35 protein-coding genes and 1 tRNA gene (1 of these 36 cut by a window edge) are annotated in these 41,736 nt (G+C 62.2%); 16 read left to right on the top strand and 20 right to left on the bottom strand.

Going from position 1 to position 41,736, the window contains the following annotated elements; all coding sequences use genetic code 11:
* Positions 1 to 169 precede the first annotated feature (169 nt).
* From NLI84_RS13515 to NLI84_RS13485, 7 genes are all read right to left on the bottom strand, one after another.
* Entirely contained in the window at positions 170 to 538 is a 369-nt protein-coding gene (locus NLI84_RS13515) for a hypothetical protein (protein ID WP_255991007.1), read from the bottom strand.
* Positions 539 to 1,015: 477 nt separating this feature from the next.
* Positions 1,016 to 1,381 carry a cupin domain-containing protein gene (locus tag NLI84_RS13510; protein ID WP_255991006.1) on the bottom strand — a complete coding sequence of 122 codons (366 nt, stop codon included), beginning with the start codon at positions 1,379 to 1,381 and terminating at the stop codon, positions 1,016 to 1,018.
* A gap of 94 nt (positions 1,382 to 1,475) precedes the next feature.
* Complete coding sequence (locus NLI84_RS13505) at positions 1,476 to 2,018, bottom strand: DUF6817 domain-containing protein (protein ID WP_255991005.1); 543 nt, start codon at positions 2,016 to 2,018, stop codon at positions 1,476 to 1,478.
* A gap of 18 nt (positions 2,019 to 2,036) precedes the next feature.
* Positions 2,037 to 2,528, bottom strand: coding sequence for a hypothetical protein (locus NLI84_RS13500; protein ID WP_255991004.1), 492 nt, complete (start codon positions 2,526 to 2,528; stop codon positions 2,037 to 2,039).
* Between the two features lie 514 nt (positions 2,529 to 3,042).
* The gene (locus tag NLI84_RS13495; protein ID WP_255991003.1) at positions 3,043 to 3,657 is read right to left on the bottom strand and encodes a hypothetical protein; all 615 of its coding nucleotides are present in this window, start codon (positions 3,655 to 3,657) and stop codon (positions 3,043 to 3,045) included.
* Between the two features lie 822 nt (positions 3,658 to 4,479).
* Complete coding sequence (locus NLI84_RS13490) at positions 4,480 to 4,704, bottom strand: hypothetical protein (protein ID WP_255991002.1); 225 nt, start codon at positions 4,702 to 4,704, stop codon at positions 4,480 to 4,482.
* A gap of 290 nt (positions 4,705 to 4,994) precedes the next feature.
* Positions 4,995 to 5,084, bottom strand: a tRNA-Ser gene (locus tag NLI84_RS13485).
* A 151-nt stretch (positions 5,085 to 5,235) separates the two neighbouring features.
* On the opposite strand from NLI84_RS13485, the gene mltF reads away from it, so the two are divergent.
* The 5 genes from mltF to NLI84_RS13460 all read left to right on the top strand — a co-directional run bounded on the left by mltF (position 5,236) and on the right by NLI84_RS13460 (position 12,754).
* Complete coding sequence (mltF, locus tag NLI84_RS13480; protein ID WP_255991001.1) at positions 5,236 to 6,696, top strand: membrane-bound lytic murein transglycosylase MltF; 1,461 nt, start codon at positions 5,236 to 5,238, stop codon at positions 6,694 to 6,696.
* A gap of 92 nt (positions 6,697 to 6,788) precedes the next feature.
* Positions 6,789 to 8,186, top strand: a complete 1,398-nt coding sequence (gene gltX / locus NLI84_RS13475) for a glutamate--tRNA ligase (protein ID WP_255991000.1) — start codon at positions 6,789 to 6,791, stop codon at positions 8,184 to 8,186.
* Positions 8,187 to 8,448: 262 nt separating this feature from the next.
* Positions 8,449 to 9,999, top strand: a complete 1,551-nt coding sequence (nagZ, locus tag NLI84_RS13470; protein ID WP_255990999.1) for a beta-N-acetylhexosaminidase — start codon at positions 8,449 to 8,451, stop codon at positions 9,997 to 9,999.
* A gap of 139 nt (positions 10,000 to 10,138) precedes the next feature.
* Positions 10,139 to 10,438 carry a hypothetical protein gene (locus tag NLI84_RS13465; protein ID WP_255990998.1) on the top strand — a complete coding sequence of 100 codons (300 nt, stop codon included), beginning with the start codon at positions 10,139 to 10,141 and terminating at the stop codon, positions 10,436 to 10,438.
* Between the two features lie 105 nt (positions 10,439 to 10,543).
* Entirely contained in the window at positions 10,544 to 12,754 is a 2,211-nt protein-coding gene (locus NLI84_RS13460; protein WP_255990997.1) for an IgaA/UmoB family intracellular growth attenuator, read from the top strand.
* A gap of 124 nt (positions 12,755 to 12,878) precedes the next feature.
* Here NLI84_RS13460 and NLI84_RS13455 read toward each other — a convergent pair whose 3' ends face one another.
* The 3 genes from NLI84_RS13455 to NLI84_RS13445 form a co-directional block, all read right to left on the bottom strand.
* Entirely contained in the window at positions 12,879 to 13,007 is a 129-nt protein-coding gene (locus tag NLI84_RS13455; protein WP_255990996.1) for a hypothetical protein, read from the bottom strand.
* Positions 13,008 to 13,334: 327 nt separating this feature from the next.
* Positions 13,335 to 13,736, bottom strand: a complete 402-nt coding sequence (locus NLI84_RS13450) for a SirB2 family protein (protein ID WP_255990995.1) — start codon at positions 13,734 to 13,736, stop codon at positions 13,335 to 13,337.
* A 4-nt stretch (positions 13,737 to 13,740) separates the two neighbouring features.
* A complete protein-coding gene (locus tag NLI84_RS13445; RefSeq protein WP_255990994.1) occupies positions 13,741 to 16,302 on the bottom strand; it encodes a nitric-oxide reductase large subunit in 2,562 nt (853 codons plus the stop codon).
* A gap of 295 nt (positions 16,303 to 16,597) precedes the next feature.
* On the opposite strand from NLI84_RS13445, the gene NLI84_RS13440 reads away from it, so the two are divergent.
* The gene (locus NLI84_RS13440; RefSeq protein WP_255990993.1) at positions 16,598 to 17,107 is read left to right on the top strand and encodes a hypothetical protein; all 510 of its coding nucleotides are present in this window, start codon (positions 16,598 to 16,600) and stop codon (positions 17,105 to 17,107) included.
* A gap of 324 nt (positions 17,108 to 17,431) precedes the next feature.
* Here NLI84_RS13440 and NLI84_RS13435 read toward each other — a convergent pair whose 3' ends face one another.
* The 10 genes from NLI84_RS13435 to NLI84_RS13390 all read right to left on the bottom strand — a co-directional run bounded on the left by NLI84_RS13435 (position 17,432) and on the right by NLI84_RS13390 (position 28,932).
* Positions 17,432 to 18,781 (bottom strand): CoA-disulfide reductase, encoded by a 1,350-nt coding sequence (locus NLI84_RS13435; protein ID WP_255990992.1) that lies wholly within the window; start codon positions 18,779 to 18,781, stop codon positions 17,432 to 17,434.
* Between the two features lie 57 nt (positions 18,782 to 18,838).
* Complete coding sequence (locus NLI84_RS13430; protein WP_255990991.1) at positions 18,839 to 20,239, bottom strand: L-cystine transporter; 1,401 nt, start codon at positions 20,237 to 20,239, stop codon at positions 18,839 to 18,841.
* Between the two features lie 100 nt (positions 20,240 to 20,339).
* Positions 20,340 to 21,614 (bottom strand): L-cysteine desulfidase family protein, encoded by a 1,275-nt coding sequence (locus NLI84_RS13425; RefSeq protein ID WP_255990990.1) that lies wholly within the window; start codon positions 21,612 to 21,614, stop codon positions 20,340 to 20,342.
* Positions 21,611 to 22,249 (bottom strand): helix-turn-helix transcriptional regulator, encoded by a 639-nt coding sequence (locus NLI84_RS13420; protein ID WP_255990989.1) that lies wholly within the window; start codon positions 22,247 to 22,249, stop codon positions 21,611 to 21,613. The genes NLI84_RS13425 and NLI84_RS13420 overlap by 4 nt, the downstream gene beginning before the upstream one ends.
* 501 nt (positions 22,250 to 22,750) lie before the next feature.
* Positions 22,751 to 24,496, bottom strand: coding sequence for a glycoside hydrolase family 19 protein (locus tag NLI84_RS13415; RefSeq protein WP_255990988.1), 1,746 nt, complete (start codon positions 24,494 to 24,496; stop codon positions 22,751 to 22,753).
* 319 nt (positions 24,497 to 24,815) lie between these two features.
* Positions 24,816 to 26,126: a 3-phosphoshikimate 1-carboxyvinyltransferase gene (gene aroA, locus NLI84_RS13410; protein WP_255990987.1), complete on the bottom strand. Its 1,311-nt coding sequence runs from the start codon at positions 26,124 to 26,126 to the stop codon at positions 24,816 to 24,818.
* 161 nt (positions 26,127 to 26,287) lie between these two features.
* On the bottom strand, positions 26,288 to 27,304 hold the full coding sequence (waaF, locus tag NLI84_RS13405; protein WP_255990986.1) for a lipopolysaccharide heptosyltransferase II: 1,017 nt from the start codon (positions 27,302 to 27,304) through the stop codon (positions 26,288 to 26,290).
* Positions 27,301 to 27,663, bottom strand: coding sequence for a cupin domain-containing protein (locus NLI84_RS13400; RefSeq protein WP_255990985.1), 363 nt, complete (start codon positions 27,661 to 27,663; stop codon positions 27,301 to 27,303). Before NLI84_RS13400 ends, waaF begins: the two co-directional genes overlap by 4 nt.
* 64 nt (positions 27,664 to 27,727) lie before the next feature.
* A complete protein-coding gene (locus NLI84_RS13395; RefSeq protein ID WP_255990984.1) occupies positions 27,728 to 27,928 on the bottom strand; it encodes a zinc-finger domain-containing protein in 201 nt (66 codons plus the stop codon).
* A gap of 83 nt (positions 27,929 to 28,011) precedes the next feature.
* Positions 28,012 to 28,932: a branched-chain amino acid transaminase gene (locus NLI84_RS13390; RefSeq protein ID WP_255990983.1), complete on the bottom strand. Its 921-nt coding sequence runs from the start codon at positions 28,930 to 28,932 to the stop codon at positions 28,012 to 28,014.
* A 251-nt stretch (positions 28,933 to 29,183) separates the two neighbouring features.
* Between NLI84_RS13390 and NLI84_RS13385 the strand changes: the two genes are divergently transcribed.
* The 10 genes from NLI84_RS13385 to NLI84_RS13340 form a co-directional block, all read left to right on the top strand.
* On the top strand, positions 29,184 to 30,458 hold the full coding sequence (locus tag NLI84_RS13385; RefSeq protein ID WP_255990982.1) for a sigma-54 interaction domain-containing protein: 1,275 nt from the start codon (positions 29,184 to 29,186) through the stop codon (positions 30,456 to 30,458).
* Positions 30,459 to 30,701: 243 nt separating this feature from the next.
* Positions 30,702 to 31,679, top strand: coding sequence for a sigma-54 interaction domain-containing protein (locus NLI84_RS13380; RefSeq protein ID WP_255990981.1), 978 nt, complete (start codon positions 30,702 to 30,704; stop codon positions 31,677 to 31,679).
* Between the two features lie 230 nt (positions 31,680 to 31,909).
* Complete coding sequence (locus NLI84_RS13375; RefSeq protein ID WP_255990980.1) at positions 31,910 to 32,146, top strand: hypothetical protein; 237 nt, start codon at positions 31,910 to 31,912, stop codon at positions 32,144 to 32,146.
* Positions 32,147 to 32,537: 391 nt separating this feature from the next.
* Positions 32,538 to 34,556: a type VI secretion system contractile sheath large subunit gene (gene tssC / locus NLI84_RS13370; protein ID WP_255990979.1), complete on the top strand. Its 2,019-nt coding sequence runs from the start codon at positions 32,538 to 32,540 to the stop codon at positions 34,554 to 34,556.
* Between the two features lie 9 nt (positions 34,557 to 34,565).
* Complete coding sequence (locus NLI84_RS13365; protein WP_255990977.1) at positions 34,566 to 35,150, top strand: Hcp family type VI secretion system effector; 585 nt, start codon at positions 34,566 to 34,568, stop codon at positions 35,148 to 35,150.
* Between the two features lie 50 nt (positions 35,151 to 35,200).
* A complete protein-coding gene (gene tssE, locus NLI84_RS13360; RefSeq protein WP_255990976.1) occupies positions 35,201 to 35,584 on the top strand; it encodes a type VI secretion system baseplate subunit TssE in 384 nt (127 codons plus the stop codon).
* Between the two features lie 13 nt (positions 35,585 to 35,597).
* Positions 35,598 to 37,427, top strand: a complete 1,830-nt coding sequence (tssF, locus tag NLI84_RS13355; protein ID WP_255990975.1) for a type VI secretion system baseplate subunit TssF — start codon at positions 35,598 to 35,600, stop codon at positions 37,425 to 37,427.
* Positions 37,391 to 38,497 carry a type VI secretion system baseplate subunit TssG gene (gene tssG, locus NLI84_RS13350; RefSeq protein ID WP_255990974.1) on the top strand — a complete coding sequence of 369 codons (1,107 nt, stop codon included), beginning with the start codon at positions 37,391 to 37,393 and terminating at the stop codon, positions 38,495 to 38,497. The genes tssF and tssG overlap by 37 nt, the downstream gene beginning before the upstream one ends.
* Positions 38,494 to 41,214, top strand: coding sequence for a contractile injection system protein, VgrG/Pvc8 family (locus NLI84_RS13345; protein ID WP_255990973.1), 2,721 nt, complete (start codon positions 38,494 to 38,496; stop codon positions 41,212 to 41,214). The genes tssG and NLI84_RS13345 overlap by 4 nt, the downstream gene beginning before the upstream one ends.
* A gap of 7 nt (positions 41,215 to 41,221) precedes the next feature.
* Positions 41,222 to 41,736 carry the beginning of a DUF2169 family type VI secretion system accessory protein gene (locus tag NLI84_RS13340; RefSeq protein ID WP_255990972.1) on the top strand. 2,146 nt of this gene lie beyond the right edge of the window, so the window shows 515 of its 2,661 coding nt (coding positions 1-515); it begins with the start codon at positions 41,222 to 41,224; its stop codon lies beyond the right edge, outside the window.

Raw genomic sequence — 41,736 nt, 5'->3', positions numbered from 1 at the left:
AGTCGCCAACTACGAGGGCTAAGATTATCGTCCGGGATGCAACACATAGATGGCTTGCTCTCTCTGCACTGCATTTGCTGCAATGAAGCTGCCAATTGCAGCGACGATTGCATAAATTATCAGCAAACATTGCCATCCGCCCAAGCGTGCAAGATATTTCACAGTTTTCCTAACTGATGATGTACGAGGACAATTGAAGTTTGAATGGCAAAGTCGCCATGGCAAACCCGACGGCTAACTGAAGAAAAAAAGCAATGATGAAATATCCAGGGATTTTGAATCCCGGTATTTTCAGAGTCGTTGCCTGAACAACATTCATAACTACAAAGGCGACAAGAACCCCCAAAACCCCACCATCAAATAGTTTATATACAATTACTGCAGCAATAGCGCTAAGTACCACAGCAACAAAACTAGAGACGAAATCTGTACGTCCTGCATCAACATAAGCCGCCGCCCATTTTACGGGCATAACCATGATAATAGAAAAAATGGATAAAACTGGAATTAAGCCATGTGCTTCAATACCAATGCTCATTTTTATCGCCTGAAGTTGGAAATAACCGACCGACTTTAGTTGGTCCGGGTTGATTGAAGTGTTAGGAACGACTGTTTATTTGTGAGAGGCATATGTTGTTCGCGGAGTTCAAATTATCTTTGAATGCTCGGTCGGCGCTGCCATCCATGTGAGAATCAAGCTCAATAGGGCTGTACTTTTTACTCGCCTCTTTGAAAAAGCACGAACAAAATTCTTGCGCGATTTCGGATGGCATGTTTTTTTTGTTTTCCAGACGCCTTGTGCATTGTTCTTTAAACGAAATCGCTGCTTCCTCTTGAGATTTTTCTGTAGACGGCCCGCAAGCAGCAAGTAATAGTGCAGTAGAAATGAAAAGCGCATGAACTGCAAAGTGCATATTTTTCCCTGCGAAAAATGGGAGTAGATAGACCCTAACGTTTAAACTAAGCCGCGCCGCAAAGCGGTGTCGGCTTGAATGAATTGTTAGGTGCGCTTGCGCTACAGCCACACATCATTTTGGGCGGTATAGGAACCACCTGTGTTACCAGTGTTAACCACTCCACGGGGCTCTACAAGCATGATGCAGCATTCTCGGGGTGCCACTGGCCGATGTTCCACGCCCTTGGGTACAACGTACATTTCCCCGGCAGCAAGTGGTACGGACTTGTCTCTAAATTCAAGCGTCATTTCACCGTCCAGGATGATAAAGACCTCGTCTGTGTCCGCGTGGGAGTGCCAAACGAACTCGCCTTGAATTTTGGCGAGTTTGAACTGGTAGTCGTTCATTTCTGCAATAACGCGAGGTGACCAATGTTCTGAGAACTTGGCCAGCTTTTCTTGCAAGTTGATCGTGTTGTCTGACATGTGCACCTAACATTGGAAGTAACCTGCTGCCGGAGGTGCGCAGCAACGGAGGGAGCCCAAAGCGCAGCTTTTGGCAGTCAGGTTGACTGAAAGGTTAGGCAGCACAGAGCACTTCTTTATATTTTTTAAATGCACCTGTGCTAACTAAGCCATGCATTCTTTCAAATAATGAACGCAATTCCTCTCCATATTGATTTATGAACGCTGGATTTCCATCGGCGATTTGTAGTTCGTTTGCAAACGTAATTTCGCAGAGTGCACATAGTTGGTGATTTTTAATTAATACTTTTTCTTGAGTAAATCTGTTTGGCAAGAGGTTTTGCTTGTCGTAACCAATTTGTGAATAGAACACATCTCGGTCGCATGCGCAGTAGAGATACACCAGTTCTTCGGATTCGGCCCCGATTAAATCAGAAATTTTATCTCTGAGATCAAGTGATATAAGTTCTAGAGGAAATCCATCTGTGCTATAAACGGCATGGAAAAGACCTGCTATACAAATCGCATCTGAAGCGCCCCAGCTACGTAGCAGTTCGGCTGTGCCTTCCAAGTGATATTCTAGGCTCCCATTTAAATGGGATACACCGTCAGCACCAAGTTTTTTTAGTAATTCGTTGAAATTACGATGCGAGTTCATTGTTGCTTAACGTTTGAGTTAAGGGGCGCCGTTAGGCGTCCCCTTGAACGAATTGTTAGGTGCGATAACGCTGGCTAAATAGCCTTTTTCAAAGCATTGAACTTGGGATGTTTCTACTGCATGGGGCAACTCAATGCGAAGGAAGGCGCCATTGCTACGAAGTATTTTCACCAGCTTATCTTCCGGGAGGCGAGCAATATCAAGTGCATTGGCCATGCGCTTGTTGCTCTGAATGAGTGAGATGCCATGGCCTTCGAACGTAGGCGAGAGATCAAGAAACCGAGATGTTGGCAGCAAAAGGTCATACGAGACAAGACGGAACTCGGCTGTGATAGGAGTGCCACTTCTGTTGATGGGTTGCGTAGTTTCCCACCACTCGAAACGAGTATTTGGCATATGCCCCAATATCCATACCCAAGGGACTTGAGGGTTCAGGAAGCCAACAAGTTCGCTGACGGTTGCTCCATGCACATAAAGGGTTTCTACCCCGTCTCTCTCTAGAATTTCCATATTGCTCTCATGAGCACCTAACAGTTAATAGACTGACGCTTGCGTCAGTACATTACCAATAATGCGGACACCAAAAAACGCCTCCAACCCGCTGATTTTTATAGCGTTTTTCCTGGATCTGTCCGCATATGCATGTCAATCATACGGGCATGACGCACCTTACGCATCACGTGAGTTTTGTAAGATTTTTCATGTCGATACCGGCATGCCGCCCCTTGGGACTAGAGCAGCCGCAGTAACTTAAAAGCCCCCGTGTTCGGGAGCTTTGTTTTGACCTGGTGCGCAGCGCGCCTCGAAAGACACCACCGCGCAGTGCGCCACGGTAAGTGTAGTGGAGGTCACGTCACTCACTTGGGCGGTGGGGGCAGCTGGCGATCGACCAAAAACGACCCCGTACGGAGGAGCATACCGAGGACGAAGTGGCTGGGGCACGGCGGTGCCCACAACCTTTATAAATCATCGTCATCGCTCGGGCTGTCTTGAGCGTTGGTGCTGTTGGTCCTCGATGCTGGATTTATCGGCCCGAATTGGTTTCTTCGGCCTGCGCTTTATATCGTGACCAAAAAAGAGTGATATCTTGATTTTCCGTTGGTTCCGCACTTGTGGTTACCGTGCCGTGCTTGGCATCCCATGAAACGATCGGCTTGCCAAAAATATCTACGCTGATGTCGTCTTCCCTCTTCAGGTATCGCTTCATTCTTCGTTCTAGGTACTTTTCGAGTTCTTCGAAAGATGAGTCAGGAAAGGTAATGTTTACACTCGAGAGTGTTTTCTTTCCAAAGTTAAGCCTGACCATTTTGGCGGGAATGTTGTTGAACGCCGATTTGATAATAAACCAGCATTGAAAGTCTTCGCCTGGGACGGTTATTTCTTCTGGCCGTAGTCCACCATAGCATTTCATTTCGAATCCACGGCGTTTGTATTCGTTGATAATCTCGTCTTGATCTTGGGGGCGAAAGTCGTCTGGAGGTAGATGGAAATTCTTGGCAGTAAGCCTAGTAAACCAGTCCTGAACCTCGTATTTGGAATCTTTAGGGAGATTTTCGTAGATGGCAAAAGGGGTGAATGCTAGAAATGCAACCAAGAGAATTGCTAGAAGAATTGTTTTTCTGTATGCAAGAAGTTTCATATTGGGAGGTATTGTTCTGGCGAGTGAAGGAAATTCGATAGTCCAGTTCGAAGCCCCTACTCCATCTGCTAGTTGGGTTTGGGGGTGAGGCTGTCGAGAATGTTTTGGGTGGAGAATCTAGCATATTCCATCTGGATGTTATCCAAAAAAAAGCCCCCGGCGGGGGCTTTGTGTTGACCGGGTGCGGAGTACACCTCGAGCGCTGCTGCGCGGTTCACCACTTGTAGCTGTAGAGCTGATCGCTCACGTACTTGTGCTGATCGCAAAGGGATCGCGTGGCGCACACAGTTAGGTTTTGAACTCAGACGTTTCTCCAGAGAAGGTGCAGGGAGCATCCCAATCCATGGGAAACTGGTCGCCATCGGCGAGAGCTTGAATGTTGTAAGTCTGCCCCTTGATGGGCCGAATACCTGCGGGGAATTTACCGCACGCAAACGTGCCCATGCCCCCCTGACCGGTTCCGTTGTCTAGAAGTGTGTCACCTTGCTTAGAGGTAACAATCACCTGTGTATATGCTGCCATAACGATTCCCTCTTAACGGTGTGATTTCTCATACGCCCAATTGAATTCGAGTCTTGTGTGCGGGACGCGGATGCATATAAGACTGGCGAACTTAGTCCGCTTAACAGTTAATAAACTGGCGCTCGGAGCAGTGCATTATCAATAATACGGGCGCCAAAACTTCGCTAATTCTCTGTTTTTTCTGGAGTTTTCCGGCCCTTTTCCGCGCGTCCATGTTGATGACAGCGGCATGCAAGCCTTTCGCGTTATAGCATCTCGCCGCAAATTAAAAAGCCCCCGAACTCGGGGGCTTTATTTTGATCAGGCGCAGCGCACTTCGAGCACGCTGCGCAGTTCACCACTTGCACTTATAGCTGTAGAGCGGATCGCTGACGTAGCGGGACTGGTACGCAGTGCTTGCGTCGATCGCTGGCGCTGTTGCTGCTCGATGTTGGTCTTGGCATCGCGCAACTGGACGCAGTACTTGGGATGGATCTCGTCGGCCAGGGCGGTGCCGGCGACAAACGGGAAATGAGACTGCCCCAAGCCGGGCGACGAAAAGCGAACGCGGGTGATCGTGCCCGAATCCGACTACGACGTTTGGCTTGACTGCCGCGAGCCGGAGCACGCACGGACGTTTTTGCGGGATTTTCCAGCAGAGCAGATGTCCTGTGCCCCGGCGCCAGGGGCTAAACGCACCAAGGTATCGGAACCGTCGGTCTGAACAGGCTTCGCCACGGATGGCGTGGGAAACCCTTTGTGTGGGGTAAAAATGTGGGGTAACGCGGAAAAAAAGAAAAAGCCCTGAAAAATCAGGGCTTTTTCTTTTTTGTTACTGGCGGAGAGGGAGGGATTCGAACCCTCGGTAGGCTTGCACCTACGCCTGATTTCGAGTCAGGTACATTCAACCACTCTGCCACCTCTCCGGCAAAGAGAGCGGCACTATAAGCGATGTTCTACAAAAATGCAAAGACTAAAGACTTGCTTTGTTCGTCGCGCTTTTTTGGGCAGAATGCCTGCGTCTTGATCCGGGGCGAATCGATCGTCGGTAGTACGCCGCCCCATAGCCGGAGTCGCATGAAACACTGGTTGATGGCCTTGTGCGCCACTGCCTTGGTGGGTTGTTCGGATATGCCTGCCAAGACGTCCAATCGGGTCCTGCCGTGGTCCGAATCGAAGGAGTTGGTGGTGCTGGTTCAGAACAGCCCGACCACGCTCTATGTCGATGCCGACGGCCAATACGCTGGCCTGGAATACGATCTGGTGACCCGCTTCGCCGAGGCGCAAGGGCTCAAGCTGCGCTTCGTGATGGAGAGCGATTACCGAACGTTGCTTGAACGGCTGGCCCGGCACGAGGCCCATCTGGCGGTCGGCGTTCACCGCGAGCGCGAGCGCGAGGGCTTGGTATTCGGCCCCGATTACCAGAAGGTGGAGCCCGTGCTGGTCTACCCGGCACGGCAGGCACAGCGGCAGGCGCTGGCGCAACTTCATGCCGGCACGGCCATGGTCAAGACGCTGCCGCAATACCTACGCCCGTTGAACGCCTACAAGATCACGCAGCCCGATTTCAAGTGGCGCATGGTCGACGACGCCGACGCCGAGGGCCTGATCGAAGGCGTGGCGTCGGGCGCATACGATTACGTGGTGGTCGACTCCCACCTGGCCGCCGTGGCGCAGAATTATTTCCCCGGCGTGGCGATCGCCCGGCCGTTTACCGCACAGCAGACGCTGGCTTGGGCCATGCCCAGGGATGATGCGCAACTGGTGGGCCGCGTGCATGCGTTTTTCGCCAGCATTGAGGGCGACAAGACGCTGGCGCGCCTGATCGATCGCTATTACGGCCACCTGAACCGCGTCGATTCGATCGATGCGCTCGCTTTCCTTGGCAAGCGCGATACCGTGCTGCAGCACTACCGCGACTGGTTCCACGAGGCCGAGGACAAGACCGGCATCGATTGGCGGCTGATCGCGGCGTTGTCCTACCAGGAGTCGCACTGGAATCCGGCCGCGGTGTCCGCCTACGGCGTGCGCGGCCTGATGATGCTGACCACCGACACTGCCAACCGCCTGGGGGTGAACCGGCTCGATCCGTACCAGAGCATCCAGGGCGGCGCGCGCTATATGAAGATGATGATCGATGCGATGCCGGACCAGATCGCCGAGCCGGATCGCACCTGGCTCGCGCTGGCTGCCTATAACGTCGGCATCGGGCATTTGTCGGATGCGCGCATCCTGGCGCGGCGGCTGAACAAGAACCCGGATAGCTGGGCAGACCTGAAAACGGTGCTGCCGCTGCTGCGTGATCCCAAGTATTTCTCGACGCTGCGCTTCGGTTACGCCCGCGGCGGCGAACCGGTTGCCTTCGTCGAGACGCTGCGCACCTACTACGACATCCTGGCGCGCTTCGAAGAGCCATACAAACCCGATGTGCCGGCGCTGGCGGCCGATGTGGAAATCCACAATCCGGATAATCTGCCGCTCAGGATCAACAACCGCGTGGTTCCCGCCAGGCCGCCCCTGGTGCAGGCTACGCTCTAGGCGCTCTGAACAGGCGCCAAGCAAAGCCGCACTGCCCACCAAGCCAAGCCGCCGCTACAATGGCGGCTTTTGCTTTTGCCGGATTGCCGCCCATGAGTTCCCGTCCCGTTCGTACCCGCTTCGCGCCCAGCCCCACCGGCCTTCTGCATATCGGTGGCGTTCGCACCGCGCTGTTCTCCTGGGCCCATGCCCGCAAGCACGGCGGCGTCTTTGTACTGCGGATCGAGGATACCGATCTGGAACGCAGCACGCCCGAATCGGTGGCGGCCATCCTCGACGGCATGCACTGGGTAGGCCTGGGCTACGACGAAGGCCCGTTCTACCAGATGCAGCGCATGGACCGGTACAAGGCAGTGATCGGGCAGATGCTGGCCAGCGGCCATGCCTATTACTGCTATTGCTCGCGCGAGGAGCTCGAGGCGATGCGCGCCGAGGCCGAGGCACGTGGCGAGAAGCCGCGCTACGATCGCCGCTGGCGCCCGGAAGAGGGCAAGACACTGCCGGCGGCGCCGGCCGGCGTGCAGCCGGTGGTGCGCTTTCGCACGCCCGTCGATGGCGTGGTGGCGTGGGACGACGCGGTGAAGGGCCGCATCGAGATCGGCAACGTCGAGCTCGACGACCTGATCATTGCCAGGCCGGACGGCACGCCGACCTACAACTTCTGCGTGGTGGTCGACGATGTCGACATGCAGATCAGCCACGTGATCCGCGGTGACGACCACGTGAACAACACGCCGCGGCAGATCCACATGTATCAGGCGCTGGGCGCCGAGGTGCCAGTGTTTGCCCACCTGCCAATGATCCACAACGATCAGGGCCAGAAGATGAGCAAGCGCCGTGACGCGGTCAGCGTGGTCGACTACGACACCCAGGGCTATCTGCCCGAAGCGCTGCTCAACTACCTGGCGCGCCTCGGTTGGGGCCACGGCGACGACGAGTTCTTCACGCTGGAGCAGTTCGTCGAGTGGTTCGATCTCAAGGATGTGTCGCCCAGCCCCAGCCGGTTCGATCGCGACAAGCTCTTGTGGCTGAACGCCCAGCACATCAAGGTGGCCGATCCGGCCCGGCTCGCCGAGCGCGTAGAAGCGTTCCTCGCCGACAAGGGCGTGGCGACGGCCGATGGCCCAAAACTGGCTGACGTTTGCGCGCTACTGAAGGATCGCAGCCAGACGCTGGTAGAGATGGCCGACCAGGCCGAGTATTTCTATCGCCCGCTCAACCCGACCGCCGAAGTGGTCGAGAAGCACCTGCAGCCCGAGGACGAGGAGCGCCTCAAGCTGTTCGCCGAAGGCGCCGCCGTACTGCCGCAGTGGGATGCTGCCACGCTGTCTGCCTTCATCAAGGATTTCGTCAAGCAGCAGGGCGTGAAGATGCCGCAGGTCGGCATGCCGCTGCGTGCCAAGGTCTGCGGCATCACCAACACGCCGTCGGTGGATACCGTGCTGGCGCTGATCGGCCGCGACGAAGTGCTGCGCCGCCTGGCGGCCTGAGCGCCTGTCTTGCGCTGAACACGGGCGTGTGGATCAACCTGCACCAGGCCCCCGGCAAAGCCGGGTGCTCACAGGTCTGGGTGAGTGACGCAGCGGCGCTCTCTTGTTCGATCCCACTCCCCCCGCGCGCTCTGCGCTCCCGGCAAATCCGGTTGTCGCAGCTGCGAAGGGCCTCGCGGCGCTCGTTCGTGGCACGGAGTGGGCTTCATGAGTCAGAAGCCTGGTGCATGATCAGCCAGCTGTTCCGATTTGGAGTCGTGCCATGAATGCACCCCTTACCCTTGCCCAGCAGGTCGGCCAATGCCTGATGGTGGGCTTCGATGGCCTCACGCCCAATGCCCATATCGAGCGGCTGATCCGCGACTACCATGTCGGCGGTGTAATCCTGTTCCGCCGCAATGTCGACAATCCGCGCCAGGTGGCCGCGCTGTGCCGCCGGCTGCAGGAGATCAATGCCGAGGTCAGCGGGATTCCGCTCATGATCGGCATCGACCAGGAAGGCGGCATGGTGGCGCGCATCGAGGAAGGGCTCACGCCCTTGCCATCCGCGCTCGCCTACCAGGCGGCCGGCTCCAGCATCGATTGCGAGGCGCTGTCGCGCGTCGGTGCCGCGGAGCTTGCCGCGCTGGGTATCAATATCAACTTCGCGCCGGTGCTGGACGTGAACAACAACCGTGCCAACCCGGTGATCGGCGTGCGCGCCTTCGGCGAAACCGTGGAGACGGTCAACGAATACGGCCTTGCCGCGATGCGCGGCATCCAGGTCGCTGGCGTCGCTGCCACCGCCAAGCATTTCCCGGGGCATGGCGACACCGATACCGATTCGCACCTGGGCGTGCCACGGGTCGGCCATGACAAGGCCCGGCTAGCCGCGGTCGAGCTGGCGCCGTTTCGTGCGGCCATCGCCGCCGGCATAGATGCGGTGATGTCCTCACACGTGGCCTTCCCGGCGGTCGAGCCCGATGCCGATACGCCCGCCACGCTGTCGCACGCGGTATTGACCGGGCTGCTGCGTGATGAGCTGGGCTTTACCGGTGTCACCTTCACCGATTGCCTGGAAATGGACGCGATCGCCCGCGGCGTCGGCACCGTCGAAGGCGCCGTGCGTGCCTTTGCCGCAGGGACCGATGTGATGCTGGTGTCGCACACCGAGGCGCGGCAGGTGGGCGCGGCGGAGCTGCTGCTGGCGCGCGTTGCGGCCGGCGAGATCGATCCAGCCCGGCTGGCAGCCTCATGCGGGCGCGTGCTGGCATTGAAGGTGGCACGGCAGATGGATCGTTGGCGCGATCTGCCGGCCGATCCGGTAGGGCTGCTGTGCCGGCCCGAGGCGCTGGCGTTGTCGCAACGCGTGCATCGCCAGGCGCTGACGCTGGTCGGCGACTTTCGTGCGCTCGAGGCCACGCTACCGGTGCTCCTGATCACGCTGGAAGTGCGGGCTCGGACCGAGATCGACGAGGTGGCGCTGGGGCGTGCCGCGCAGCAGCGCGACAGTCTCGCCGGGCCGCTGGCGCAGCGTGGCATCCAGGTCGACGAAATCGCCTTGCCCTTGGCGCCTGATGAGGGCGAGATCGCCAACGCTGTGGCGCGCGCCCGACAGGCCGACCAGGTAGTGGTGGTCAGCTACAACGCGGTGTTGCATCCGGCGCAGCAGGCGCTGCTGGCGGCCTTGCCCTGGCAGCAGGGCTGGCTGGTGGCCGGCCGTCTGCCATATGATCTGGATTTGGTACCAGCCGCTGCCGGCAGGCTGACGCTTTGTGCGAACCGCCCGGCTGCGCTGAACGTGGTTGCAGCAAAGCTCGCTGGCGCGATCTAATGTGCTGAGTAACAGATTGCCATTGCATGACAATGGCTTACTTGGCGCTGGATTCGGGCTGGCGCTTGCGAATTTAATCTTTGTGGCAATGGAGTTTGGCGGTTAGACTGCCGTCTGTCCTGCCAAGGAGAAGAGGGTCATGAAGAAAGTCCTGCTATGCGTACTGGCTCTGGCCTTCGCCCCTGCTGCATTCGCCGACGATGCCCCGCTGCCGTTCGATGAGCCGGCGTACGCCGTACAGGTCGTGCGCACCTCTGCGCCGCAAAAGCAGGCAGTCTCGAGCAAGTACGGCAGGAAGGTCGCCGCCAAGTCCTCGCGCAAGCAGGTGGCCAGCCGCAATGCCAGGAATGGCAAGTATGCTTCCGCCTCCAAGCGCAAATATGCGCAAAAGAACACGCGCAGCGAGCGCCGCCAGCTTGCCGCCAATACCCGCCGTTGAGCACGTATCTGCGGTCAGCGCACGCCTAACAAGAGCCCGGACGATCCGGGCTTTTTTGTTGTCGTATAGAATTCGGCGTTTTGCTTCTCATACCAAAATCGCTTCATGGCTACCCTGCAGCTACTCCTGGTTATCGGTGTCTCCCTGTATTCGCTCTACAGCCTGATTGCCTACTCGGTGCGACGCGTCGATAACAAGGGGCAACTAAACACGCTCAAGCACTCGGCAACACCGATCCGTACCCTCACGGCAAGCGAACGCGCCGACGTGGGGCCCTTCCTCTTCGATCCGTTCAAGCGTGGCAAGGCCATCGTCCTGCTCGGTGATGAGGTCTTCCGTCTGGATGGCGAATTCGTCCGCCACGGTTTGCACGTCAGCAACGGCGGCGACACGATGCACGACACGCTGGGCGGCGTGGATGTGGTGCTGCCTTATGACGCACGGGATTTCCTGACCGCAGACAATCAAGCCGAAGTGGTGCTGACGCCGAAATTCGCCATCGTCATTCGTCTCAACAAGCACTTCGACCTTGCGGGCGGGCGCGAGCGGGCCAAGGCCCGGGAGGTGCAGGCGCACCAATGGCAGAGCGGGGCGCCCGGCGAGGTCGCTGGCGGCCAGAACCCCGCCGTCGATGCGGCTCCGGCAGCGGTCGACAGCCACGACCCCGAAGACATCGAACGCGTGCGCATCCTCGGCCAACGCGAGGAAACCCCCGCCGAAGCGGCCGCTCGCGCCACGCCGGGCTGGGGTGGGTTGCCGCTGCTGGCCCTGCTGCCAGCCAGTATCCTGCTGCTGATTGCTGGCCACAGCGACACGCCGTGGCTCTGGCTGGTGCCGGCCCTGCTGCTGTTTGCCCTCGTGCTGTGGCTGGTCTGGGGGCCGCGCAAGCCAGCCGTGCCGCAGAAGGTGAACCGCGTCGAAGGCAGGCTGACCCTGCTCGCCCTGCAGAACCCCGGCAACAGCAATCTGGTGACCCAGCAGCTCTTTCTCGGCGACAAGTTCCCGCTGCAGATACCGGCCCATTGGGCACCATGGGCCAAGCTGCCGCCGGATAGCAAGGTGACACTGGAGATGCGTGTCGAGGACTACTCGGTGGTGCGATTTGGCACGCAGCTTGCCATCGACGCCGAAGGGCGGCGCTTCCCTTCCGTCTACTGGGGCCGACATTGCAGCCTGGCGCTCGCTGGCGCCCTGCTGCTCGGCGCAGCCTGGCTGTTTACCGACGAGCCCGCGGCCGATCTGGCGCACGGCCGGTCCGCGCTGCAGCCCGTTGGCTCCCGGGATATCAACAGCCTGAACGACGCCCTCGCTCATCCGCCGGCCTTGGGCAGCTTGGTCCGGATACGCGCCAATGTACGCTGCCAGATCGGTGCGGCGGAGGGCGACGCGCCACCGCCGATCGACTGCGACACCGTGCGCTGGGGAGGCAAAGGGCCGCAGCTTGCCGACGTGGTGCCTGGCGAAGCGCTGCAGCGGCTTGCCAGCGGCAAACTGCTGCAAGCGCGCAGCGATCCGATGCTGGATCTTGCGATGCAGGTGCAGATGGCGCGCGAAGGGGACGCTTATAACCCGCTTGCCGGTCGGGTCTCGGTGCAGGTGATCCATCACCTGAGCGAACTGGTGCTGGGCATCGACCAGGAGTGCAAGAACTCCAGCGCGCAGAGCGCTTGCGAGAGCCTGCGCACTACGCTGGGCAGCAAGCTCATGCTCGGTGATGGCGACAAGGACAGCGGCTGGGACGTCCTGCTTGCCAAGGCCAAGGACGGTAGCCTGAAGCGGGACTACGATGATGCGGCGCTGGCCAACCAGATCACCGTTAGTGGCTTGCTCACCGATCTGAACGACCTGGCCACCCCGCGTCTGCGTGAGTTCTACGCCAAGCCGTTGGCGGCTGCCAGGGCCAGCCAACGGGGCGGCTTGCTCCTCATTACGCACGGCGCGGGCTTTCCCCCGCCCGTTACCGCGAACGCGGAAGACCTCGCCGAGGCAGGGAGCGACGCCGCAGAAGGCGAGCAGAGTGCGGACTGGCAGGTGCAGTGGGCGAACTACAAGATGCTGGCAGAGCCCGTGAGCCTCAAACAACTCGACCTGCAGGGCCTTGTCGTGAGCAGCGGCCGCAACGCCGCGGGCGATCAGGTGCTGGAGGTGGATCCACAGCGTACCACGGCCAACGCACTGGCAGCCTTGGTGCGCCTGCTGGCCATGGGCATGGGCGCGGCCCTGCTGCTGGTGCATGGCGGCCTGTGGCTGTACAAGCTGCGCGGGGCCATGGCACGCAGCCGGGCGCTCCAGCTCCATCTCGCCCGCACCGCCTGAGCGAAGCGCTGGACCGGGGCCGGCTCTGGCCCAGGTGCATGGGGCTCCATAATGCTGTTATGTCGCAACAAGCAAACGGCCCGCCGGGTGGCGGGCCGCTTTGCGCTCCGACCGGGCGGCTGGATCATTTGACCTGATCGACGACAGCCTTGCTGTAGAGGTTCGGATATTCCTGCAGGCCCTGCCTGGCTTGCTGGCGCACGGTCTTGCCCTTCACGCTAGGGTCGAACTTGGCAAAGGATTCCGGATACATCAGCGCGTCAGGCTTGGCGCCAGCGGCTAGCAGCGCGCGCGCAATCGGGATTCTTGCTCTGTAGCGCCTCGCCCAGCGGCGTGGCCACAGGGTGGGGCTGCTTTTGCGGGTAATGTGCGTCGATCGATGCTCCCGGCTTGAGCAACAGCGCAACGCGCCCCACGATTTCGCGTGTATTTGTCTGGCCCCGAAGACGCGCCAGTGCCGCATCCGTTTGACCGTGCGACCACCTGCGCCTGCGCCTGGCATGGGGGAGGGGTGATGGGCGCGGGATAAGCCACGCAAGTAGCCCCGCATTGCGGGGCTACTTGCTGTTGGCTGCATGGCTCAAAGCAACCAGGGCATGAACACGCCTAGCGGGTGGTGGGCGCGCGCGATGCTGATGATGTACAGGAACACCGCGAACGCGGCCACAAATGCCCACCTTCTCCGAACCACGGATGGCGAGCGAAGTGCGAGGGTCGCCAGGCAGATATAAACGACGACCAGAATGAGCTTGACCACCAACCAGCCATTTGCAAAGAAGGCACCGGGCAGTATCGACAACAACATAAATGCGGCAGTGAGCAGCACCGTGTCGATCGTCCAGCTCAGGTAGCGCAGCGGCCCAGCCAGCGCGATGCGTTGGCGTCCTGTGTGCATCAAGATGCTGCGCAGCAGAAATAGAAGCCCACTGACTATGACTGCTGCAACATGCACCCACTTTATCTGCGGGTAGAACTCGATCACGTTTTCACGTCTCCTCGGTTTTTTCCAGCTCGGCCGATTCCGGGCGCGGTGCAATCCACAGCCGGCATACGAACCACGCCAATGCCAGCGCACCGAAACTGAAGATGACGTCGCCAGGTACGCGCATCCAGATCAGCAGGTCGATGATGGGTCGTTGCATGAACTCTGCCGAGCGTGCGTAGGCGTAGCCGTGCTCGATGGCGGCAAGCAGTTGCAAGGTGCCTAGCGGCAGCAGCGTGGGCAGCGCCATCAGCACCAAACCGATGTTGAGCGCCCAGAAGGAGAACTTCAGTGCGCCCACATCCCAGTACATCTGGCCTTTCAGACCACGCAGACAGAACAGCACGAGCGCAATGCCCAGCATGCCGTAGACGCCAAACAGGGCGGTGTGGCCATGCAGCGGCGTGAGGTTCAGGCCCTGCATGTAGTAGAGCGAGAGCGGTGGGTTGATCAGGAAGCCAAACAGTCCTGCGCCGACGAGGTTCCAGAACGAAACCGCGACGAAGAACAGGATGGGCCAGCGGTACCGTGCCATCCACGGCGTGGCACGCCCATATTTCCAGGTCTGATAGGCCTCGAAACCGATGTACGCCAAGGGCACCACTTCCAGTGCACTGAAGCTCGCGCCAAGCGCGACGACCGCCGTGGGCGTGCCGATGAAGTAAAGGTGGTGCAGCGTACCCAACACGCCACCGGACATGAAGATGATCGTGGCGAACAGCACCGCAATGGTTGCCGAGCGCGCGTGGACCAGGCCCAGCCGCGTGAAGATCAGCGCCATGACCGCCGTGGCGAACACCTCGAAGAAGCCCTCGACCCACAGGTGCACGAGCCACCAGCGCCAGTACTCGACTTCCGAAATATGCGTGTGTTCGTTCCACATCAGCGCGGAGCCGAAGAACAAACCGATCGCAACCGTGGAGAGGAACATCAGACCGACGATCGATTTCGTGTCGGTGGCTGGCCCGCTCAGCACGGGCCAGAGTGCGCGCCCGACGAGGCAGAGCCAGATCAGCAGGCCCGCAAAGAGGAACCATTGCCAGAAGCGCCCCATGTCGGCGTATTCCCAGCCCTGGTGGCCAAACCAGAAATTGTGCTCTAGCCCCAGCTTCTGCATGACCGCGAGCCACTGGCCGGCAAAGGAGCCCACGACGATGATCAACAGGCAGCCAAACAGCACGTTAACGCCCAGGCGCTGGAATGCCGGCTCATGGCCGGACAAAGCCGGTGCGATGTAGAGGCCGGTGCCCAGCCAAGCCACCGCGATCCATAGCACCGCGAGCTGGGTATGCCACGTTCGGGTGATCGAATAGGGCAGGTATTGCGAGATGGCAAAGCCGTACGCTTGCTGCCCTTCAACCTGGTAGTGAGCCGTGATGGCCCCGAGCAGTATCTGAACCAGAAAAAGCGCCAGCACGATCCAGAAGTACTTTGCCGTTGCCCGCATCGAGGGGGTGACCTGCAAGGCGGCAAATGGATCGGTTTGTGGCAAGGCCTGCTGCACTTCTTCCCGGTCATGCGTGACCGCATGGTGCCAGCCCAGCGCGGCAATGCCGGCCAGCAAGAACGTGACGCTAAAGGCGGACCACACCCACAACGAGGGCGGTGGGGAATTGCCGATCAGGGGTTCGCTCGGCCAATTATTGGTATACGTCACACGGTTTGCCGGCATGTCCGGCGGGCTCGCCGCGGGCGTGTTAGCGCTTGCGTCGGGTCGCTCGGTTGCCGCGGCCCAAGCGGTCCACCAGATGAACGCGGTGAGCTTCTGCCGGTGCTCCAGCGTCGCGACAGTATCATTGCGCATCGCGTAGGCCTCGCGCAGCGTAGCCGTGGCCGGATCGTTGCCGAACAGGCTGACGTAGTGCGCCGCCACGCTGGCAATGGCGCTCGCGCGTTCTTCGGTCAGCGTGATCGTTCCGGTGCTTGCGTCATAAGTGTTACGGCGCATTTGCGCCTGCAGGCGCCCTCGAAGCCGGGCCTGGGCTTCCGGATCGAGCTTTGCATAACCGTCTGCCCCATCGCTTCGCGCCCACTGATCGAGCATCTCCATCGATTCTCGATGCAGCCAGTCGGCACTCCAATCAGGCGCGACGTAACCGCCATGCCCCCAGATCGAGCCCAACTGCATTCCGCCGATCGATTGCCATACCTGGCGGCCCCGCTCGATGTCGGCTCGGGTATAGACGACGGTTTTCTGGTCGGTGATGACTCGCTCAGGTACTGGCGGCGCCACGCGGAAGATCTCGCTGCCTGCCCACAGCAAAACGGCGAACGAAATCACCAACAGTACCGACAAACCCAGCCATAACCTGCGCGTCTGCGTCATGTGTAGCCTCCATACCAGAAAAACCGCCGAATTCGATTGAGTCAAGCCTTCCCACGCCTGCTGCGAGGACCAACGCATAGCCAAACGCTGAAAGCGGTGCGCCCCTCTATGCGGCGGACCGCCGCATTGCTTGGTCCTAGCACGATGAGTAAGCTGCATCAACCTGACTATCTGATTTCGCTGACGATCAGGGCGCCATGCGTTCGTGTGAGCTCCAGGACAGGCGGCCACGATGGCCATGGTCCCGGTTCGCCGAGGCGCGGCAACGCATCCAGTTGATGCTTGCACTGGGCAGATGACAGAAAGCATTGCGAGGGCGGCGCGTATGCGTCCATGGCCGGTTTTCGGGGGAGGCTCAGCAAGCTGGCGTTTTTTTTTATTCGAGCGGCGATTCCGCACTCTCGCAAGAAACACACCAGAGTTCACAAAAAAATTTATCCCTTTTCTGGAATGCTTTTCTTCTATTTTGACAGTAAATATAAAAACCGCGCAATTTTCAGCCTTGCAAACTTAAAGATCTCACCCAGAAGCAACCATGCTCCCTTTTTACGAAGTCTCCATCCCGGTCTCCGCGCTCACCAGACGCAATAGGGTTTTGAATGGTGCCTTGGTCATTGGGCTTATTGCGTTGGTTGCCAGTATTTTTCTTACCTCGGCCCGGTGGAATGGGCAGTTCACTTCAATAGTATTGATGGTCATGGTGCCTGTCAGCGCCCTGCTTTGGTTTTTGTGTGGCAAGACGAACTTTCCTGGATGCCTTGCGGCTGCTTTGATGATTAGCGCCGCCATCGTCGCCTTTGCCAATGGGCGCAATTTCGAGACGTATAAAATTCATACTGTCAAAATAGAAGAAAAGCATTCCAGAAAAGGGAAAAGTTTTTTTGTGAACTTGTACGGAAAGCATGAACGCATTCCCGTCTCCACAGAGGTTTACAGGCACCATGATGTGGGCGACGCAATATGCATCAAGGAGTCACGCGGTCGCTTAAATTTAAGGACTTTCTGGCATGTTTCTTGCGAGAGTGCGGAATCGCCACTCGAATAAATTCACCATCGGAAAGGCCTCGGGAATGCCCCGGATTTGGCGGGCCTCGGTTTCGACTACGAGGATGCTTTCCAATATATGTCGCAATGCCCGTGACGCGGCATTTCAAATACCTGCGCGGTGCGCTGGGGTACACGATCTGCGGCCCCGCAAGAGGGGCGACATGATTCCGGTCGGCGGGTCCGTCGAAATCGCCGGGGCGATCACCGTTTGCTTCGGCCACACGATTGCGGTCACCGCGCCGACGGGGGCCGGCGGCACTGCCGGTGCTCGGCATGGTGACCTACGTCGATCCGGCCAAGGTGCCCCTGGCCGGCTAGCGCATCAACTTTTGGCGACGTTGCCGGCGACGTTGAGCGCGTCCCAGGTGCGTGAGAAGGGCGGCGCGTAGGCAAAGTCGATCCACCCGAGATCGCGCGTGGAGAGGCCGGCGCTGATCGCGACGGCGAGCGCGTCGACGCGGTGTACCGCCCCCTTGCGGCCGACGATCTGCCCGCCGAGCAGCCGGCAACTCCCCGACTCATAAACGAGCTTGATGCGCAGCGGCGATTGGCCGGCGACATAGCTGGTGTGGCACTGGTCGTCGATAACGACGCTCTGTGTGGCGAAGCCCGCCGCGATTGCCTCGTCGACGCTCAGGCCCACGCGACCTGCCTCGACGCCGAACACCCTGACCGCGGCGCTGCCGAGCATGCCCGGAAATTCGCTTAGCGCGCCGCTTTCGCTGGCGATGTTTTCACCGATCATGCGGCCGAGCTTATTGGCGACGGTCGCCAGTGGCGAGTAGAACGGTTTTCCAGTCAGCCGGTGAACGACGCTCGCGCAATCTCCGGCGGCGTACACGTCGGGCAGCGACGTGCGCCCGTACTCGTCGGTGATGATCGCGCCGTTTTCCAGCAGCGAAATTCCCGATGCGCGCAGGAAATCGGTGTTCGGCCTGACGCCGACTGCCGAGACGACGAGATCGGTGGCGTAGCGGTCCCTTTGCGTGATCACCGCGCCGACCCGGCTCGTCGCGCCAGGCGTGCCTTCGAATGCCTCGACCGCCTCGCCAGTGACGAGCTTGACGCCGTGTGCGGCGAGCTCGGCCGCGATGACCTCACCGATTTCGGCGTCGAACGCCTCGCCGATCACCCGGCTCGCTCGCTCGATCAGCGTCACTTGCAGGCCTTGATGAACGAGCGCTTCGGCGATTTCGAGGCCGATAAAGCCCGAGCCGACCACGACGGCGCGCGTGGCGTCCTTGATCGCGGCCTTGAGGCGCACGCCATCGTCGAGCACACGCAGCTTGTGCACGCCGGCAAGATCGCGACCGGGCCATGGCGGCGTCGCGGCGCTGGCGCCAGTTGCGATCATCAGCCGGTCATAGGGGTCGGTGAAGCGCTGGCCCTGGCCGTCTTCGACGGTCACGGTCTTGTTCGTGGCGTCGAGCGCGACGACCCGGTGCTGCGTTTTGACTGTGATGCCACGCTTGGCAAAGTCCTCCGGCGTGAACTCGGTCATCCGCTGCGCGTCGTCAAACTCGTCGCCGACGTAGTAAGGCAGCCCGCAAGCGCCAAACGAAATGATCGTGGACGCTTCGTAAACGATGATTTCGGCATCGCGGTCGACGCGGCGCGCTTTCGCCGCAGCGCTCATTCCCGCCGCTTCGCCGCCTATGATGATGATCTTCATGGGGTTTCCTGTTCGAAAAGGGCGCGACGAATGTCGCGCCCTGTTGCCAGAAGTCGTCTACGCCATCGCTTCTTCGGTCTCAAGCGCAATGGCTTCATCGCCGTCGAACACCGTCATGTCGGTCTGGCCGAGCATGCGGCTCGTCACGGAGCCGGCGGTGATCGCGCCCGACACGTTGAGTGCGGTGCGACCCATGTCGATCAGCGGTTCGATCGAAATCAGGAGGCCGGCGAGTGCGACCGGGAAGTTGAGCGCCGACAGCACGATCAGCGCGGCGAAGGTTGCGCCACCACCCACGCCGGCAACACCGAACGAGCTGATGGTGATGATGCCGATCAGCGGGATGATGAAGGACAGGTCCATCGGGTTGACGCCGACCGTAGGCGCGATCATCACCGCGAGCATTGCCGGGTAAATGCCGGCACAGCCGTTCTGGCCTATCGTCGCGCCGAACGAAGCGGCGAAGTTGGCGATGCCTTCGGGCGTGCCCAGTGCACGCGTTTGCGTTTGCACATTGAGCGGAATCGCGCCGGCGCTGGAGCGCGACGTGAACGAGAACGCCAGTACCGGCAGGATCTTCTTCACGAAGCGCAGCGGGTTGAGCCCAGTCAGCGAGACGAGCAGCAGATGCACGCCGAACATGATCGCCAGTGCACAGTACGAGGCGACGACGAAGCTGCCGAGGTTGACGACATCGGCCCAGTTCGACCCGGCAACGACCTTGCCCATCAGCGCAAGCACGCCATACGGCGTCAGCCGCAGCACCAGCGTGACGATGCGCATGACGATGGCGTGCGCAACGGCGACCAGACGTTCAAAGTCGGCGAAGACTTGCGGCTTCTTGCTCGCGATGCCGGCTGCGGCGATGCCGATGAACGCCGAGAATATCACCACGGCGATCGTCGACGTCTTGCGGCCTCCGGTCATGTCGAGGAAGGGGTTGGCCGGGATGAAGTCGAGCAGCATCTTGGCGATCGACAATTGCCCCATGTCCTGCAGCTTGGTCTGCATGACCCCGCCCTGCGCAGCCTCGGCCGTGCCCGCGGTCAGGCCCACTGCGGTCAGGTCGAAGGCATTGGACACCAGGATGCCCACCGCGGCCGCGATCATCGTGGTGAAGATCAGCACGCCTATCGTCAGTGCGCTGATCTTGCCGACCGAGCCCGCGTCCTTGAACTTGATGATCGCGGAGACGATCGACACCATGATCAGCGGAATGACGATCATCTGCAGCAGCTTCACATAGCCTGATCCGACCACGTTGAGCCAATCGAGCGTTTGCGCGACGGGTGTCGAATCGGCGCCGTACAGCCATTGCAGCGTCGCACCGTACGCGACGCCGAGGCCTAGGCCGCAGAACACGCGCTTGTTGAAGCTGACATGCTTGCCCTGCATCGTGAACAGCCAGTAGAGCAAGCCGAGAAAGACGGCAAGATTGCCTATTGCGGCGGCGGACATGGGATGTACTCCTTCCGATCTGGGTAATAACAAGTTGAAAAACTTGGTCGATCAATCATTTCTGTGTTGCCTCTCGGGGCGCCTCGATGTCCGGGTAGCCCTAGCCGCTCTTGCTGCGCATGATGCGGATGATTTCGACGTCGGTCGCACCCATGCCGTCGCGCGCGAGGCGGCCAAGATTGGCGATGGTCTCGTCGGCGTTTTCGCAGACGATGCCCTCACTCGCCGGAATCGAATGACCGCTGGTTGCCATCAGTGCGGCCTTGACCGCTGCCGAAGCCGACGTCGAGACCTTCATCGAACAGGCGCTGCCCGCGCCGTCGCAGATGATCCCGGCGACGTCGCCTATCATGTTGTTCACGCATTGACCGATCTGCTTGAGATCGCCCCCGAGCAGCCAGGTCACCGCGGCGCCTGCGCCCATCGCCGCCGTGCTCGCCGCGCATAGCGCCGAAAGCTTGTGTTGCATCGACTTGATGTAAATGGCGATCAGGTGGCTCATCGCCAGCGCGCGCGTCAGTTGCTCGGAGCTGGCGTTGAGAAAGCGCGCGGCCGCGACGACGGGCATCGTCGCTGCGATGCCCTGGTTGCCCGAGCCAGAATTGGACATCGCCGGCAGCATCGCGCCGTCCATGCGCGCATCGGACGCGGCGGACGACAAGCGCATCGCCAGCGTCATCAAGTCGTCGGACAACAGTTTTTTCTTGACCTGCTCGGCGAGCATCTTGCCGATCGCAAGGCCGTAGCCGTTCATCCCCTCGTCGGCGAGCGCGCTGTTCATCGTTGCCGCGTCGTGGATGAAGGCGATCTGCTCGAGATCGACCTGCTCGGCAAATCCGACGATGGTCGCGAGCGACAGATCCGGTTTGGCGGTACTCGCTGAGCCAGTGGTTACGCTGGCATTGCCGGCGATCGTTACGCCGTTTTTCTCGATCAGCGCGATGCGCGTGTGGTCGGTGCAAATGACGACGCGCGCCGTCTCGTTCCGGCTGGTGACTATCACCTCGGCGTACAGCGCATCGGGGACGTCGGCGACGTCGACGCTGACCCGTTCGAGCAGTGCCTTGGCTGCCTCGACGCTGGCCGGCGTCAGTTGCTTGAGCACTTCGAGCCCGGCGTCGGCATCGCCGGCGATCCATCCGGCCGCGGCGGCGATGGCCAGGCCACGCATCCCGGTTCCCGGCACGACGACGCCCATGCCGTTCTTGAACAGATTGCCGCTGACGCGCACCGCGAGGCGATCGACTTCTTCAGCTGCGAGCAGCGCGCGGCAGCGTGCGGCTGCGAGTGCAACGGAGATCGGCTCGGTACAGCCCAGCGCCGGGACGACTTCGCGGCGCAGCGTCGCGATCATGGCGGTCCAGTCGGGTTTCACGGTCTAGTCTCCCGGGATACTAGGCGCGCCTTGCAGCGGCGCAGGTGCAGATAAACGGTGTGGCGCGAAATGGCGAGCTTGCGCGCGACAATTTGTGCGGCGTCCTTGATCGCGAAAATGCCGGCGTCGAACAGGCGCTCGACGATCAGCCCGTTGCGTGCCGGTGCCGGCGGGTTTTCGCGGTCGACTTCAGCGATGGCGCCGGCGATCAGTTCGTCGACCGAGATGACGAAGCGCTCGCCGTCTTCGTCGCCGCGTTGTGGCGTAAAGGCGGCGGCCAGCTCGGCGAGCGTCATGTCCATGCTCAGGTTGACGCACAACATGCCGACGACGCGGCCATCGCCGTCGCGCACCGGTGTCGACAGCGACTTAATCGATGCACCGGCGCGGTTGCGGCTGAAGTAGCAGCGCCAGGGCTCGCTCGTGCTCATCATTTCGAGCGCGACGTCGGTTGCCGGCATGCCGGGCGTGCGCCCGGTCAAATGACCGTTTGCGATCCTGACGATTGATGTGTCGGGCGTCGCGAGCGAATGCAGCACAACCTCGCAGCGGGGCCCCAACAGCGCGGCGATGCCATCGACGAGCGGCGCGAAGGCGGCTAGTTGTGCTGATTCGATCGGAGAGACGGTGGTCATTGCGCTCAACCCTGGTTGATTGCCATGCAGTGCGATCAACGGTATTTGAGTTGGCGGGCTCTGGTTCTGACTTTAATCAATTTTTTAATTAATTTTTTAATCAAATTGGTTTGAGCTGAGTGGGCGGACGCTCACTTCTTGTTGACAGCGCGCGCTGGCGCGGATTTCGCTGTGGTACGCAGTGCTCATCGAGAAGGGCGCCTGTTGCTCGATGAAGAACGTCGCTGCTGCATAACTTGTTCCATTGCGTGGCAAGGCCCCTGCCGAGAGCTGTGGCAACGCCTATGACTCGGCATTGCGAATACCGGTACGCGAGTGGCGCCGATATGGAAAAACGCGCCACGGCGCTGAGTCGGTATTTCAGTGCTTGCGAAAAATGGGCACTGAAGTGTGTTCTGCACGGTTCCTGGTCCGGCGCCCTCAGCGCAATGCAATCAAGCAAAAAGCCCGGTTTCCCGGGCTTTTTGCTTGGGTTGGCGGGGGAGCGATCCCCGCCTCGGTTTACTTCAGTTTCACGCTCCACTTGTCCTCGACGCACTTCACGTACTGGCCTTCGATCAGCGCGTTGTACGGGGTCTGGTAGCTGACGAGCTGGCACTTGTTCTCGCCGCCCATCTTCCAGTCCTGTTCCCAGTAGATGTTGAACGCGGCCGACGAGCCGCCGTCGAAGCGGCCCATACCGGCGCACTTCATCGACTCCTTGCTGATGTCCCAGCCCAGATCACGCGAGAACTCGGTGTAGTAATTGATCCGGTTCTGCGCCGCGGGCTTGGTCGGGGAGTCCTGGCACTCGGCGTTGATGATCTGGATGGTGGTCGGGAAATCGTTGCCCAGCTGGCGCGACTTGTCGAACTCGTTCGGTACCCAGGTGCCGTCGATCACGTGCAGCATCGAAGGCTTGGGCGGTTGCGGGTAGATGAAGAAGAACACCGCGGAAGCGAGGTTCAGCCACGTATCGGCCACCAGCTCCGGGTTGTTCAACAGCTTGAACTGATCGCCGTCGAACATCGCTTGCGAGAACGGGCCGTAGTTGTAGTTGTACGACAGCTGCTTGGCGCCGCGACCGAAGTAGCCCTTGAACTGGCCGTTGGCGAGCTTGCCGCAAGTCCAGATCTTGTTGAACACCGGGTCGTTGCACTCGGCGTTGTAGCCCGACATGGTCTCGGTCCAGCCCATTTCACGCACATGCACCAGGGCCTGACGCCACTCGGGGATACCGAACTGCTCAAGGCTGTGGCCACCGGTTTCCTGGGCGAAGTGGGCGAACATCGCGGCGAGCGAGCGGCGGCAGATCTCGTCGCTGTTGCGCCCGTCGGTATAGCTGTCGCAGAAGCCGGGGAACTTGGCCACGCCTTGCAGGAAGCCCTGGTAGGTGTAGGCCGGGTTGCGCACCTGGAAGTAGTAATCGAACTTCTGTTGCGACACCAGCGCCTCGACCCGCTTCACGTTGTCCGGATTGGTCGCCTTGCCCGGCGCCACCGCTTCGACCTGCGCGTTCGGCAGCGTGCGTACCGAGTACTTCACCTTGCGGAAGATATCGGTGTTGGTGAGCTGAGCGGCATAGGCTTCGGCCTCCACCTTGGTCGGGATACCGCCGGCCGGAGTCGGCACTACCGGCGTTGGTGTGACCGGTGTCGGGGATACGGTCGGCGTCGGCGTAACCGGAGTCGGGCTGACGGTGGGGCGCGGTGTCACGGTGGGGGTGACGGTCGGCGTCGGCTGGGTGTTGCCATCGTTGCAGGCGCCAGTATCTGTCCACAGCGTGCCGCTGGCGGCCGGGTTCCAGTTGGCGCCGACGTAGGCCACGTGGGTGACCAGCGCGCGGTAGTTGCGGCCCTTGTAGGTGACATTGCTGCCGGTGGCGTAGGTGCTGCCTTCCGCCCATGCGGCGTAGCAGCCGCTCGGAGCCGGGGTGACCGGTGCCGGGGTCACGGGGGTCGGCGTGGCGGGCCTCGGTGTCACGGTCGGTGTCACGACCACCGGGGTCGGTGTGGCGCTGGGGGTCGGCGTTGCCGGCACCGGTGTGGTAGGGGCGGGAGTCGGCGTGCTGCCGGCGACCAGCTGCCACGGGCCCCACTGGTCGGCGCCTGGCACGTTGTTCTGGGTCCACCACTTGGCGCGCCAGGTCTGGCCCTGGTAGGTGACTTCCTGCCCGTTGGTATAGACGGCCTGACTGCTCCATTCCGCTGCGTGTGCGACGCCGATGGCGGCGATCGCCACGATGAGTGCGTGACGTGATCCGAACATGAATCCTCCATCCTGTTGTGTACGACTGTTGTGCTGCGGATGGTATCAGCATGTGGTGAAAGATAAAACCAACTGGATTGCTTAAAAGTGATTAAAAATCAGCTGTGTATTATCAATTTCTGATGCGTTGAAGTGGGTGTTTTCCCGTAATGGTATGGTCGTCCATTTGGGTATGCCGTTGAAATTCCACGGTTTGGCTAGCCGATCGCAGGAAGTGGTTTCTAGCGAGTGAACCCTGGCAAGTTGTAAGTGAACAATAAAAAACGCGCACCGGTGTGGTGCGCGTCAGACAGGTGGATCGCTTCGACCGCGTGACGGCTTAGCGTGCGATGCGGGCGAGTTCGTCGAAATAGGTGGGGAAGGTCTTCGCGGTGCATCCCGGATCGAGGATGCGCACCGGCACGGCAAGCGACACCAGCGAGAAGCACATGGCGATGCGGTGATCGTCGTAGGTGGCGATGGCGGCATCGGGCGTCAGCTCGGCTGGCGGGGTGACCACCAGGTAATCCTGGCCTTCCTCGACGGTGGCGCCCACCTTGCGCAGCTCGGCGGCCATGGCGGCGATGCGGTCGGTTTCCTTGACGCGCCAGCTCTCGATATTGGAGAGCCGCGTGGTGCCTTCGGCGAACAGCGCGGCCACCGCGATGGTCATCGCGGCATCGGGGATATGGTTGAAATCCATGTCGATGGCGCGCAGCTTGCCCGAGGCAGGGCGGCTGGCCGAGATCCAGTTGTCGCCACGCTCGATCACTGCCCCCATCGCTTCCAGCGCCTCGGCGAAACGCACATCGCCCTGGATGCTCTGCTTGCCCACGCCGGTAACGATCACTGGCGCGTCGGCGCTGGCGGCGATGGCGCCGGCGGCAAGGAAGTAGGACGCCGACGACGCATCGCCTTCGACGAAAATCTCACCCGGGCTGCGGTAGGTCTGACCGCCGGGGATGAAGAACTCGGCCCAGTCGTTGCCGTTCACGCTGCGGCGCTCGACGACGATGCCGAAGCGCTTGAGCAGGTTGAGCGTGATCTCGATATAGGGCTTGGAGATCAGTTCGCCGACCACCGCGATGGTGATGTCGCGTTGGGTGAGCGGCAGCGCCATCAACAGGCCCGTGAGGAACTGGCTGGATACATTGCCTTTTACTGCCACGCGGTCACCGCTGATGGTGCCGGGCCGAATCTGCAGCGGGGGGTAGCCCTCGGCGCCGAGATATTCGATCTGCGCGCCAGCCTGGCGCAACGCGTCGACCAGATCGCCGATCGGGCGCTCGTGCATGCGCGGCACGCCTGAGAGGTGGTAGCTGCCACCGGCCAGCGCCAGCGCTGCGGTCAGTGGGCGGAAGGCCGTGCCGGCATTGCCTAGGAACAGCGAGGCATCCTTCACCGGGAAGTCACCGCCGCAGCCGGTCACGCGGAAATCGCGGCTGTCGCCAACCTGTTCCCAGCGCACGCCCAGGGTGGCCAGCGCTTCGAGCATGCGCTGCGTGTCGTCCGAAGCAAGCAGGCCCTTGACCAGCGTCTCGCCCTGGCACAGCGCGGCCAAGAGCAGGGTGCGGTTGGAAATGCTCTTTGAGCCGGGCAGGTTGACGGTGCCGGCAACGCGGGCAATCGGGGAGAGGTCGAGGTGTTCCATGGCGCAAGGGTTGGGCTGAGGGAAGTCCACAATCATACCGCGCGGTGGCCCGCGAGCACGAGCGCGAGCATGTGCAACGGACGGTGGCAGGCGGCTGAACGCGCTCGGGGCTACTTGCGCCTTGGCGACATTGCAGCGCTAGCGCTGACGCCGCCGCCGGTTCAGTGCGGTGGCGGGTCCAGTGCCTGCAAGGCTGCATCCACCCGTTCCGGCCCCAGCTCGTTCAGACACTTCATGTGCCCGAGCGGACAGGTGCGCTCAAAACAGGGGCTACATTCGACATTGAGCGAGACAATGCGTGCCGTCGGCGACAAGGGCGGCGTGAACACCGGCGAGCTCGAGCCATACACGGCGACCAGCGGCCGACCCAACGCGGCCGCCACGTGCATCAGCCCCGAATCGTTGCAGACCACGGCGGCAGCGAGCGACATCAGATCGATCGCCTGCGCCAGGCTGGTCTGGCCGGCGAGGTCGATCACGCCGGGCGCCTGGGCGACGATGTCGTTGCATATCTCGGCATCCTTGTTTGAGCCGAACAGCCAAACCTGCCATCCGCGCGCCAGGTAAGTGCGTGCCAGTGCCGCCGCATGCCGAGCCGGCCAGCGCTTGGCCGGGCCGTATTCGGCGCCGGGGCAAAGCGCGAGGATGGGGAGATCGGTATTCAGCTGCAGTGCGGTGAGGGCCGCAGTGCTCGCTGCGGCATCGACCACCAGCCGCGGATCGGCGATGGGGCGAGCGAGCACTGTACTCTTGGGCTCGGCCAGTGCGACGAAGCGCTCGACCATGCGCGGCAGCGCGGCTTTGTCGAGCTTGCGCCAGTCGTTGAGCAGGCCATAGCGCGACTCACCGAGCCAGCCGGTGCGCTGCGGAATGCCGGCAAGCCAGGGCACCAGCGCACTCTTGATCGAATTGGGCAGCAGAATGGCCTGATCGTAATCGCGCCGCGCCAGCTGTCGAGCGAGCTGCCAGCGTTTTTGCAGCGCGAGTTCGCCGTGGGCGAACGGCGCATCGATGGCCTCGCGGATTTCAGGCATGCGCGCGTGCAAGGGGCGGGTCCAGGCTGGGGCGAGCACATCAATGGCTACGCCAGGGTGGCGCTCGGCCAGTCGGGCGTAAAGCGGTTGCGCCATCACCGCGTCGCCGACCCAGGCCGGCGCAACGATAAGAATCTGCTTCATGCGGACAAGACCTCCGGCAGCGGCGCCGGTTCACGATCGCCGTGCGACGGCGGTTCGGAGATCACCAGGAAATGGGCGTCGTCGGCGCTGCGATTGAGCACCTGGTGCGCGATCCCCGCCGGAACATGCAGGCCTTGCTCGGGCGCCAGCGTGTGCATCGCGCCGTCAAGCGCTATGGTCAACGTGCCGGCCAACACCTGAAAGAACTGCTGCGCGCGCTCGTGACGATGACGTATTTCGGCCGTGCCCGGCGGCATGCGCTCGCGAATGACGGACAGCGTGGGGCTCGCCAGCAGATGCCAGCCATCGCAGCCATCACCCCAGCGATAGTGCTGGGCATGTTCGAGATTGACGATCACGGGGAATCCTCGCGCAAAAAAACAAAGCGGCGCCAGGCGCCGCTTGCGGTCTCGGTGACGGTGCTCAGTGGCCCTTGACCACTTCGCCGGCACGGAGCCGGTAACGGGTGCCACAATAGGGGCATTGTGCGGCGCCGGTCTTGGCCACGTCGATAAAGACGCGCGGGTGGCTGTTCCAGGCCAGGTGCTGCGGCATGGGGCAGTGCAACGGCAGATCGGCCGCGCCGACTTCGATTTCGCTTTGGGTGTTTTCTTGCAGTGCCATGATCGTGCTTCCGTAGGGCGCGGGTTGGAGCCCGCGTCGATTCGCTCGCGGGCGGAGCCTAGGCGCCACCCGCGCTACGTGGTTCAGACCAGCGTCAGCCAGTCCAGATGCTTTTCGTCGCGGCCCTGGACCGCGTCGAAATAGCGTTGTTGCAGGCGGGCCGTGACCGGGCCGCGACTACCCTGGCCGATGGCGCGGTTGTCGAGCTCGCGGATCGGCGTGACTTCGGCGGCTGTGCCGGTGAAGAACGCCTCGTCGGCGGTGTAGATCTCGTCGCGGGTGATGCGCTTTTCCACCACCTCGATGCCTTCCTCGCGAGCGAGCTGAAGCACCGTGTTGCGGGTGATGCCATCCAGGCAGGAGGCGACGTCCGGCGTGTAGAGCACGCCCTTCTTCACCACGAACAGGTTCTCGCCGGCGCCTTCGGAAGCGTAGCCTTCGGTATCGAGTACCAGCGCCTCGTCGTAGCCGTCGGCTGCCGCTTCCTGGTGGGCCAGGATGGAGTTGATGTAGTAGCCACAAGCTTTGGCGCGCACCATCGAGACGTTTACGTGGTGGCGGGTGAAGCTGGAAGTCTTCACGCGGATGCCGCGCTCCAGGCCATCGGCGCCCAGATAAGCGCCCCACGGCCAGGCCGCGACGATGGTATGGATGGTGTTGTCCTTGGCGGCGATGCCCAGCTTCTCGCTACCGATGAACGACAGCGGGCGCAGGTAGCAGGACTTGAGCTTGTTCTCGCGCACCACGGTCTTCTGCGCTTCGTTCAGCTCCTCGGCCGAGTAGCCGATCTTCATCTGGAAAATCTTGGCGGAGTTCAGCAGGCGCTCGGTATGGTCCTGCAGGCGGAAGATGGCCGTGCCGCGCGGAGTTTCGTACGCGCGCACGCCTTCGAACACGCCCATGCCGTAGTGAAGGGTATGCGTGAGCACGTGCGTGGTCGCATCGCGCCATGGAACCAGTTTGCCGTCATACCAGATGACGCCGTCGCGATCAGCCAACGACATAGCTCTCTCCTGCCTGTGAATTCGGGGATAGATAAAGGCGGGAATTGTAGCGGAATTCGCGCCCCGGCGGCGTAGCCGGGCTGCCCGGATGCCGCGGGGCCGTGATGCGGCTCACCGCCGGTCCGCTGTTCCGGATGGGGGGACCGGTTTTGCTTGCAGCAACCCAGTGTCCTACCTAACTTGGGGTTCGATATGCGCTGACTGTGTTTCTATTTTTTATGTCAGCGTTCTTGAGCGTGAGCGAGGCGGCAATGCCCCTAGCCGATGTGATACTGGTCAGTGATGGTGTTCCACTCGGGCTGCTTGACGGCGCCGAGCCCGAGGCCAGGCTGTGCATCGTCGCGCCTTCCCGCATCGCCAGCCTCGCCGAAGTGGGCCTCAAGCCGCGGCTGATCCTGGTGCTGCTCACCGAGGACGATCCGCCCTGTCCGCGCATGCGCCAGCTGCTGACCCGGCTATGGCCGATGGCGCCGGTGTTGGCGGTGAGCGAAGCGCGCCGACCGCCTGCCGATGCGGCGATGGCAGCAGGTTTTGGCGGCGTGCTCGACGCGATCAGTAGCCGGCGCCTGATTGCTGCGCTCGGTTTGCCACCGGTAGAGCGACGCACGACCAGCGCTACCGATCTGCCGGCCATGGTGGGGCAATCGAGCGCCATGCGCAGCGTCTGGGGGCGGCTGGAGCGCTACGCCGCAGGCGATGCCAACCTGTTGATCACGGGAGAGACGGGCACTGGCAAGGATCTGGTGGCGCGGCACGCGCATGCGCTCAGCCGCCGACGCACCCAGCCTTTCGTCGCGCTCAACTGCGCCGCGCTGCCAGACAATCTGATCGAAAGCGAGTTGTTCGGTTACGAGAAGGGCGCGTTCACCGGCGCTCAGCAGGCGTACAAGGGCAAGATTCGCCTCGCCGACGGCGGCACGCTGTTCCTCGATGAAATCGGCGACATGCCGCTCGGAGTGCAGGCGCGCATCCTGCGCGTGATCGAGAACCGCGAGGTGTTCGGGCTCGGGGCCAACCGGGCCGTCAATGTCGATATCCGGCTGATCGCCGCGACCAACCAGGCGCTGGAGCGCAGGGTGGCGTGCGGTGGTTTTCGCGAAGACCTGTTTTATCGGCTCAATGTGGCGCGGCTGACGCTGCCGCCGCTGCGCGAGCGCCGCGACGACCTCAACGCGCTGATCGCCCATTTCCTGCTGAGCCGGCCCGGAACGACGCTCGCACCGGCGGCAAGACAGCGGTTATTGCGGCACGACTGGCCCGGCAACGTGCGCGAGCTGAAAAACGCGCTGGAGGTGGCGCTGATCAACGTGCGGCGTGGGCGGGTCGAGCTCGCTGATCTGCCGGATTACCTGCAGGCCGCGGATGCCAAGTGCGATCTGGACGACAGGCAGCAGCTGATTGCCGCATTGCAGGCTTGTGCCGGCAACAAGAGCGAGGCGGCGGTTAGGCTCCACTGCTCGCGCATGACGCTCTACCGTAAGCTTGCCAAGTATGGCCTCGACGAAGAGAGCGTTCACGGTCGCTGACAACAACGCCTCACCCCGAACTCGCCGAAGTGCAGTGTGTGTCGGTTTACGACCGACTGGCGGCTGTTTCGCGGCTTTTGTTGGAGAAGTCTGTCAAGAAAAGTTAGAAATCCGACTGATAAGCAATTGATACCATGCTGATTCTTGACACGATTAGGTCACTGGCATAAAGACCATTGTATTAATTCTGGCCGGGTTTGCGCCTCACGGATGTGCCCGGCTTTTTGGTCTGTTGGGGGTGCAATGGAACAGTTGTCTCGATTCAATCTCATCGGTGCGTCGCTGCAATTCAAGCAGGTGCTGCGCCAGATCGAGAAAATGGCGGGTGTCGATGTCCCGGTGCTGATACTGGGCGAGACCGGCACCGGCAAGGAGCTCGCAGCGCGCGCGCTGCATTACCAGAGCAGCCGGGCCGATCGGCCCTTCGTGCCGGTGAACTGTGGGGCGCTGGCGGAGAGCCTGGTTGAAAGCGAGCTGTTTGGCCACGAGCGCGGCGCCTTCACCGATGCCAAGGTGGCGGCCACCGGGCTGGTGGCCGAGGCGGACGGCGGTACGCTGTTCCTTGATGAAGTGGACGCGCTCAGCCTCAAGGCGCAGGCCGCGTTGTTGCGATTCTTGCAGGATGGCAGCTACCGCCGCGTCGGCGGCAGCCAGGAGCGCCGCGCCAATGTGCGCTTGATCGTCGCCAGCAATGCCGAGCTCGATCAACTGGTGCTGAACCGGCGATTTCGCGGTGATCTGTGGTACCGGGTCAATGTGCTTACGCTGGCGCTGCCGCCGCTGCGCGAGCGCGAGGGCGACGCGGTGGAGCTCGCCCACGTTTTCTTGCGCCGCTATGCCCACCAGTACCGCAGCAATGGGCGGCAATTCCATCCGGAAGCGCTCGATTTCATTGCGCGGCACGATTGGCCGGGCAATATCCGCGAGCTGGAGAACCAGGTGCATCGCGCTTTTCTGATGAGCGAGGACGGCTATCTTCGGCTGGGCGCGCATCAGGATGCGCCGCCGCCACAGGCTTGCTCTGTACCTTACAAGACGGCCAAAGCGCGGGCCATTGCAGAGTTCGAGCAGCGCTATGTTGCCGGCTTGCTCAGCCGCACCGGGGGCAATATCACGCAGGCCGCGAGGCTTGCTGGACAGGATCGCAGCGCGTTCGGCAAGCTCGTGCGCAAACTCGATCTGCAAGGCGCGCCGACGCTCAATCTTGCCGACAAAACCTGACCATTTTCTTTCTCTATTTGTTATAGTCTGGCGCGGGAACACCGTAGTTTCCCGGATGGCGCCATGCTGTGCAGTGGTGCAAGCTAAGAGCCTGCTTACTCTCTTTTCGTCACAGCGAACCCTTGGGGCAGACGCCGCCGTGAAAAGATCGTAAACAGGCTCCAAGTATGCATGTCACGTCTGCGTTTGCGCATGCATCCGCGCTCGACACACCCATGACGAGAAGGCTGATGGACGCTGATTCCCTGATCGACTACGCGGCAACGGCAATAAGCGACTATCTGCGCCAGCGGCCGGCCAGCGCCGATACGCTGGAGGGCATCCATGCCTGGTGGATAGACTGGGGCGGCGCGCCTGAAGCGGTGTCGGTGACGCAGGCGGCGCTGGAGCGGCTGGAGGCCAATGGCGTGGTCGAGCGCCGCTATATCGGCAACCGTGAACTCTGGCGCGCCTGTACCCGGCATTAGCCCTTCCTCCCGCATGACCCCCGCAACCGGCGCCAGCCGGTTTTTTTGTGCCCATGCGGGACGATTCCGTCCCGGGCCGGGTGTAGATGTTCCCGCGCCCTGAAAAGCCGGCCACCCCCGTCTTTCCTCAGTTCGTCACCGCAGACCCGTGCGCGTCCGCTGGGGGAAAACTCACCTCACGGTATCGTGATGCGCGCTCAAGGCCAGTCAAATCAAGGGCTTGGCCTGGTCGCCATGCCTGGCACGACTCTTGTTCATTACGCCGCACTGGCGATCCCGGAGCTCGACTGGAGCGGTAAGCACGGGCGGGGGCAGCGGCACGGGACAGTGTGAGCACGCTCCGTCGAGATCGTCGTACACGTAAATCTCCTTGAACTGAGTGAGGTCGAAGATGGGTGAAAGCATACAAAAGCGTCTGTTGCGGGTGCGCCCGCCGCGGGTGCGCATCACGTACGACGTGGAAACCGGCGGGGCGATCGAGAAGCGCGAGCTGCCCTTTATTGTCGGCATCTTTGCCGACCTGTCGGCCGATCGTGCCGACCCGGCCGCTTTTGCGCCGCTGAAGGAGCGCAAGCTGGTCGATATCGATCGTGACAACTTCAACGATGTGCTCAAGACCGCCGCACCGCGCGTCAAGCTCGCCGGCGTGCCCAATCTGTTGCCGGGCGGCTCGGGCGATCTGACCGGTGCCGTCGTGTTCGAGAGCCTGGACGACTTCGAGCCGCTGGCCGTGGTCAAGGCGGTGCCGCCGCTCAATGAGCTCTACACCGCGCGTACCGAGATCCGCATGGTGCAGGCGCGCTCCGAAACCGACGACAGGCTGGCCTTCCTGCTCGACAGCGTGGCCTCGCCCACCGAGGGCGGCCCGCTGCGTGATGCGCTGATCAAGACCTACGCGCCCGCTGGCGGAGCGGATGCCTGGAAGCAGGCCACGGTGACCCCATCGCTGGCAAGCGATGCCCAGATCGATGCCAAGCTGCTCTCGGTCTGGGTCAACGACCAGTCCACGCCGGAAGAAACGGCTGCGGCCAACGGGCTGATCGGGCGTTTCGTCGCCGAAGTGGTGGTGCCACTGGCCGACAAGCTCAAGGCCGAGCCGGAATTCCAGGTGACCAAGGGCGCCACCGCGCTGATCGATGTCCGCGTGGCTGAGATCGACGAGGCGCTGTCGGTGCAGCTGTCGGCCATCATGCACGCACCGGGTTTCCAGGCGGTCGAAGCCACCTGGCGCGGCGTGTTCTATCTCGTGGCGCGCACCGAAACCGGCCCCATGCTCAAGTTGCGCGTGTTCAACGCCACCAAGGACGAGCTGCTCAAGGACATGGAGAAGGCGGTCGAATTCGACCAGAGCACCATCTTCAAGCTGATCTACGAAGCCGAATACGGCACCTACGGTGGCGCACCGTACAGCCTCTTGATCGGCGGCTACGAATTCGGCGGCGGCGCGCAGGACATCGAGTTTCTGAAGAAGATCACCGAAGTGGCGGCCGCGGCACATGCGCCCTTCATCACCGCGGCAGGCCCGGCGCTGTTCGGCCTCGACAGCTTCGAGAAGCTGGCCAAGCCGCGTGATCTGGCGAAGATCTTCGAGGGTGCCGACCTGCAGCGCTGGCAGGAATTCCGCCAGATGGAGGATTCGCGCTATGTGACGTTGGTGCTGCCGCATGTGCTGATGCGCCTGCCCTATGGCGAGAAGACGCTGCCGGCCGAAGGCATCAATTTCAAAGAGGATGTCGCCGGCAACGACAATGGCAAGTTCCTGTGGGGCAATGCCGCGTACGTGTTGGCCGAGCGCATCACCAGCGCCTTTGCCGTCTACAGCTGGACTGCGGCGATCCGTGGCGTCGAGGGCGGCGGCCTCGTCGAAGGCCTGCCGCAATACGTGTACGACACCGATGCAGGCACGCGCGAGCTGTTCTGCCCGACCGAGGTCTCGATCACCGATCGGCGCGAGAAGGAGATCAACGACCTGGGCTTTATCGCGCTGTGCCACTGCAAGGGTGCCGGCAGGGCGGCCTTCTTCGGCGGCCAGACGACCAACCTGCCCAAGAAGTATGTGTCGGACGATGCCAACGCCAACGCGCGCATCTCGGCGATGCTGCCCTACATCCTCGCCGCCAGCCGCTTCGCGCATTACATCAAGGTGATCATGCGCGACAAGATCGGCACCTTCCTCACCCGCGGCAATGTCGAGGCCTTCCTCAACACCTGGATCGCGCAGTACGTGCTGCTCGACGACAGCGCTACCCAGGACGTGAAGGCCGCGTATCCGCTGCGCGAGGCCGGCATCGTCGTCACGGACGTGCCGGGCGAGCCGGGTGCCTACAAGGCCACCGTCTTCATCAAGCCGCACTTCCAGCTCGAAGAGCTCACCACCTCGATTCGCCTGGTCGCGAATCTGCCCAAGTAAGGAGCAATCATGGACTTGATACTTTTGCAGCCGGGCGATTCCGACATCTTCGGCGGCGAGAACAGCTGGGCCAACGGCGGCAGCCTGATCGACAACTTCGAGGACGTGTGGAAGGACTTCAAGCCGCCGTCGAAGAACATGGGCCAGTGCCTGGAGCTCGTTTCGGTGCACCAGGGCATGAAGCAGCAGATCACCACCGACGTCAGCAATTCCGCACGAACGTCTGGCCGGCCGATCATCACCGAGTTCACCTGCGTGAAATACGTCGACAAGACCTCGGTGAAGTTCTTCGAGTATTGCCTCAGGGCGCAGCCGCTCGATACCGATCCTTCCAAGCCAACCAAGATCTACATCGCGCGCAACTCGGGCGACAAGACCGCGAACATCCTGACCATGTCGCTGCGCAACGCGCTGATCAGCGAGATCCAGTTCCAGTCGCACCCGGACGACATGCCGACCGAGCAGTTCAAGCTGTCTTTCACCGAGATCCTCTGGACCTACACGGTGCAGAAGGCCGATACGACCACCGCAGGCAATCTGTCGGCCGGCTGGTCGATTGCCCGCAACCGCCCCATCGGCCAGTTCACCGACTGATGGGCAGCCCGGGGCGGCGCAAGCCGCCCCGGCACGCTGGAGGACACCGCATGCGATTCCTGTTCGAGCGACTGGCCGGGCAACCGGCCCTGCCGACTGGGGGCGAGGAGCCGTTCGACCTTGCCGCCGCCGTGGCGGCGCAAATCCAGCGCCTGGTGGCCACGCGTGCCTGGGCGGCGGGCGAGGAGGCCAGCCTCCTCGAATGCGGCCTGCCCGACGCGGTCGAGATCGGCATGCACAACAAGGTCGAACTGGAGCGCTACTGCGGGCGACTGGCCCGTCTGATCGCCCGGCATGAACCGCGCCTTGAAGGGGTGGACGTGGACGTGGTGCCGGTCAAGGGCCAGTCCAGCCCCTGGCAGCTGGTGGTGAGCGCGCAGCTGGTCGATAGCGGCCAGTCCCACCTGTTCCATTTCAACCTGCCGCAACACTGAGACAGACCCGGTTATGAACCACGACGGCACCCGGCTCAAGGATTACTTCCTGCGCGAACTGCACGCGTTGCGCGACGACGCGGCCGAGTTCGCCCAGGGCTATCCGCAGGCCGCGCAGGCGCTGATGCTGAGCCGTGGCCCGAGCAAGGATCCGCACGTTGAACTCTTGATGCAATCGTTTGCCTTCTTGTCGGGCCGGCTGCATTACCAGATGGAAGTGGGGCAGGCCACGCTGCCCAACACGCTGCTGCATTTCCTCTACCCGCACCTGGAAGCACCCGTGCCGTCGATGCTGGTGGGCGAGATCGAGGTCATGGCCGACGGCGCCGATTTCGCCAAGCCCGTGGCGCTGGCTGGTGGCCGCTCGCTCTACGCCAACGCCAGCAATGATCTGGGCCAGAAACTGGCGTGTCGTTTCCGTAGTTGCGGCGCGACGCCGCTTACGCCGCTCAAGGTCACCGAGGTCAAGCCGACGCCGACCGACGAGTTCGATTTCCTCAAGCACCAGGGCAACACCCGCAGCGTGCTCAGGGTCAAGCTCGAGCACCTGGGCACCGAGCGCATGCAGGATCTGGCGCTCGGGAGCCTGCGCTTTTACATCAATACCGAATCGAAGAACGCCTGGCGGCTGTATGACGCGCTGGCGGTCAACCTCGTCGGCATCACCGTGCGGGTGCGCGATGCCGAAGGGCGGGAGAGCCTACAACACCTGAGGGCCGACGCACTCGCCTGGGATGGCTTTAACGCCGGCGACGCCATGCTGCTGGCCAATCCGCACACCCATCCGGGCTACCGCCTGTTGCAGGAATATTTCGCCTTTCCTGAGAAATTCCTGTTCTTCACGCTGTCCGGTCTCGATTTTGCCGGCGCCGACGAGAGCGCCGAGCTGCTATTCCAGTTCGACAGCCCGCCCAACAAGGCGATCAGTTTCGAGTCTGACGTGCTCAAGCTCAACTGCGTGCCCTTGATCAATCTGTTCAGCCAGCGGGTCGACCCGCTGCCGCTCGACCAGACGCAGTATGAATACCACCTGCGCGCCGACATCCAGTACCACCGCCATACCGAGATCTATGCGATCGAGGAGCTGGTCTCGATCCGGCCCAATGCCAGCCCGCGCCCGATCGCGCCGTACTTCGCGATGGATGAGGCGCAGAAGCTGGAGCAGCAGGACTACTTCTATGTGGCGCGGCGCGAACCGAGCCAGCTGGCGCAGGTGCCGGGCACCGAGATCTTCATTTCCTTCCTCGACACCCAATTCGACGTCGAGGTGCCGGCCGATGAGGTGATCGGCGGGCGTGCACTGTGCACCAACCGCCGCCTGCCCGAGCAACTGCGCGTCGGCGATCCGCTGCAGCTCGAGGGCGCGGGGCCGGTGTCGGCGATCCGCATCATCAGCAAGCCCACGCCGCACCAGACGCCGGCGCTGATCGGCAGCCGGCCGTGGGCGCTGGCGTCGCAGCTCGCGCTCAACCACCTGTCGTTGGCCGAGGGGCCGCTGGCGCTGTCGGCGCTCAAGGACATGCTGTCGCTGCACGTGGGGCCCATGAGCATCCAGGGCCTCAAGCAGATCGACGGCATACGCAGCATTCATTGCCGGCCGGTGGTGCGCCACGTCGGGCGCGAGGGCTGGCGCGGTTTTGCCCAGGGCGTGCATCTGGATCTCGATCTGGATCGCAGCCACTTCGAGGACGCGAGTGCCGTGTTGTTCGCCGACGTGCTGCGCCGCTTCTTCGCGCTCTACGCCACCGTGAACACGCTGGTCGAGCTCGACCTTTCCACGCATGACGTCAAAGGGACGCTGAAATCATGGCCGCCGCTGATAGGCGCACAGCCCGTCCTTTAAGGGCGACGCTGGCCGAGGAGTTCGGCCGGTTCAACATCTTCCAGCTGGTGCGCCTGCTGCGCTGGCAGCCGCGCGCGCGCGGCGCAAACGGGCAGTTGCAGCCGCTCAAGCCCTGGGGCATCGACGAGCGCTTGCGCTTTCGCGGCGAGCTCTCCGCAGCGTTTCCCGGACGCGAAGTCACGCGGCTGTCGCGGCGGCGCCCGCGCCGCAGCGCAAGCACGCAGGAGCCCCTGGCACCCGACCTGATCGAGCTCACCACGCCCAATTACTGCGTGGCCGGCGAGCTCGGGCCCTTGCCCGAACCGTATACCGAATGGGTGCGCGACGAAATGCGCGCCGGCGAGCCGGCGATGGCGGCTTTTCTCGATGTGTTCAACCACCGCAGCAATGCGCTGCGCCACCAGATCAAGGCGCGGCAGGAAGTGGGCCTCAACCACCTGGCGCCAGCGCAAACGCGTTACGCGCAGTACCTCGGCGCGCTGATGGGCGTGGGCCTGCCCGAGCTCGCCGCGCAGATCCCGCTGCCCGAGCGTGCCTGGCTGGGACTCGCGGGCCTCTTGGCCAATTGCCGCAAGAGTGCCACCACGGTCGAGCATGTGCTGTCGCGCTATCTGGGCGTGCCGGTCGCACTGACCCAGCTGGTCGGCGCGTGGCGCAACATCGAACCCGGCGATCGCCAGCTGCTCGGGCGGCATGGCAACCGGCTGGGCCGTGATTGCCTGGTGGGCGGGCGCTACTGGGATCAGCAGGCCAGGGTGCGCCTCACGGTGGCGACGCTCGATTACGCGCGCTTTCGCGCCTTGCTGCCGCTGCTGCGGCAGGAGAACGGCTACGCCGCCTTCGTGGCGCTGGTGCACCTGCTGCTCGATCGCCGGGTCGACGTGGAAGTGGTGCTGCGGCTCGATACGCCCAGCGCGCCGCGCGCCACGCTGAACCGCGAGGACGGCGGCAGCGCGATGCGGCTGTCGCAAACCGCCTGGCTCAGCTCGCACCAGCCGGGGGCCGACGAGGCCGCGCGCAGCGTGCAGTTCTTGATCCCGGCCTACGCGCCGACAGGAGGTACGCGATGAATGATCGCGTGGTGCCGGGCATCGCCGAGCGGATCGGCGGCATGAAGGTCAGTCCGTCCGATCCGCAGGGGCTGTACCTGCATGCGGCGCTGTTCCTGCCCGGGCGCATCGTCTCGGACGAAACCTTCCGCCTGGCGAGCTTCTCGGGGCAGGAGAGCGTTTCCGAGCCGTTCGAGTTCCAGCTGGAGCTGCACGCCAACACCGAAGCGACGACGCAGCAGCCGATGCGCTTCACCGACCTGATCGGCCGGCCGGTCACTGTTGGCATCCAGTATCCGGGTGTGGCCGGGAAAATCACACCACCGGACGATTTTGCCAACGCGGTGAACGCTCGCAACAGCAATCGCGGCAATGTGGCGTACTTCAACGGCATCGTCACCGCGTTCGCGATGGAAGACCAGGGCGTGTACCGCGCGACGATGAAGCCGGCGCTCTACAAGCTCACGCTGACCAACCGCTACCAGATCTACGCACACAAGAGCGTGCGCGAGGTGGTCGAGGAACTGATGCGCCGCCACCGGGTGGCGTACTCGGTCGAGGCGATCAAGGGCCAGGATGCCTCGGGTCGCGAAAACCTGGCCGAATGCCGGGTGCAGGACTGGATGCAGGCGGGCGAGAGCGATTACGAATTGCTGCGCCGACTGATGGGCAAGGCCCACATCTACTACTACATGCGACACGATCCGACCGGCCATACCGTGGTGTTCGCCAACCGGCCCGATTATCCACAGGTGTACGCCGATCGCCGCGCGCTGCGCTATACCGCCTCGCTCACCGACGAGCTGGGCCAGCACCAGCCCGATACCGTCGTGCAGTACAACTACCAGATGTCGCTGCAGGCCAGCGGCGTGACCGGCAGTGCGGTACGGCAGGAAGCGGCGTGGGAGCGCGATGCCGTCGCCGTGCCTACCGATTACCACTACCAGCCGCTGGCCGACAGTGGCGAGCTGCCGTTCCACCAGTACAAGATCTACCAGTACGGCTACAGCAGCAACGAGCTGCAGGAGTACGCCGAGAACACGCAGCTGGCGCTGGAAACCGCCACGAGCCAACTCTCGGGCGGCAGCACCTGCGCCTTCTTCCACGTCGGCCACCAGTTCGCACTGAGCAACCAGCCCTGGGGGCCGGATGCCAACCCCGACCCGGTGCGCCCGTCCTTGTCCGGCCAATCCTTCGTGCTGACGTCGGTCAAGCACGAGGCCAGCCTTGATGGCAGCTACACCAACCAGTTCCAGGCTTGCGCCGCCGCCGGGCTGATCACGCCGTTCTCGCTCGCAGATACGCAGCAGGGCGCGGTGCTGGCGGTGGTGGTGCCGCCTCCACCGCCGCCCGACTGGCGTTATTACGACAAGAACGTCTACAACCCGCAGAACGCGCAGCTGCTCGATACGCGGGGGGACCAGAGCAAGCTCGACGCCAAGGGCATCTACGTGCGCTTCACCACCGAAGAGAACGCGCCGACGGTGTGGGTGAAGCTGGCGTCACACATGCAGACGGTGCCCGAGTATGGCGTGACGGTGACGGTGAGCCGGGCGCAGGACGAATCCGAGCTGCCCGAGGTGCAGAGCATCGTCCAGAGCAACGGCACTAAGGTGATCATGCCGTCGACCTGGACCGCCAGCAGCCACACCGGCAACAGCTATTCCACCAGCTACGGCGACGGCAAGCGCATCAGCTACGGCATCAATTCCAAGTACGACCTGCCGGCAGCGATCAATATCGTCACCGCCGCGTATGAGCGCGGCGTGTTCAAGGACGCTGGCTATTCGCAGGGCGCCGGCTACAGCTACAGCACCTCCGAGACCCGCGAGACCGGCATCCTCTCCGAGAGCTGGAGCTACGGCTGCGGCTACAGCAACAGCTGGGCCAAGGAAAACAAGAGCTTTTCGGCGACCGGGCGTACCTACAGCGAAAGCATACGCGGCAAGAGCGATCCCGCACTGCAATCGTCCGAGTCGTCCTACCCGGATGCTGCGGGCGCGGTCGAGGCCAGCATCGGCAAGACCTACGGCAACACCTACAGCAACAGCACGATGTACGGCAATGCCAAGTCGCAGAACCAGATGTTCGGCAACTCCGACAGCCTGTCGCTCACCGTCGGCAATCGCAGCAGCGCCGAGCTGCACGTGGGTAACGCGATCAACGCCGCCATCATGACTGGCATCAACAGCAGCAACACGCTGCACAACATCGACCAGTCGCTGTCGGTGCAGGCGATGGATGCGCGCATCAGCGCCGTCGGCATCACCACCAGCGTCGGCATGACCGGTATGGCCAACCGTACCGACATCACCGGCATGAGCACCAGCGACAGCGTCACCGGCATGAACATCGGCAGCTCGATGGTCGGGATGAGCCAGAGCACCAATGTCGTCGGCATGAGCATGGGCACCGACGTGACCGGCATGGCAATGAGCCAGTCGCTGACCGGCATGCGCATGTCCAACTCGACCACCGGCATGGTGCTGGACAACAGCACGCTGGGCATGAGCCTCTCGTCCAGCGTGACCGGCATGACCATTTCGGACAGCACGGTGGGCCTGTCGCTGCAGACGAGCACGGCGGGCATCAGCACCACGATCAACAATTCCGGCATCTCGAACAGCTTCGAATTCACTGGCGGCGGCATCCAGTACAGCAACCGGCCGGCCAAGCCCGAGATGGAAACCAAAAGCGTGACCATCAACATCATGGTCGGCGTGAAGATCTATCTGTGAGGCGCCGATGAAAACGATCAAGCCCCTCACCCTCGGCATCCTGCATCGGCCCTACACGCTGGCAGGCCGGCATCGCTTTGCCATTGCTGCGTTGGGCTTCTTCCGGCTGGGCGAGGACAACCCGCGCTTTCTCGCCGAGAACCTGCAGTGGCCGCGCGTGTTGCCGCAGCTGCCGGCGATGCAGCCGCTCGACGAGGTTTGGCCCAAGGCGCAAGGCGAGGTGCTGCTGTGCGGCTCGGCGCATGCGCCGGGCGGCGCCCCGGTCGCGGCCATGGATGTGCGCCTCGCGTGCGCCGGCGTCGACAAGACGCTGCGCGTGACCGGCGATCGCGAATGGCTGTACGGCCTGATCCCGCTGTTCCAGATCGGCCAGCCGCAACCCTTTACCGAAATGCCGTTGACCTGGGAGCGCGCCTTCGGCGGGGCGCGTCACCCAGCCAACCCGGTCGGTTGCGGCTACGCGCCCAATCCGCTGACCGCCTTCTTCGGAACCAACCGTGGCGCCATGCCCAATGTGGCGGC

It is taken from the genome of Chitinolyticbacter albus, from assembly GCF_024437655.1.
Classification (GTDB): Bacteria; Pseudomonadota; Gammaproteobacteria; order Burkholderiales; family Chitinibacteraceae; genus Chitinolyticbacter; species Chitinolyticbacter albus.
Note: the sequence above shows the minus strand (reverse complement) of the source record. Positions and strands in the feature narration are given on the sequence as shown.

Coding starts and splice junctions, on each gene's coding strand:
- NLI84_RS13515 (WP_255991007.1), bottom strand. CDS start 538: ATGAGCATTGGTATTGAAGCACATGGCTTAATTCCAGTTTTATCCATT.
- NLI84_RS13510 (WP_255991006.1), bottom strand. CDS start 1,381: ATGTCAGACAACACGATCAACTTGCAAGAAAAGCTGGCCAAGTTCTCA.
- NLI84_RS13505 (WP_255991005.1), bottom strand. CDS start 2,018: ATGAACTCGCATCGTAATTTCAACGAATTACTAAAAAAACTTGGTGCT.
- NLI84_RS13500 (WP_255991004.1), bottom strand. CDS start 2,528: ATGGAAATTCTAGAGAGAGACGGGGTAGAAACCCTTTATGTGCATGGA.
- NLI84_RS13495 (WP_255991003.1), bottom strand. CDS start 3,657: ATGAAACTTCTTGCATACAGAAAAACAATTCTTCTAGCAATTCTCTTG.
- mltF (WP_255991001.1), top strand. CDS start 5,236: ATGAAACACTGGTTGATGGCCTTGTGCGCCACTGCCTTGGTGGGTTGT.
- gltX (WP_255991000.1), top strand. CDS start 6,789: ATGAGTTCCCGTCCCGTTCGTACCCGCTTCGCGCCCAGCCCCACCGGC.
- nagZ (WP_255990999.1), top strand. CDS start 8,449: ATGAATGCACCCCTTACCCTTGCCCAGCAGGTCGGCCAATGCCTGATG.
- NLI84_RS13465 (WP_255990998.1), top strand. CDS start 10,139: ATGAAGAAAGTCCTGCTATGCGTACTGGCTCTGGCCTTCGCCCCTGCT.
- NLI84_RS13460 (WP_255990997.1), top strand. CDS start 10,544: ATGGCTACCCTGCAGCTACTCCTGGTTATCGGTGTCTCCCTGTATTCG.
- NLI84_RS13455 (WP_255990996.1), bottom strand. CDS start 13,007: ATGTATCCGGAATCCTTTGCCAAGTTCGACCCTAGCGTGAAGGGCAAG.
- NLI84_RS13445 (WP_255990994.1), bottom strand. CDS start 16,302: ATGGCCATCGTGGCCGCCTGTCCTGGAGCTCACACGAACGCATGGCGC.
- NLI84_RS13440 (WP_255990993.1), top strand. CDS start 16,598: ATGCTCCCTTTTTACGAAGTCTCCATCCCGGTCTCCGCGCTCACCAGA.
- NLI84_RS13435 (WP_255990992.1), bottom strand. CDS start 18,781: ATGAAGATCATCATCATAGGCGGCGAAGCGGCGGGAATGAGCGCTGCG.
- NLI84_RS13430 (WP_255990991.1), bottom strand. CDS start 20,239: ATGTCCGCCGCCGCAATAGGCAATCTTGCCGTCTTTCTCGGCTTGCTC.
- NLI84_RS13420 (WP_255990989.1), bottom strand. CDS start 22,249: ATGACCACCGTCTCTCCGATCGAATCAGCACAACTAGCCGCCTTCGCG.
- NLI84_RS13415 (WP_255990988.1), bottom strand. CDS start 24,496: ATGTTCGGATCACGTCACGCACTCATCGTGGCGATCGCCGCCATCGGC.
- aroA (WP_255990987.1), bottom strand. CDS start 26,126: ATGGAACACCTCGACCTCTCCCCGATTGCCCGCGTTGCCGGCACCGTC.
- waaF (WP_255990986.1), bottom strand. CDS start 27,304: ATGAAGCAGATTCTTATCGTTGCGCCGGCCTGGGTCGGCGACGCGGTG.
- NLI84_RS13395 (WP_255990984.1), bottom strand. CDS start 27,928: ATGGCACTGCAAGAAAACACCCAAAGCGAAATCGAAGTCGGCGCGGCC.
- NLI84_RS13390 (WP_255990983.1), bottom strand. CDS start 28,932: ATGTCGTTGGCTGATCGCGACGGCGTCATCTGGTATGACGGCAAACTG.
- NLI84_RS13385 (WP_255990982.1), top strand. CDS start 29,184: ATGCCCCTAGCCGATGTGATACTGGTCAGTGATGGTGTTCCACTCGGG.
- NLI84_RS13380 (WP_255990981.1), top strand. CDS start 30,702: ATGGAACAGTTGTCTCGATTCAATCTCATCGGTGCGTCGCTGCAATTC.
- NLI84_RS13375 (WP_255990980.1), top strand. CDS start 31,910: ATGGACGCTGATTCCCTGATCGACTACGCGGCAACGGCAATAAGCGAC.
- tssC (WP_255990979.1), top strand. CDS start 32,538: ATGGGTGAAAGCATACAAAAGCGTCTGTTGCGGGTGCGCCCGCCGCGG.
- NLI84_RS13365 (WP_255990977.1), top strand. CDS start 34,566: ATGGACTTGATACTTTTGCAGCCGGGCGATTCCGACATCTTCGGCGGC.
- tssE (WP_255990976.1), top strand. CDS start 35,201: ATGCGATTCCTGTTCGAGCGACTGGCCGGGCAACCGGCCCTGCCGACT.
- tssF (WP_255990975.1), top strand. CDS start 35,598: ATGAACCACGACGGCACCCGGCTCAAGGATTACTTCCTGCGCGAACTG.
- tssG (WP_255990974.1), top strand. CDS start 37,391: ATGGCCGCCGCTGATAGGCGCACAGCCCGTCCTTTAAGGGCGACGCTG.
- NLI84_RS13345 (WP_255990973.1), top strand. CDS start 38,494: ATGAATGATCGCGTGGTGCCGGGCATCGCCGAGCGGATCGGCGGCATG.